Raw genomic sequence first — 55301 nt, 5'->3', positions numbered from 1 at the left:
CGTTGGCCCTGTACGCCCTCACCGCCGGCGCCTTCGGCATCGGCACCACCGAATTCGTGATCATGGGCCTGCTGATGCAGGTCGCCGCCGACCTCCAGGTCACCATCGCCGCGGCCGGCCTGCTGATCTCCGGCTACGCCCTGGGCGTGTTCGTCGGCGCGCCGCTGCTGACCACCGCCACCCGGCGCCTGCCGCGCAAGACCGTGCTGGTCGCGCTGATGTTGATCTTCACCCTGGGCAACATCGCCTGTGCGATCGCGCCCAACTACACCACCCTGATGATCGCGCGCGTGATCACCTCGCTGGCGCACGGCACCTTCTTCGGCGTGGGCGCGGTGGTCGCGACCGGCCTGGTCTCGGAAGACCGCAAGGCCTCGGCGATCTCGATCATGTTCGTCGGCCTGACCGTGGCCACCCTGCTCGGCGTGCCCGCCGGCGCCTGGCTGGGCCTGCACTTGGGCTGGCGCGCGACGTTCTGGGCGGTGGCCGCGATCGGCGTGATCGCCACGATCGTGATCGCGGCGCTGGTGCCCAAGGACAACGGCCAGCAGGAGAACGCCGCGCTGCGCGACGAGATCAAGGCGGTGACCCATCCGCAGGTGCTGCTGGGCCTGGCCATGACCGTGCTCGGCTTCGCCGGCGTGTTCACCGTGTTCACCTACATCCAGCCGATCCTGACCCAGGTCACCGGCTTCGCCGAAAGCGCGGTGTCGCCGATCCTGCTGGTGTTCGGTGTCGGCCTGATCGCCGGCAACCTGCTCGGCGGCCGCCTCGCCGACCGTCGCCTGGCGCCGGCCCTGATCGGCACCCTGGTCGCGCTGGCGGTGGTGCTGGGCCTGATGACCTTCGCCCTGCACAGCAAGATCGCGGCGGTGATCTTCGTCGCCCTGCTCGGCATCGCCGCCTTCGCCACGGTGTCGCCGATCCAGCTGTGGGTGTTGCAGAAGACCGACAGCGCCGGCCGCAACCTCGCCTCCAGCCTCAACATCGGCGCCTTCAACCTCGGCAACGCGCTCGGCGCCTGGCTGGGCGGCGCGGTGATCAACCTAGGCCTGGGCCTGGGCGCGGTGACTTGGGTGGCCGCGTTGGTGACGGTGTCGGGCATCGTGCTGGCGGTGTGGGCGGCGCGCCTGGACGCACCGCGCAAGCCGGCGCCGCAAGCCGCCGCGGCCTGCCCGGCCGCCTGATTCCTTCCTCCCCATTCCAAGGCGCAGCGTCGGACGCGCGCCTTCACTCTCAAGGAACTCCCTCATGGACACCCGCTTTCTCGGCAACTCCGGCTTCAAGGTGCCGGTCCTGGGCTTCGGCGCCGGCACTTTCGGCGGCAAGGGCCCGCTGTTCAGCGCATGGGGCAATACCGACGTCGCCGAGGCGCGGCGCCTGATCGAGATCTGCCTGGAGGCCGGCGTGAATCTGTTCGACACCGCCGACGTGTATTCCGACGGCGCCTCCGAATCGATACTCGGCGCTGCCATCCAGGGCCGCCGCGATGAAGTCATCCTGTCGACCAAGATCAGCCTGCGCGCCGGCGAAGGCGCCAACGACGTCGGCGCCTCGCGTCATCATCTGATCCGCGCCGTCGATCGCGCCCTGCAGCGCCTGGGCACCGACTACATCGACCTGCTGCAACTGCATCACTTCGATGCGCAAACGCCGGTCGAGCAGGTCATGTCCACGCTCGACGACCTGGTCCGCGCCGGCAAGTTGCGCTACCTGGGCGTGTCCAACTATTCCGGCTGGCAACTGATGAAGTCGCAGGCGGTCGCCGATCGCTACGGCTATTCGCGCTTCGTCGCCAACCAGACCTATTACTCGCTGGTCGGCCGCGACTACGAATGGGAGCTGATGCCGCTGGCGCAGGATCAGGGCGTGGGCGCGGTGGTGTGGAGCCCGCTGGGCTGGGGCCGGCTGACCGGCAAGATCCGCCGCGGCCAGCCGCTGCCCGAGGGCAGCCGCTTGCACGACACCGCTGGCTTCGCGCCGCCGGTGGAGGAGGAGCGCCTGTACCGCATCGTCGACGCGCTGGACGAGGTCGCCGCCGAAACCGGCAAGAGCGTGCCGCAGATCGCCCTGAACTGGCTGCTGCGGCGCCCGACGGTGTCCAGCGTGCTGATCGGTGCGCGCAACGAGGAACAACTGCGCCAGAACCTGGGCGCGGTCGGCTGGAGCCTCAGCGCCGAGCAGGTCGCCAGGCTCGACGACGCCAGCCGCGTCACGCCGCCTTATCCCTACTACCCGTATTGGAACGGCATGTTCTCCGAGCGCACCCCCGCGCCGGTCTGAGCCGTCCGATGCTTCAGCCCGTTCTCGAATCCCTTCCCCACTTTAACGCGAGCACCGACATGAGCGCCTCCCTTTCCGGTTCCACCGCCGTCGTCACCGGTTCCACCGCGGGCATCGGCTATGCCATCGCCGAAGAACTCGCGCGCGCCGGCGCCGCCGTGGTCGTCAACGGCCGCAGCCAGGCCCGCGTCGATGCCGCGCTGGCTTCGCTGCGCGCCGCCGTGCCGGGCGCGCAACTCAGCGGCGTCGCCGCCGATCTGGCCAGCGCCCAGGGCGCGGCCGACTTCATCGCCGCGGTGCCGCAGACCGACATCCTGATCAACAACCTCGGCATCTTCGTGCCCACCGATTTCGCCAACATCGAAGACGGGGAATGGCAGCGCCTGTGGGATGCCAACGTGATGAGCGGCGTGCGCCTGTCGCGCCATTACTTCAGCGGCATGCTCGAACGCGATCGCGGCCGGGTGGTGTTCCTGTCCAGCGAGTCGGGCCTGCAGATCCCGGCCGAGATGATCCATTACGGCGTGACCAAGGCCGCGCAGATCGCGCTGGCGCGCGGCATGGCCCAGCTCACCGCCGGCACCCAGGTCACCGTCAACTCGGTGCTGGCCGGCCCCACCCGTTCCGAGGGCGTGGGCGTGTTCGTCGAACAGCTCGCCGAGCAACAGGGCGTGAGCGCGGCCGAGTTCGAAAAGCAGTTCTTCCAGACCGTGCGCCCGACCTCGCTGCTGCGCCGCTTCGCCGAACCGGCCGAGATCGCGCGCGTGGTCGCCTTCGTCGCCAGCCCGGCGGCCTCGGTGGTCAACGGCTCGGCGATCCGCGCCGAAGGCGGCCTGGTGCTGTCCGCGTTCTGATTCCCTCATCCGCATTCAACGACCGAACCGTTTGGAGCCACTTATGAAAGCCGTCGCCCTCACCCGCTACCTGCCCATCGACGATCCCGAATCCCTGCTCGACGTCGAACTGCCCGACCCCGCCGCGCCGCAGGGCCACGACCTGCTGATCCAGGTCGAGGCGATCTCGGTCAATCCGGTCGACACCAAGGTGCGCGCGCCCAAGCCGAACGTGGAAGCGCAGCCGCGCGTGCTCGGCTACGACGCCGCCGGCACCGTGCTCGCGGTCGGCGACGCGGTCACCCGCTTCAAGGTCGGCGACCGCGTCTACTACGCTGGCGACATCACCCGCCCTGGCAGCAATGCGCAGTTGCAGCTGGTCGACGAGCGCGTGACCGGCCATGCGCCGAGTTCGCTGGACGCGGCCCAGGCCGCGGCCCTGCCGCTGACCGCGATCACCGCCTGGGAGCTGCTGTTCCAGCGCATGCCCTACGACGCCGACCAGGGCGGCATCGGCAAGACCGTGCTGGTGATCGCCGGCGCCGGCGGCGTCGGCTCGATCGCGATCCAGCTCGCGCGCCGCGCCGGCTTCAACGTGATCGCCACCGCCTCGCGTCAGGAGACGATCGACTGGTGCCGCGCGATGGGCGCGCACGAAGTGATCGACCACCGCCAACCGCTGCTGCCGCAGTTGCAGGCGCTGGGCCATGCCCAGGTCGAGGCGGTGCTGAACCTGGCCGACACCGACCGCTACTGGGACGCGATCGGCGAACTGCTGGCGCCGCAGGGCCATGTCGGCCTGATCGTCGAGCCCAGCGGCGCGCTCAAGATCGGCGACCCCTACAAGGCCAAGTGCATCGGCATCCATTGGGAAATGATGTTCGCGCGTCCACGCTTCCAGACCGCCGACATGGTCGAGCAGGCGCGCATCCTGGACCGCGTCGCCAAGCTGATCGACGCCGGCGAACTGCGCGGCACCCACAGCGCGACCCTGGGCAAGATCGACGCGGCGACTCTGCGCGAGGCGCATCGCCGTCTCGAATCGGGCAGCACCGTCGGCAAGCTGACCCTGGCCGGCTGGTGATCGCGACGAGGCCGCGCGCATGAGCGCTACGTCCTGGCTGCTGTTCTGCAGTCTCGCGCTGCTGACCGCGTTCAGCCCCGGGCCGGCGGTGTTGCTGGCGGTGTCCAACACCGCCACGCACGGCGCGCGCCGTGCCCTGCTGGGCTCGGTCGGCAACGCCCTGGGCGTGTTCCTGGTCTCGGCGACCACAATGCTGGGCTTGGGCGCCCTGCTCCAGACCTCGGCCTGGTTGTTCGGCGCGCTCAAGCTGGCCGGCGCGGCCTATCTGATCTGGCTGGGCCTGCGCCAATGGCGCGCTCGCGACGACCTGTTCGCGCGCGCGCCCGCCCAGGCCGGCGCGCCGCGGCGCATGTTCCTGCAAGGTCTGCTGGTGGCGACCACCAACCCCAAGAGCATCCTGTTCTTCACCGCGCTGCTGCCGCAGTTCATGCGCGCCGACGCCGCGCTGCTGCCGCAGTTCTTCGCCCTGACCCTGACCTTCGCCGCCTGCACCGTGCTCTCGCACCTGTGCTACGTCGTGCTTGCCGGCGCCCTGCGCGGCTGGTTCGCGCAGCCGCGCCGCGCGCGCTGGTTCAATCGTGCGCTCGGCACCGGTTACGCGGCGATGGGGTTGAGTCTGTTACGGCTACGGCCGGCTGCTGTTTGAGCCGCGCGCACGAAGCAGGCGCCGCCATGAAAGACCGGACTCGGCCTGCGGCGCACCTGGTTATGTTCCGGCGAACCTTCGACGCGGTCGAAGGGGGGGGGGGCTGCGCTACGGACTCACCCAAATCTCAAGAGAACGCGGTGAAATTCCCTTTATAAACTTCGGAGTTTCCATCGACGGCACCAACCCGGTGGCTACGATATCGGCCGTCAGCCTTTGGGCCGCGTCTTCATCGTCCCGGTCGCCGTAGCGGACTTCACGCTTGCCCGCCGCGCTTGCGATCCGTTCGCCGCCACGTTGCGCACCGGGCGCGTTCGGCCACTTGCGTTGTACGCTCCGCCCAAACTCCTTCATTTGCTCGCGCGTGAGCGATCCCGCGAACTGGATCCACACCTGATAGTCGGCGTTGTCCTTACCCGGTTGGGCCACGGGCTTGCCCATCGCCTCCAACTTCGCCTTCAAGCCTTCGTTTTCGGTCAACAAGGTCTTGCGCTCAACATCCAGCCTTTCGCGCAGTTGAGACTCGTTCGTCGCACGCTCTTCGGCAGCCGCAATCCTCGCAATCTGCGCGGCTTTCAGGTCCGTCTCTTGCTGCTCGGCCAGCAAATAGGTGAGCCGAGACGTGGCCGCCGACCAAAACAAGGCGGTAAACAAAGCTAGGACGAACGCGCTGAGAGCGTAGGTCGTCCAATCGGAAGCGCCCAGAGTAATTGCCGCACGCCTCGCAGCATACTCAGCCTCGTCACCCAGACGCTTTGCCGACGCCTGCGGCCGCATTGGCTCCGAGCCGCGCGCTTCGAAGCCGGCCTTACGCAACATACGCAGCCCTACAGCATGCCCATGTACGATCAGCATGTCCGCCAACAACGGTGGGAACCGATCGAGGTCGGTCCTAATCTTGTTGAGTTTTTTCTGAGTCTCAGAGTCCAGACCGGATTCATCCGCCTCTGCTCGGATGCGGATATCCACCAACTGCATCCCTGTCAGCGCTATGCGGTGATCGGTGTTGTCGGCCACGCGCCGCATCATGATGTCCGACGCGCGCACGTTGCGTGAGACGATGTCCCACAACGAAGCATTCTGCTCCGTACGGAACGACGCGCCGGCATTACTCAGCACGACAGCGTCGGCCCGGCTTTGTCCGGTAGCCTTGTCGTGGATGAGCTTTTCGGCGCCGAGGTTGTCGTATACACCGCCGTCGGACAGATCGATGACGCCTTGCAGATCCGAGACTTCGACCTTATCCAGCATGCGTTCGCTGAGCCGCAGAGGCGGGAACATTGGCGGGAATGCGCTGGACGCAGTGACGGCGAACGCGACCCGGATCGATTCCGCAGGGGCCCCGTCAGACTGGAGCGGGCGATCGTCGCGCGCGAGCTTGCTGATCTCGAAACGCCCGGCCGAGAAACTGCACATTTCCCCGGACTTGAAGCTGGTGGACAGGATATGCAGCCGCGGCCTGGTCCGCGTGTCGTCGCCCGCAAGATCCTTCAACTTGGCGCCGCGATACAACGATTCGTATTCCCTTTCCAGCCAATAGGTGCGGCTGCCCCGGCCTAGAAGCCTGGGCAGCACGAGCAAGATCGATCCAATCCACCGCCGCACTACGCGGTTACGGATATCGCGATAGGCCAGCGCGCGGATCTGTTTGGCCATCGACTGGAAGTCGTCCTCCGACCCACAGTACTTTTCCCAATTCAGGACCAGATGCGCGGCCAGGATGCTGCCACCGGACACCGAATAGATTTCGCCGATACTTTCAAGCGCCGACCGGTCGCCGCGCCGCGCAGCGCGCAGACTCTGGATTACCCCCAGATGAAACAGCGTAGCGCGCAGCCCCCCGCCCGACAGACACAGCGCCAGCGACGCATCGTCGGTACGCGAAGTATTCGAGTCGGACATGGCATAGCCTCCCTGGCTGCTGCGGCATAGGCAGCGATTCCTGTCGCAACGATTCCCCTGTCGCAGTGCGCGACGGACGCTATCGGCGCCTACCTCAGACCTGCCGTGCTGCTGCCTGACCACCGCACCGCAGTCGACCGCGTCGCGTCCATCTTTTAGGACTCCATCACTCCAGTCAACTGCGCTCCGGAGGCAGGCGGGGAGGAGCAACGTGATGGCTAAGCGCATTCGTCCACATTGACCGGCACCAAAAATGATGACTTTGTGTTGACGATCGGCAGTGACACCACAAAATCTCGCTGTTCGCGCTGCCGCGCCCTGCGCATTCTTAAGCTATTGGAATGCGAGATTGGAAAATTCACTGAAGAAAAAAAAAGGGGCCGGCAATGCCGGCCCCTGCGCTTTCAAACAAGCTCACGCATTCAGACGTTGCGCGCGGCCTCGTAGCCGTTGAAGACCAGCGAGGCCGAGGCCCGTCCCTGGGTCAGTGAACGTAGCGCGGTGGTGTAACCCGACAGCTGCGCCAGCGGCGCGCGCGCGGAGACATCGGCGCGGGTGCCACGGTCGTCGATCGCCAGCACGCGGCCGGAGCGACGTTGCAGGTCGCCGACCACGTCGCCGACGTTGCCGGCGGGCGTGTCCACGACCAGCGTCATCACCGGCTCCAGCACCGTGGTGCCGCTGAGCACCAGCGCCGCCTTCAGGGCCTCGCCCGCCGCGCGTTGGAACGCGAGTTCGGACGAATCCACCGCATGCGTCTCGCCGTCGACCAGGGTCACCGTGAGCCCGACCACCGGATAGCCGCGCGGGCCTTCCGTTAGCGCGCTGCGCAGCCCTTTTTCCGTCGCGTTGACGAAGTTGCGCGGGACCACGCCGCCACTGGTGCGGTCGACGAACTCGAAACGACCGTCCGTGCGCGGCTCGACATCGATGAGCACGCGCGCGAATTGTCCGATGCCGCCGTTTTGCTTCGACAACTTGCCTTCGACGCCCATGACGGCGCGGCTCGGCGTTTCCTGATAGGCCACGCGCGGCGAACCGGTGCGCACCTCGACCTTCCACTCCTGGCGCAGGCGTTCCACCATCACCTCCAGGTGCAGCTCGCCCATGCCCCAGATCAGGGTTTCGCCGGTGTCCTCGTCGCTGCCGACGTGGAACGACGGATCTTCCTGGGCCAGGCTGGCCAAGCCCTGGCCGAGACGGATCAGATCGCCCGCGTTGGCCGCGCTCAGACGCCAGGACAGGACCGCCGGCTGGGCCTGGATCGCGTCCAGCACCAGCTTGCGATCGACCGCGCTCAAGGTTTCGCCGCTGACCGCGTCCTTCCAGCCCTGCACCGCAACGATCTCGCCCGCATACGCGGCCTCGACGTCGCGGCCGCGATCGGCCTGGACCACGACCAGGCGGCCGACCCGCAGCGCGCGTTCGCGTCGCGAAGCCCAGACGGTGTCGCCGACCCGCAGCGTGCCCGAGTACAGGCGCACGAACGACAGCGCGCCGTGATCCTTGTGCACGATCTTGAATACCAGGCCGGCCAGCGGACCGGACGCGTCCGGCGCCAGCGCCAGCTCGCCCTGTTCGCTCTCGGCGCGCACCCACGGCCGATCCAGCGGCGACGGCAGGTAGTCGACGATCGCGTCCAGCAGCGGTTCCACGCCCTTGTTCTTGAACGCGGAACCGGCCAGCACCGGCGTGCCCGCGCCGAGCAGCGTGCCGCGACGCAGCGCGGCCTTGAGCAGGCCGGCGTCGATCGCGCGCGCTTCCAGGTAGGCCTGGGCGAGTTCGTCGTCGTGATCGGCGACGGCCTCGATCAGGCGCTGGCGCAGCGGCTCGTAAGCGCGGCTGTCGTCGCCGTCCCAGGGCCGGCGCGCGATGGCGTCGTCGGGGCCCCACAGCACGATCTCGCGCGCCACGTAGTCGACCCAGCCGCGCAGCTCGCCCTCGGCGCCGATCGCCTGGCCCAGCGGCCACGGCTGCGCATCGAGCTTGTCGCGCATCTGCGCCAGCACGAAGTCCAGCGAGGCGCCGACCCGGTCCATCTTGTTGACGAACGCGATCATCGGCACGCCGTGCCGGCGCGCCTGGCGCCACACGGTTTCCGACTGTGGCTGCACGCCGTCGACCGCGCTGAACACGGCGACCGCGCCGTCGAGCACGCGCAGCGAACGCTCGACCTCGATCGCGAAGTCGATGTGGCCGGGCGTGTCGATGATGGTCAGGCGATGCTCGGCCCGATCCTGCGGCGCCCAATGCGTCTGCACGGCCGCGGCGCCGATGGTGATGCCGCGGTCCTTCTCGATCGGACTGAAGTCGGTGGTGGCGGCGCCATCGTGGACTTCGCCGGTGCGATGGATCGCGCCGGTTTTCCACAACAGGCGTTCGGTGAGCGTGGTTTTACCCGCATCGACGTGGGCGATGATGCCGAGATTGCGCCAGCGGGAGACAGTGGTGGTGTTCATGAGATTTTTCGCTATTCGTTGCCAACTCGGGAGGCCGCGCGACCCGGTTGGCGACGGGGCGCGCGGCTAGGTTTCGGTCTCGGCCGCGGTATTCACGACACGTTCTCCTTGGGATGCACGGGACTGCGGTGGATGGAAAACCGGCGCCGGAGCGCAACTCCGGGCCGAACGACGGGCAATAAAAAAGCACCCTTGCGGGTGCTCGGTATCGTGTGGCGGCGGCGCGGTCGAATCAGCTCGACACGCGCTCGCAGATCACAGGAGGCAGGCGCACCCGGCCCGCGCTCTCGCGCTGGGCATGCAGCGATATCAGTAGCGGGAACGACTTCATGGGCGGCGTGGCCGGGTTTCGGGTGCTCATAAGAGTAGGGGCGGCCGCGCCGGAGTCAATCGTCCGCGCGATGCGATGTCTGGGATACAGCGTTGCGGCGGCGCGCGCCGGCCTGCGCACCGCCTGGGCGGGCGCGCGGGCGCCTGGCGCACGCCGTGGTTGAATCGCGGCCGTTTTACCGGCATCGTGCGCGCTCCATACGCCAGCGTATTCGAGCATGACGGCCGCCAGCTCCCCGCCCGCAAGCCCCGCCGCCCCGCACCCCTTGTATCCCAAGCTGTTCGAGCCGCTGGACCTGGGCCATTGCGTCCTGCCCAACCGCGTGCTGATGGGCTCGATGCATACGGGGCTGGAGGACAAGGCCGCCGACTTCCCGAAGCTGGCGGCCTATTTCGGCGAGCGCGCGGCCGGCGGCGTCGGCCTGATCGTGACCGGCGGCTTCGCGCCCAACATCGTCGGCTGGCTCAAGCCCTTCGGCGGCAAGCTGAGCTGGCGCTGGGAAGTCGGCAAGCATCGCCAGGTCACCCAGGCCGTGCACGGCCACGGCGGCCGCATCTGCCTGCAGATCCTGCATGCCGGCCGCTACGGCTATCACCCGCTGCAGGTCGCGCCATCCAAGCTCAAGGCGCCGATCAACCCGTTCACGCCGCGCGCGCTGTCGGGCATGGGTGTGCGCGCGCAGATCCGCGCCTTCGTCAACAGCGCCAGGCTCGCGCGCGAGGCCGGCTACGACGGCGTCGAGGTGATGGGCTCGGAAGGTTATCTGCTCAACCAGTTCACCGTGCCGCGCACCAATAAGCGCGAGGACGAATGGGGCGGCGACGCCGCGCGCCGGATCGCGTTCGTGACCCGGATCGTGCGCGGCATCCGCGAGGCCTGCGGCCCGGATTTCATCATCATCTACCGGCTGTCGATGATCGACCTGGTCGATGGCGGTTCGACCTGGGAGGACGTGATCGCCCAGGCCCAGGCGATCGAGGCCGCGGGCGCCAGCCTGATCAACACCGGCATCGGTTGGCACGAGGCGCGCATCCCCACCATCGCCACCTCGGTGCCGCGCGCGGCCTTCACCGGCATCACCGCGCGCCTGAAGCCGCACGTGGGTCTGCCGCTGATCGCTACCAACCGCATCAACATGCCCGACGTGGCCGAGCGCATCCTGCGCGAGGGCGAGGCCGACATGGTCTCGATGGCGCGGCCGCTGCTGGCCGACCCGGCCTGGGTCGCCAAGGCCCGCGACCGCCGCAGCGACGAGATCAACACCTGCATCGCCTGCAACCAGGCCTGCCTGGACCACGTGTTCGAGAACAAGCACGCCAGCTGCCTGGTCAATCCGCGCGCCTGCGCCGAGACCGAGCTCAACTACCGCCCGACCGCGGCGCCCAAGCGGGTGGCGGTGGTCGGCGCGGGCCCGGCCGGCCTGGCCTGCGCGACGGTGGCGGCCGAACGCGGCCACCGCGTCACCCTGTTCGACGCCGCCCATGAAATCGGCGGCCAGTTCAACCTGGCCAAGAAGATCCCGGGCAAGGAAGAGTTCCACGAAACCCTGCGCTACTTCGCGCGCAAAATCGAAACCAGCGGCGTCGAGCTGCGTCTGAACACGCGCGCCGACGCGGCCGCACTGGCCGGCTACGACGAGATCGTGCTGGCCACCGGCATCGCCCCGCGCGCGGTCGATTTCCCCGGCGCCGACCATCCCAAGGTGCTCAACTACCTGGACGTGCTGCGCGGCGGCGTGGTGCCCGGCGCCAAGGTCGCGATCGTCGGCGCCGGCGGCATCGGCTTCGACGTGGCCGAATACCTGGTGCACCCGGCCGGCCACGACAGCTCCAGCCTGGATCCGGCGCGCTGGCGCGCCGAATGGGGCGTGGACCTGGGCTACGGCAACAACCGCGGCGGCCTGGCCGAGGCGCGGCCGGAGCCGCCCGCACGCCAGGTCTGGCTGCTGCAGCGCAGCGCCGGCAAACCCGGCGCGCGCCTGGGCAAGACCACCGGCTGGATCCACCGCGCCACCCTCAAAGCCAAGCAGGTGCGCATGCTGGGCGGCGTCGAGTACCTGGGCGTGGACGACGAAGGCTTCCGCATCCGCGTCGACGGCAGCGAACAGGTGCTGGCGGTCGATCATGTGGTGATCTGCGCCGGCCAGGAGCCGTTCAAGCCGCTGGCCGCGCAGCTGGCCGGCGACGGCCGCCCGGTGCACGTGATCGGCGGCGCCGACGTGGCCGCCGAACTGGACGCCAAGCGCGCCATCGCCCAGGGCAGCCGGGTTGCGGCGGCGCTGTAAAGCGTTTTCAGGGCAGCTGAACAGTGGTGGGCGTCACGCTCCCAGGGGCGTCTCGCGCCCCGGAGATACCCTTCCCTGGCAAGGCCTTAGCGCCTATTCAGAGTAAAAACTTGAGTTTTTTCGCGCACTTAGGTTTTTAGATTCAGCGGGCGTTTAGTTAGTCGCGGCTACCGTGCGCCAACTTTCCCGCCACCGCTTCAGGTGGCAACCCTCGCCGCCCGCGTCGTCCACGCGGTTCACGGCACGGGGCAAAAGCGCGCCGCAGAGCCGCTGCCCTCCCCAGTACGCCATGCCGGTCCACGCCGTGTCGTCCGTCCCCGCTAGGAGGGAACGGAAGCCCCAGTGCGGTCCAGCGCAACGGAGCAAGGAGTCAATATGAAACTCGCCTGGATCCTGTGGCTGGCCTCAGTGCTTCCGCCGCAGCCCGCCGATTCGCTGTGTTTGAGCACCACCGTCTACCTGGAAGCCCGCGACCAGTCCATCCGCGGCCAGAAGGCCGTGGCCGAGGTCGCCCTGCGTCGCCGCGACAGCGGCCTGTGGGGCGATTCGGTCTGCGAGGTGGTCACCGCCCGCAAGCAGTTCGCGCCGACCCTGGTGTCGCCGGGTACGCGTCTGAGCAACACCGAGGCCTGGGCCGAGTCGGTGCAGATCGCCCTGGAAGCCGAGCGCAACTGGGCCCTGCCGGCCGGCCAGCGCAAGGAGATCGTGCCGGGCGCCAGCCACTTCGCCGCCCACGCGATCGCCAGCCCGAGCTGGCGCAACGCCTACCAGGTCGCAACCATCGGCGATCACACCTTCTATCAGGTGCAGAAGCTGAAGCCGCGCAAGACCTGAGCAAGCGGGTACCGCGTAAATAAGAAAGAGGAACGAGTGGAATGCGCTCGTTCCTTTTGCTTTTTTGGGGCATGCGCGGCGGCGGACCGGCGACGGCGAAGCAACGGCAAGAGGAAGTAGCGCTTTTCACTCGCTCCTCTTTACTCTGGTCGCTTTCCTCGCCCCAAGGAGTCCGCCCATGAAGCTCTACACCAAGCCCGGCGCGTGTTCGACCGCCGACCACATCGCCTTGCAGTGGACCGGGCAGCCTTTCGAGGTACAGGTGATGACGCGCGACGCGATGAAGGCGCCCGCGTTCCTGGCGATCAATCCGGCCGGCGCCGTGCCCGCGATCGAGGACGGCGATTTCGTGCTGACCCAGAACGCCGCGATCATGGGCTACATCGCCGACAGCTATCCGGACGCGCAGCTCGCCGGCGACGGCAGCATCCAGCAGCGCGCGACCGCGGCGCGTTGGCTCGCGTTCGTGAACTCCGACCTGCACCCGGCCTTCCTGCCGCTGTTCGCGCCCACGCGTTTCTCCGAAGACGCCAGCGACCAGCCCGCGCTCAAGGACGCCGCGCACAAGCGCCTGCGCGCGCTGTACGAAGCCGCCGACCGTCAGCTCGAAGGCAAGCAGTGGCTGGCCGGTTTCCGCAGCTACGCCGATCCGTACCTGTACATCACCCTGCGTTGGGCCGACGGGCAGAAGATCGACCTCAGCGGCTTGAATAATCTGGCTGCGTTCAAGCAGCGGATGGAAGCCGATGCGGGCGTACACGCGGCGTTGCAGGCGGAAGGTTTGGCCTAAGAGGCGAGCGGCGATGCGCGCAGCTTGCGTTGCGCGCATCGCGACGAAGATTCGTGCGCGGCGGCAACCGCGCTATCGCGGAACCCCGAAGCCGCGCGACGATGCGGTTCGCCTTCGGCTCACCACATCCTACGAATGCCGCCTTTCACGGAGCTGCGATTGCCGTTGCCGTTGCCGTTGCCGTTGCCGCGGCATTGAAATCCAAAGGCACCGCACTTACACGACCAGTCGTAGACCCGTAGGGCGGCGCGCAGGACGGTCCATTCGAAAAATCCCGGCGAAAGCCTCGAACTCGCAGGGGAGGGTTGGTCACGCTAGCCCTTCTCTTTGGTTACTTTTGACCGAAGGGAATCCAGGCGGACTCTTGGGCTAGCAAGAGAAAGTGACCCGCATGCGCAGCAGGCGGAAGCCGTTGACCTTCGGTCAGAAGAGGCGACAGCAAAAGCAAAAGCAAATCCTCCCCAACCCTCCTTTGATAAAGGAGGGAGCTAGGAGCAAGAGAAAGTGACACGCATGCGCAGCAGCGGAAGCTGCTTGACCTTCGGTCAGAAAAGACGAAAGCGAAGCAACAGCAAATCCTCCCCAACCCTCCTTTGATAAAGGAGGGAGCTAGGAGCAAGAACCTCCTGGCGTTCAGCCACGCACGAACCTGCGGCTCGTAAGCCGCGCGACTTCGTCCTTTTCCAAAGGAGGGAGCCAAAGAAGCGAAGACGCAGAGCCCGGAGCTGCGCGACGACGCGACCCGCCCATGGCGCGCCACATCCCACAGCTCGCTTGTGGAGCGTGGCGATAAAGGCCACCCGGCTACCGCGTCGCTACAGCTGCGCCGCCGCGCGTAGACGTCGGTCCAGCTCGTCCGCCCAGGCCGCATCGCGCGCCTTGGTCACCGCCGCGCGCAGGTCCGGCAACAATTTCGCAAGCTCAGCCAGATCGGTGGAACGTTCGATCTTGAGCTGCAGGAAGTAACCGCGCAGACCCAATTGTTCGCGCACCGCGTCGGACATCATGGCGTACAGCACGCCGTAACGATTCGCGGTATCGGCCATGGCCAGCCGTTGCGCAGCCTCCGTACCAGGGGCGCCGGCCGGGTTCGGCACGTTCGCGGCCGCCAGCGTCGGCCTGGCCGCCGCCGGCGCCTGCGCGCCGATGCCGATCAACCCCAGGGCGACCAATTGATCCAGCGCGTCCGACGGCCCATGCAGACCCGCCGCCACCGCACGCAGCTGCGCCACATCGCGCTGCCCGTCGACCAACAGCAACAAGGAGCGCAGGACGGTCGGCAGCTTGCGCGTGCGGTGCTCGATTTCGTCGCGCCCCGCTTCCGTCTTGTTCAAGATGTCCTGGTCGCGCATGGCCCCCTCCGGCACGCATCGGCATGGCCGGCATAGCGGCCGGCCGCAGGGCCGACGCTACGCCTATCGATGCGCCCGCGATGCGATCCCGTTCGCGCTTTGCGAGCGCGCCGGCCGACTATGCCATGCGCCGTTCGCGCTTCCAGCGTCGTTAGACCAAAGAACGAGGCACAAAAAAACAGGCCGCGCAGTGGCGCGGCCTGTCGGGTCCTGCGGGCGCGGCGCGAACGCCGGCGCGGGTCAGCGCTGTTCGATCGGCACGTAGGCGCGGTCTTCCGGGCCGGTGTAATTGGCGCTGGGGCGGATGATCTTGCCGTCCTCGCGCTGCTCGATCACGTGCGCGGCCCAGCCGGTGGTGCGCGCGATCACGAACAGCGGGGTGAACATCGGGGTCGGGATGCCCATCATGTGATAGGCCGACGCCGAGTACCAATCCAGGTTCGGGAACATCTTCTTCAGGTCCCACATCAGCGTCTCGATGCGCTCGCTGACGTCGAACAGAACCTGGTTGCCGCCGTCCTTGCACAGCGCGCGCGACAGCTCCTTGATGATGGGATTGCGCGGGTCGCCGATGGTGTACACCGGGTGGCCGAAGCCGATCACGATTTCCTTGCGTTCGACCCGGGCGCGGATGTCGGCCTCGGCTTCGTCGGCGCTGGAGTAGCGCGAGATGATGTCCATCGCGACTTCGTTGGCGCCGCCGTGCTTGGGACCGCGCAGCGCGCCGATCGCGCCGGTGATGCACGAATGCAGGTCCGAACCGGTGCCGGCGATCACGCGCGCGGTGAAGGTCGAGGCGTTGAACTCGTGCTCGGCGTACAGGATCAGCGATTTGTCCAGCGAGTCGGCGTGCAGCGCGCTGGGCTCCTCGCCGTGCAGCAAGTGCAGGAAATGCGCGGCGACGCTGTCGTCGTCGGTCTCGCAGTCGATGCGGCGGCCGTTGCGGGTGAAGTGCCACCAGTACAACAGCATCGAGCCGAAACTGGCGATCAGGCGGTCGGCGATGTCGCGCGCCTCGCTGGCCGGGTGGCCTTCGCGCTCGGGCAGCACCGTGCCCAGCACCGAGCAGCCGGTGCGCATCACGTCCATCGGGTGGGCGTTGGCCGGCACCAGCTCCAGCGCCTCGGTCACGATCGCGGGCAGGCCGCGCAGACGCTTGAGCTTGAGCTTGTAGGCCTTGAGCTGGGAGGCGGTCGGCAGCGCGCCGTGGACCAGCAGGTGCGCGACTTCCTCGAAGGTCGACTGGGTCGCCAGGTCGTGGATGTCGTAGCCGCGGTAATGCAGATCGTTGCCGCTGCGGCCGACCGTGCACAGGGCGGTATTGCCGGCCGCGGTGCCGCTGAGGGCGACCGACTTCTTGGCCTTGGGCAGAACTTGGGTGGCGTTGTCGCTCATCGGAATTCCTTGTTATTTGTCTTGCGCGAAGAGCTGGTCGAGCTTGTCTTCGTAAGCGTGATAGTTGAGGAAGTCGTACAGCTGCGCGCGCGTCTGCAGGGTGTCGACGATGTTCTTCTGCGTGCCTTCGCGGCGCACGGTCTCGTAGAAATGCAGCGCGGCCTTGTTCATGGCGCGATAGGCGCCGCAGCAGTACAGGGCGATATCGACGCCGGCGTCGCGCAGCTCGTCGGTGGTGAAGAACGGGGTGGAGCCGAATTCGGTCAGGTTGGCCAGGATCGGCACCTTCACCGCGGCCTTGAAGCGGCGGTAGTCCTCGAGCGTGTTCATGGCCTCGGGGAAGATCATGTCGGCGCCGGCCTCGACGTAGGCCACCGCGCGCTCGATCGCCGAGTCGATGCCCTCGACCGCGGCCGCGTCGGTACGCGCCATGATCACGAACTGCTCGTCGGTGCGCGCGTCGACCGCGGACTTCACCCGGTCGACCATTTCCTGCTTGCTCACCACTTCCTTGCCCGGACGGTGGCCGCAGCGCTTCTGGCCGACCTGGTCTTCCATGTGCACGGCGGCGACGCCGACGTTGATGAAGGAACGGATGGTGCGGCCGATGTTGAAGGCGCCGCCCCAGCCGGTGTCGATGTCGACCAGCAGCGGCAGGCCAGTGGCGTCGACGATGCGGCGCGCGTCGGTGAGCACGTCTTCCATGGTGCTGATGCCCAGATCGGGCACGCCCAGCGAATTGGCGGCGACGCCGCCGCCGGACAGGTACAGCGCCTTGTAACCGGTGCGCTTGGCCATCAGGCCGGCATAGGCGGTGATCGCGCCCATCACCTGCAAGGGCGATTCGGCGGCTAGAGCGGCGCGGAACTGCGCGCCGGCGGAAGGATGGCTCATGCTGGCTCCGTTGTGATCGGCCCCGGGACTCAGGGGCGATCCGGCCATTTTACCCCAGCCGTCCGAGCCGGCCGGCACCCTCCGCCCCGGCCGACCACGCCGAGTCCGGCCGTTACGGCCACGCCAGGCGTTCAGCCTATGGTCTGGACCACCCGGCCGTCGGCGTCCTTGATCTGGGTCTTGCGCACCAGGAAGGACAGCAGGTCGAAACTGCGCAGGGGGTACTGGCCCTCGCGCGCCTGCAGGTTCGCGACCAGCTCGCGCAGGGTGTCGGCGGTCAGGCTCAGGCGCAGGTCCGCCCCGTCGGCCGTGGCGGCGTTGCGCCGGGCTTGCTCGAACTCGATCCGGCACTCCGCGCCGATCAGCGCGAACGGCTTGGCGAACGGCAGCCGCAGCGGCAGCAGCGCCAGCAACTCGCCGACCTGGCGCGCGCCCAGCACCACCGTGGTCAGCGGCTTGCGCCAGCGCCGCGCCTGTTGCTGCCAGGACAGGCCGTCGACGAACACGAAGCCGGTATCGGAACCCTCGCTGGCGGTGCCGGCGGCGATCTCGGCGGCGATCTCCGATTCCTGCATCAGCGAGTCGCGCTCCAGATCGGTGATCCACAGCGGCATGTGCGGCTCGAACGCCTGCAGCACCTTGCGCGTCGACCAGCGCTTGAGCGCGAGTTCCTCCTCATTGGTCAGACCGACCACCTGCAGGAACTCGAGCTTTCCGTGCGGGCTGTCGATCTCGCCCAGCTCGGGATCGCGCACGAACGCCACCGAGCGGATGCGGGTATCGCTGTCCGCCGCGATCGGTCCATTGGCGTTGAGGTAGTGGCCGTCGGCGAAGGCGTTGCCGCTGCCGACGACGTAGCGCGCGAGGTTCTGCAGGAAGTTCAGCGCCCACACCGGGGGCTCGCTCGCATCGCTGTCGTCGCGCAGGCGGAAGGTCAGCTCGAAGCCCCAACCGCTGCGCTCGGGATCCTCGGATTCCTTGGCGTACAACTCGGACAGGCCGTAGCTGACGAAGTGCCAGTGCGGCACCGGCTGCTCGCGCTTGTAGGCGCTGATGCCGTCCAGCGGATCCGGGCCGCCCAGCGCGTGTTTGATCAAGGTGCCGTAGTGGCGCGGTTCCTGCTCGCCGTACAACGGCGCCAGCGCGCGATCGATCGCGTCCCAGCCGGCCTGGTCCGGGTTGCGATCGTCGTTACCGCCCTCGTCGTGTTCCATCGTGTCGGCCGCGTTCGGTGGCAGTGAAGGGCTCATGGTAGCGGAGCGCGCAGCAAGGCGGCGTCAAACGCGGGGCGCGGCGGATGCGATCGGCCCGTTTTACCCAAACGCGATGCCGCGGTGCGCCTCAAGCGTCCTCGCCGCGTGCCAATGCGCGTTGTACCTCGTCCAGCGCTGCCGGATCGTCCAGGGTCGACAGATCGCCAGGGTCGCGGCTTTCCGCCAAGGCCTGGATCGAACGCCGCAGCAGCTTGCCCGAACGCGTCTTGGGCAGGGCCGCGACCACGTACACCCGCGCCGGCCGCGCCACCGCACCGAGTTGATCGACCACGCACTGGCGCATGCCGGCCGCGGCGCGCGCGGGGTCCTGATCGCCGGCCTGCTTGAGGGTGGCGAACACCACCGGCACCTGGCCCTTGAGCTCGTCGTGCACGCCGACCACCGCCGCCTCGGCCACGGCCGGATGCGAGGCCACGGACTCCTCGATCTCGCGCGTGCCCAGGCGGTGCCCGGCGACGTTGATCACGTCGTCGGTGCGACCGAGGATGAAGGTGTAGCCGTCGTCGTCTCGGATCGCCCAATCCAGCGAGCTGTACAGCAGCTCCTTGAAATGGCCGAAGTAGCTGGACAGGAAGCGCGCGTCGTCGTTCCAGACCGTGCTCATGCAGCCCGGCGGCAGCGGCGGCACGATCACCAGCACGCCCTTCTCGTTGGCGCCGACATCGCGGCCCGTGGCCTCGTCGATCACGCGCAGGCGGTAGCCCGGCGTGGGCAGGCCGGGCGAGCCGAACTTGATCGGCCGCATGTCCAGGCCCGGCATCAGCGCCAGCACCGGCCAGCCGGTCTCGGTCTGCCAGTAGTTGTCGATGATGGGCTTGCCGATGCCGTCGGTGATCCAGTGCGCGGTCGGCTCGTCCAGCGGCTCGCCGGCCAGGAACAGCCAGTGCAGGCGCGACAGGTCGTGCGCCTTCAACCAGGCCGCATCCTGCTTCTTGAGCACGCGGATGCCGGTCGGCGAGGAGAACATGGTGCGCACGCCGTACTGCTCGCAGATGCGCCACCAGATGCCGGGGTCGGGGTGGGTAGGCAGGCCCTCGTACAGCACCGAGGTCGCGCCCGCGATCAGCGGCCCGTAGACGTTGTAGGAATGCCCCACCGCCCAGCCTACGTCCGAGGTCGAAAACATGACCTGGCCGGCGCGCACGTCGTAGATCGACCACATCGACAGGGCCAGCGCGACCGCATAGCCGCCGACGTCGCGCTGCACGCCCTTGGGCTTGCCGGTGGTGCCGGAGGTGTAGAGCAGGTAGCTGGGTTCGTTGGATTCCAGCCATTCCACAGCGACGGTCGCGTCGGCGTGGCGCGCGCGCAGCTCGGCGTAGTCGAGGTCGCGTCCGGCGATCAGCCGCAGCGCGGGATCCAGCCCGCGATTCACCACCAGCACCCGCGGCGGCGGCGAGGCGGCTTCGGCGCAGGCGGCATCGACCAGCGGCTTGTAGGGGATCACCTTGCCGCCGCGCATGCCGGCGTCGGCGCAGATCAACAGCTTGGGCGTGGCGTCGTCGATGCGCAGGGCCAGGTTGTGCGCGGCGAAGCCGCCGAACACCACCGAGTGCACCGCGCCGATGCGCGCGCAGGCCAGCATCGCGAACACCGCCTCGGCCATGTTCGGCATGTAGATCACCACCCGGTCGCCGCGGACCACGTCCAGGGACTTCAGCACCGCGGCGAAGGCGTTGACCTCGCGGTGCAGCTCGCGATAGCTGAGCTCGCGGGTCTGCCCGGTTTCGCTGGAAATCGCGACCAGCGCCAGCTGATCGCCGCGGGCCTCCAGGTGCCGGTCGAGCGCGTTGTAGCAAAGATTGGTTTCGCCGCCGACGAACCAGCGCCGGAACGGCGGCCGGTCGTAGTCGAGGATGCGTTCGGGCGGCTTGTGCCAATGGATCGCGCGCGCCTGTTCGGCCCAGAAGGCCTCGGGCTGCTCGATCGAACGACGGTAGAACTCCTCGTAGCTCATGCGGCGCCTCTACGGTCCGGATCTCACGGCAGGCTAGACCAGGGCGTGCAAGGGCGCGTTACGACCTTGGTCTAGGCGCCGGCCCGCCCGTAGGGTGCGGTGACAATCGAACCGTCGCGGGGGCTCGGAATGGCGCGATGGTGCGGTTCGCGTTCGCTCACCGCGCCCTACGGCCATCGGGGGCGGTTGGGCTAGGCGCTCCGGGGTCACACACGCCAGCCCCGCGCCCCCTAAGCCTTTCCGGCTAGCCTTAAGGTGCTATTGGCCGCCCGCGCGCCCGCGTCCACCATCGTCCCCGGCGTCGCGATGGGTCCGTCCGTCCCGCCGCCGTAACCGCAGGAGCCGTCCTTGAGCGCCAACAGCCCCGCCTCCGCCCTCCCCCAGGCCGCGCCCATCGGCGCCGGGCAGCGTTTGAAGTCGATCTTCAGCGGTTCGATCGGCAACTTGGTCGAGTACTACGACTGGTACGTCTACACCGCCTTCTCGTTGTATTTCGCCAAGACCTTCTTCCCAGCGGGCGACAGTTTGTCGCAGGCCCTGAATACCGCGGCGATCTTCGCGGTGGGCTTCCTGATGCGGCCGCTGGGCGGCTGGGTGTTCGGCCGCTACGCCGACCGCCACGGTCGTAAGGCGGCGCTGATGCTGTCGGTGCTGCTGATGTGCGGCGGCTCGCTGATCATCACCTTCACCCCGGGCTACGAGACCATCGGCGTGCTCGCGCCGATCCTGCTGGTGTTCGCTCGCCTGCTGCAGGGCCTGAGCGTGGGTGGCGAGTACGGCAGCTCGGCGACCTACCTGAGCGAGATGGCCACGCGCGAGAACCGCGGCTTCTGGTCCAGTTTTCTGTACGTGACCCTGATCATGGGCCAGCTGCTAGCCCTGCTGGTGCTGATCGTGCTGCAGCAGTTCGTGCTCGACGAGGCCCAGCTCAAGGCTTGGGGCTGGCGCATCCCGTTCGCGATCGGCGCGCTGGCCGCGATCATCGCGCTGTACCTGCGCCGCAACATGATGGAGACCGAGTCCTTCACCAAGCTGCAGAACAACGAGGCCGCCAAGCCGCGCGAAGGCTCGCTGCGCACCCTGATGCGCCACCCGCGCGCGGTGCTGACCGTGATCGGCCTGACCATGGGCGGCACGCTGGCGTTCTACACCTACACCAACTACATGCTGAAGTACCTCACCCTCAGCGCCGGCTTCGACAAGGAGACCGCGTCGCTGATCAACGCCGGCAGCCTGTTCGTCTACATGCTGATGCAGCCGCTGGTGGGCGCGCTCTCGGACCGGATCGGCCGGCGCCCGCTGCTGATCGCGTTCGGCGTGCTGGGCACGGTATTGACGGTGCCGGTGATGCATCTGATTCAGGATGCGCAGACGCCGATGGAGGCGTTCTGGCTGATCATGATCCTGCTCAGCGCGGTCAGCGGCTACACCGCGATCAACGCGGTGGTGAAGGCCGAGCTGTTCCCGGTGGAGATCCGCGCGCTCGGCGTGGGCCTGCCCTACGCGCTCACCGTGGCCCTGTTCGGCGGCACCGCCGAACCGATCGCGATCAAGTTCAAGCAACTGGGCATGGAAAGCGGCTTCTTCTGGTACGTCAGCGCCTGCATCTTCTGCTCGCTGCTGGTCTACGCGCTGATGCCCGACACCCGCAAGACCTCGCACATCGACCGCGACTGAACCCCCTCACGCCTCGGAACTGACCCCATGAAATCTCCCGGCTCGCGTTTCTATCTCTGGGTGCTCGGCGCGATCGTGCTGGGCGGCGCCGTCGGCCACTTTTTCCCGGATTTCGGCGTCAAGCTCAAGCCGCTTGGCGATGGTTTCATCGGCCTGATCAAGATGCTGATCGCGCCGATCATCTTCCTGACCGTGGTGCTGGGCATCGCCGGCGTGGCCGACGTCAAGAAGGTGGGGCGCGTCGGCGCGAAGGCGATTTTGTATTTCGAGGTCGTATCGACCTTCGCCCTGGTGATCGGCCTGGTCGTGGTCAATACGCTCAAGCCCGGCGCCGGTTTCAACGTCAACGTCGCCGACCTCGATCCCAAGAAGGTCGCCGAGGCGATCGGCTACGCGCATAAGGCCGAGGAGCAAAGCACGGTCGATTTCCTGCTCCACATCATCCCCAAGACCTTCACCGACGCCTTCACCGGCGAAGGCAGTCTGTTGCAGGTGCTGCTGCTGGCGGTGCTGTTCGGCTTCGCCCTGCTGCACATGGGCAAGGCCGGCGAGAAGGTCATGGACCTGTTCGAGACGCTGTCGAAGGCCTTCTTCGGCATCATGAGCATGATCATGAAGCTGGCCCCGATCGGTGCCGGCGCGGCGATGGCCTTCACCATCGGCAAGTTCGGCATCGAATCGCTGGGCCCGCTGCTCAAGCTGATGGGCAGCTTCTATCTGACCTGCGCGCTGTTCGTGCTGGTCGTACTGGGCCTGATCGCGCGTCTCACCGGCTTCAGCATCCTGCGCTTCATCCGCTACATCCGCGACGAACTGCTGCTGGTGCTGGGCACCTCATCCTCGGAGTCGGCGCTGGTGCCGCTGATGCGCAAGCTCGAACGCCTGGGCTGCTCCAAGCCGGTGGTCGGGCTGGTCGTGCCCAGCGGTTATTCCTTCAATCTCGACGGCACCAACATCTACCTGACCATGGCCGCGATCTTCGTCGCCCAGGCGCTCAACGTCGAGCTCACCCTGACCCAGGAACTGACCCTGCTGGCGGTGGCGATGCTGACCTCCAAGGGTGCCTCGGGCGTGACTGGCGCCGGCTTCATCACCCTGGCCGCGACCCTGACCGTGGTGCCGTCGGTGCCGGTGGCCGGGCTGGCGCTGATCCTGGGCATCGACCGCTTCATGAGCGAAGCGCGCGCCCTGACCAACATCATCGGCAACGGCGTGGCCACCATCGTGGTCGCGCGCTGGGAGAACGAGCTCGACCGCGACCGCCTGCAGCACGAACTGCTCAATCCGCCCAGCGTCGCCGATCTCGACGCCGAGCTGGCACTGGAACGCGCGCCGCGCGTGTCCGAAACCAGCGGCTGATGCGTACCCGCTGACCCCCTGCGCGCGGGTACCCCCGCGCGCGCTCCGTCCCCACCCGCAAGCTCCGGGCGCCCCCACGCCCGTCGGCGGCGCGCGCCTGCGCGTCGCGTACCGGAGAGACCGACCATGCCCCCCCTGCCCCGTCGCGCCTGTCTGTTCGCCTTCGCCCTGTCCGCCGCCACCGCCGCCCACGCCGGCGACGACTGGCCAACCAAGTTCGCCCTCGCCGACGGCACCGAGATTTCCGGCACCCTCAACTACGCCTGGGACCTCGACGATTTCTCCAGCGACGACGGCTACGGCACCGCCGCGACCACGCTGGAGGACGCGCACACCAACCGGCGCAAGGAGTTCGGCATCGTGGTCAAGAAGAAGGACGTGTACGACTTCACCGCGGTCATGGATTTCCAGTCCAAGCTCTGGCTGGACGTGGCCCTGCGAGTGGAAACGCGCGCCCTGTTCGATCGCGACTACGGCAAGATCCGCATCGGCTACTTCAAGACCCCGGTCAGCATGGAAAGCACCGCCGCCTCGCGCGCGGGCAGCATGCTGGAAGCCTCGGCGGCCTCGCAGGCGATCTACGAAGGCCGCCGCACCGGCGTGGAATGGTCCCTGGACCGCGCGCGCTACGGTCTCAGCGCGGCGTACTTCTTCGGCACCGACCTGCAAGGCGACAACCCCGGCACCACCGCCGCGGCGCGCGCGATCTGGACGCCGGTCAAGGACAAGGACCAGGTGATCCATCTGGCGCTGTCGGGCTCGGTCGAGAACCCGCACGGCTACCGCGACGGTCGCGGCACGTGGTTCGGCCCGTCGGCGCGTTTCCGCGCGCGGCCCGAGGCCGGCCTGACCGCGGTGCGTCTGGTCGACAGCGGCAGCCTGCGCGAGGTCGACCGCATCGTGCGCAACGGCTTCGAGGCCTTGTGGATCGAGGGCCCGCTGTCGGTGCAGGCCGAGGTCCTGCGCGCCACCGCGCAACGCGAGAACGGCCTGGAGGATTACACCGCGAATGGCTATTACGTCACCGGCAGCTGGGTGCTCACCGGCGAGACCCGGCCTTATGCGGCCGGCAACGTCGGCAACGTCAAACCCGCGCACGCTTACGGCGCGGTCGAGGCGCTGCTGCGCTACGGCGAACTCGACCTCGACCATGCCGGCATCGCCGGCGGTCATCAGCGCAATCTCACCTTGGGCCTGAACTGGTATCTCAGCACGCATTTCAAGTTCCAGGCCAACTACGTGCGCGTGGCCGCCGAGCGCGGCGCGCTGGCGGCGGACCCACGCGTGCTGGAACTGCGCGCGCAGGTCAATTTCTAGGCGCCAGGCCTGGGCGCGCCGCGCGCAGAGCCGCTAGTCTTGGCCTAGGCCCGCCACCCACCGACCCCGACCGTGATCCCGCGTCGCCGCCAGTTGCACACCGTGCTGTGGATCGCCCTGATCCTGGCCGGCATGCTGCTGTCGATGCTGATCGCCGGGCGCATCGCCTATGCGCGGGCGCTGCAGGCCCAGGCCAGCGAAGCGCGCGCCGTGCTGGTGCCGCGCGCGCAGGCGCTGGAACAGCACATCGATCGCTATCGCATCATGCCGGCGGTGCTGTCGCTGGATCCGCAGCTCAAAGCGACCCTGCTGGACCCGCAGGACCAGGTCCAGCGCCAGCGCGCCAACGAACGCTTGGTCCAGCTCAACTTCGCCAATCGCACCAGCACCCTGACCCTGATCGACCGCAACGGCATCGGCATCGCTGCCAGCAATTGGACCCTGCCCAGCAGCAACGTCGGTCACTCCTACGCGTTCCGCCCCTACTTCCAGCAGGCGATGGCGCGCGGCAGCGGCGAGTTCTACGCGATCGGCGTGACCACCCAGCGCCCGGGCCATTTCATCGCGCGCGCGGTGCGCGATCCGCAGGGCCGCGCGATCGGCGCGGTGGCGGTGAAGGTGGTGCTGGACGACATCCAGTCCGACTGGAGCGAGCGCGGCGATCTGATACTGCTCAGCGACGCCAACGGCATCGTGTTCCTGACCGGCCGCCCGGAGTGGCGCTACCGCATGCTCGCGCCGCTGCAGCCAGCGCAGCGCGCGCAGTTGCAACGCACCCAGCAGTACCGCGGCCAATCGCTGCGACCGGTCTCGATCGCGCAGCAGCGCACGCTGGACGTCGACGCGCGCGTGGTGCGCGTGCGCGAGTTCGGCGGCCGTCGCGATCTGGTCTGGCAATCGCTGCGCCTGGCGCGCGAAGGCTGGACCCTGCACCTGCTGCGCGACACCGGCCCCAGCGTGCGCGCGGCCTGGGTCGCGCGCGCGATGGCCGCCGGCGCCTGGCTGCTGTTGGTGTCGCTGGCGCTGCTGCTGTGGCAGCGCCACCGCATCGCGCGCCTGCGCCTGCGCAGCCGCCAGGAACTGGAGCAGATGGTCGAGCAGCACGCGCAGGCGCTGCGCACCGCCCAGGACGGCGTGGTCCAGGCCGCGCACCGCGCCAGCACCGGCGAAGGCCAGAGCCTGGAGCACTTGCCGCAGGGCGTGAGCGTGGTCGACGCGCAGCTGCGCTTGGTGGCCTGGAACCAGCGCTACGCCGAACTGTTCCGCTACCCGCCGGAGCTGCTCCAGGTCGGGCGCCCGATCGAGGACCTGATCCGTTACAACGCGCGCCGCGGCCTGCTCGGCGACGATCCGGAAGAGGCGATCAAGCGCCGCCTCGACCACCTGCAACGCGCCCAGCCTTATCTGCACGAACGCGAGCGCGGCGACGGCACCGTGATCGAGATCCGCGGCAATCCCATGCCCGACGGCGGCTTCGTCACCAGCTATGCCGACATCACCGCCTACAAGCAGGCCGCGCGCGACCTACGCACCCTCGCCGACAGCCTGGAGCGGCGCATCGAGGAACGCACCGGCGACCTGCGCGAGGCCAAGGGCGAGGCCGAGCGCGCCAACCGTTCCAAGACCCGCTTCGTCGCCGCCGCCGTGCACGACCTGCTGCAGCCCTTGAACGCAGCGCGCATGTACTTGTCCTCGCTGCGCCGGCGCGTCGACGGCGAAGGCGTGGAACTGGTCGAGCACATCGACGCCGCGCTGTCGGCGCAGGACGACATCCTGGCCAGCCTGCTGGATATCGCGCGCCTGGAGTCGGGCGCGCTGCAGGTACGCCGCGGCGCGTTCCCGCTGGCGCGCTTGTTCGCGGCCATCGAGGGGCCGTTCCGGATCCTGGCGCAGGCGCGCGGGCTGCGCCTGCACGTGATCGCCAGCCGCGCCGTCGTCGACAGCGATGAAGCCTTGCTGCGCCGGATCGTGCAGAACTTCGTGTCCAACGCGCTGCAGTTCACCCCACGCGGCGGCCGCGTCGTGCTCGGCGCGCGCCGCACCGCCGGCGGCGTGCGGGTGGAGGTCTGGGACAGCGGCACCGGCATCCCCGAGCACAAGCTCGAGGCCATCTTCGAGGAGTTCCAGCGCCTGGACAGCGGCATCGACGCGCCCGCGCGCGGCGCCGGCCTGGGCCTGGCGATCGTGCGCCGGATCGCGCTGCTGCTCGAGCATCCGGTGCGGGTGCGCTCCTGGCCAGGGCGCGGCAGCGTGTTCTCGGTGGAGCTGCCGTACGGCGACGGCGCCGCGTTGATCGCCGCGAAAATCGATGCGACGTCCACGGACGAGGCGCCCCTCAGCGGGCGCCGGGTCTGGGTGATCGACGACGATGCGGCCTCGCGCGACGCCGCCACCCGCCTGCTCGCCGACTGGGGCTGCGCGACCACGGCGGCCGGCTCGGCCGCCGATGCGGAGATGCAGGCGCGGATATCGCCGATGCCGGACCTGCTGCTGCTCGACTATCGCCTGGGCGAAGACACCGGCTTGGCCCTGGCGCCGCGCCTGCAGCGCGCCTGGCAGGGCCTGCCGCCGGTGATCCTGATGTCGGCCGACATCGACGCATCGTTGCGCCAGCGCGCGGAGGAACTGGGCTGGAGCTTCCTGCCCAAGCCGCTGCGGCCGGCGGCCTTGCGCGCGCTGATGATGCGCGCGTTGGGGTGAGGGAAGAGCAAGAGCAAATCCCCCTCAGTCCCCCTTTTTCAAAGGGGGAAGACCAGCGGCCTGCGTCGCTGGGTGCAGAACCGCCCCTTTGCTGGAGGGGGAAGACCAGCGGCCTTCGTCGCTGGGTGTAGAACCTCCCCCTTTGCTGAAGGAGGAAACCAGCGGCCTTCGCCGCCGCGTGTCGGACCTCCCCCTTTGCTGAAGGGGAAGACCAGCGGCCTTCGCCGCCGCGTGTCGGACCTCCCCCTTTGCTGAAGGGGAAGACCAGCGGCCTGCGTCGCCGCGTGTCGGACCTCCCCCTTTGAAAAAGGGGGACTGAGGGGGATTTGCTTCTAGACGTTCCGATCAGCCGCCAGCATCGTCCTCACCCGCGCCTTCACCGTCCAGCGCCAGCGCCTTCACCAGCACCGCCGCCTGCGTGCGCGAGTGGCAGCCGAGTTTGCGCAGCACGGCGGTGACGTGGATCTTGACCGTGTTCTCGGCCAGCGACAGTTCGTGCGCGATCTGCTTGTTGAGCAGACCGTCGGCCATGCGCATCAGCACGCGCAACTGCTGCGGCGTGAGCTGGGCCAGGCGCTGCGCGAGTTGCGCGTCGGCCTCGTTGCGTTCGGCCTGCTGCGGCGGAAACCACAGGCCACCGGCGAGCACCGCGGTCACCGCCTCGCCCAAGGCCTCGGCCGGCGCCGACTTGGGCACGAAACCGGCGGCGCCGAACTGTTGGGCGCGCCGGATCGTGCGCGGATGGTCGTCGGAGGAGACGATCAACACCGGCAGCTCGGGCCGCTCGCCGCGCAGGTAGACCAGCGAGGAGAAGCCCATCGCGCCGGGCATGGTCAGGTCCAGCATCGCCAGGTCGTAGGGCGTGCCGTCGGCGACCGCGGTTTCCAGGGCGCTGCGGCTGGCGACTTCGCTGATTCGCGCGCCGGGCGCGATCTCGACCAAGGCATGCCGCAGCGCCGCCCGGAACATCGGGTGGTCGTCGGCGATCAGCAGGTACGGGCCCTGATCCATCGTGGCGTGGTTCGGCGCGCCGGCGCGGCGCAGACCGATCCTACACGGCGTGCGCGCGGACGGACTTTGCGCCGCACAAAAAAACAGGGCGGCCGAAGCCGCCCCGTTCGTTTCGCAGTGATGACGCGGCGGATCAGCCCAGCAGGTGGGCGACGCCTGCGCGCTCTTCCTCGAGCTCGGCCAGGGTCTTGTCCATCGCGGCGCGGCTGAAGGCGTCGACTTCCAGGCCCTCGACGCGGGTGTACTCGCCGTTGGCGGTGATCACCGGCACGCCGTACATCACCGTCTCCGGGATGCCGTAGCTGCCGTCCGAGGGCACGCCCATGGTGACCCACTTGCCGTTGCTGCCCAGCACCCAGTCGCGGATGTGGTCGATGGCGGCGTTGGCGGCCGAGGCGGCCGAGGACAGACCGCGCGCCTCGATGATCGCGGCGCCGCGCTTGCCGACCTGCGGGATGAAGGTGTTGGCGTTCCAGTCGGCGTCGTTGATCTTGTCCTTCAGCGACTGGCCGTTGACGGTGGCGAAGCGGTAGTCCGGGTACATGGTCGGGCTGTGGTTGCCCCACACGATCAGGTTCTCGATGTCGCCCACGGCGACGCCGGCCTTGGCGGCGAGCTGGCTCAGCGCGCGGTTGTGGTCCAGGCGCAGCATGGCGGTGAAGTTCTTGGCCGGCAGATCCGGCGCCGACTTCATGGCGATGTAGGCGTTGGTGTTGGCCGGATTGCCGACCACCAGCACCTTGACGTTGCGCGAAGCGACCTTGTTCAGCGCGGCGCCCTGGGCGGTGAAGATCTTGGCGTTCTCCAGCAGCAGGTCCTTGCGCTCCATGCCCGGGCCGCGCGGACGCGCGCCGACCAGCAGGGCGATGTCGGCGTCCTTGAACGCGACCTCGGCGTCGTCGGTGCCGACCATGCCGGCCAGCAGCGGGAACGCGCAGTCCTCCAGCTCCATCATCACGCCCTTGAGCGCGGCCTGGGCCTTGTCCAGCGGCAGCTCCAGCAACTGCAGGATCACGGGCTGGTCCTTGCCCAGCATTTCGCCGGAGGCGATGCGGAACAGCAGCGAGTAGCCGATCTGGCCGGCAGCACCGGTGACGGCAACGCGGACGGGATTCTTCATGGGGGTGGTTCCTTACGCTGGAGTGAGGTGCGGGCGGGCCCGCTTCAGTAGATGGAGTAACCCAGAGGGGTCAGTTTTTCCTTGAGCGCGTCGGTCTGGTAACCGTGGATCACGTTCTGCCCGATCACGGTCACCGGCACGCCGCGCGAGCCGAGCGCGCGCGCCGCGCGCTCGCCTTCCGGTGTGTCGACGTCGAGCACGCGATACCGCACGTTCGCCTGCTCGAAATCTTGTTGCTGCTTGCGGCAGTAGCCGCACCATTCCGCCGCCAGCATCACGATCTTGGTGTCGCCGGTGAGCTGGCGCGGGTCGTCCGGGTGCAGTTGTTCCGGCCCCATGCCGAGCATCGCGCCGACGTCGCCGCCGAGCGCCTTGTAACCGACCACGCCGAGCGCGAGCGCGCCGGCGATCCACAGGACGGTGACCACGCGCATGTCGAGATTCCTTCTCCGATCGCCGCTGACGGTTCCGCGCCGGACTCAGACGAGTTCGGCGAAGAACTCCTGGAAGCGCTGCAGACCCGGCGCCAGCTGCGGCGTCGGACAGGTGTAGCTGATGCGCAACGCGCGCGGTTCGCCGAAGGCCGAGCCCGGCACGCAGGCCACGCCCTTGGTTTCCAGCAGCACGTTGCAAAAGTCCATGTCGTTGCCGATCTTCTGGCCGCTAGGCGCATGGGTTTTGCCGTAGGCGACGCTGATGTCCGGGAACACGTAGAACGCACCCTGCGGACGCGGGCAGATCACGCCCGGAATCGCATCCATCACCGCCATGACCTGATCGCGCTTGGCCTGGAACTCGGCGCACTTCTGGGTCGGGATGTCCTGCGGACCGTTCAGCGCGGCGACCGCGGCCGCGGTGACCATCTCCGGGATGTTGGTGATGTGGTTGGAGTTCATCGTGGCCAGGGCCTGCGCCACCGACTCCGGACCGGCCATGAAGCCCACGCGCCAACCCGGCATGCCGTAGGTCTTGGACAGCGAGTCCAGGAAGATCACCCGGTCGCGCAGCTCGGGGCGCGCGTGCACGAAGTTGTGATAGCCCAGGCCGTCGAACACCATGCGGTTGTAGATGTCGTCGGTGATGATCCAGGTGTCCGGATACTTCACCAGCACATCGGCCAGCGCATCGATCTCGTCCTTGCCGTAGACCATGCCGGTCGGGTTGGACGGATTGTTGAACAGGAACACCTTGGGCTTGCGCGCCAGCGCGGCGTCGAGCTGCGCGGGCGTGAGCTTGTAGTCCTGCTCGGCCGGGCACGGCAGCAGGTCGATCTTGGCGTTGACGATCTCGGCGATGTCGAGATAGCTGGTCCAGTACGGGGTCGGGAAGACGATGGTGTCGCCTTCGTCCAACAGCGCCTCGGCGATGTTGTAGATCACGTGCTTGGCGCCGATGCCGGTGGCCACGTTGACGCGGCCGTAGCCGGTCAGACCGATCTTGCCGATGTGTTCGAGGAAGGCATCGAGCAGCACGTCGGCGCCGCGGTTGCTGCCGTACTGGCCGCTGTCCTTGCTCAGCGCCTCGCGCACCGCGGCGTAGACGTGCTCGCCGGGCAGGAAGTTGGGGACGCCGATGGAGAAGCTGATGATGTCGCGGCCTTCGGACTTGAGCCGCTTGGCCTTTTCGGCAACTTGCATGATCGCGCTGGGCTTGGCGCGACCGATGCGCCGGGCAAGCTGGGGCATCGTGAAACCTCGTGGGGTGGTGTACGACGGATGCGGGGAGGTGTGCGAGCGAACGCGCTGCGTACGGTGTCCGAATGCGTCCGGAACCACCGGAATCGAGCCGCAAAATGGTAGCACAGCGGCATCCCGGCGCCGGCCGGCGCGAACCGCGAAACCCGCGTCCGCGGCGTCGGCGCGGGTACGGGCCGGATCCGCACGCGCACCGCGTGGGCTCGGCAAACAGGCCCCGTCGGGACCGCACGGGACCGCCTCCCGCCGCAAATGCTGTGGGAGCGGCGTAAGCCGCGATTCGCAGCCACGGGGCCGGTCGAATCGCGGCTTACGCCGCTCCCACAGGAGGCCGGCGCGCCGCAGGGGCGGCCGGCGCGGCCGCCGCGGTCGCTCGGACCGCGGGGCCGGTTAGCTCAGGATCCGCTCAGGGCGACAGGATCTTGTTCCACTCGGCGACGCGGTCGGCCTTGGCCGCCAGCGCGCCAGCGGCGTCGCCGTCGATCTTCACCGACTTGATCTTGTCGCCCTGCTTGATCGCGTCGACCACGTCCAGGCCTTCGACGACCTTGCCGAACACGGTGTGCTTGCCGTCCAGCCAGGCGCAGGGGATGTGGGTGATGAAGAACTGGCTGCCGTTGGTGCCCGGGCCGGCGTTGGCCATGGACAGCACGCCGCGCTCGTGAGGCAGGCCGTTGCGGGTCTCGTCCTCGAAGCGGTAGCCGGGGCCGCCGGTGCCGGTGCCCAGCGGGCAGCCGCCCTGGACCATGAAGTCGGCGATCACGCGGTGGAAGTTCAGGCCGTCGTAGAAGCCGCGCTGGGCCAGGTTGACGAAGTTGGCGACGGTGAGCGGGGCCTTGTCGGCGGCGAGCTCGATGCGGATCGGGCCGCGGTCGGTGTCGAAAGTGGCGGTCAGGCTCATAGCCGTCTCCTGGGAGTGGATGGAGGGGGTGTTCGGGTCCGGAAACCTGCCGCCGACATGGCGACGGCCGGGCCAATCCACAAGGATACCCCACCCCGTTCAGCTGAACGGGCAGCCGTCGCATTTGACAGGTATAATGATCGGCTTCTCTCCAGGCCTCCACGCTCTACACCCAGGGCGCTCTCCGCATGTCCATCCAAAACCTCCGCAATATCGCCATCGTCGCCCACGTCGACCATGGCAAGACCACCCTCGTCGACTGCCTGTTGAAGCAATCGGGCACCCTGTCGGAACGTACGGTGCTGGCCGAACGCGCGATGGACAGCAACGACCAGGAAAAGGAACGTGGCATCACGATCCTGGCCAAGAACACCGCCATCACCTGGCAGGGCAACCGCATCAACATCGTCGACACCCCGGGACACGCCGACTTCGGCGGCGAGGTCGAGCGCGTGCTGTCGATGGTGGACTCGGTGCTGATCCTGGTCGACGCGATGGACGGCCCGATGCCGCAGACCCGCTTCGTGACCCAGAAGGCCTTCGCGATGGGCTTCAAGCCGATCGTGGTGGTCAACAAGATCGACCGCCCCGGCGCGCGTCCGGACTGGGTGATCGACCAGGTGTTCGACCTGTTCGACAAGCTCGGCGCCACCAACGAGCAGCTCGATTTCCCGATCGTGTACGCCTCGGCGCTGCACGGCTACGCCAGCCTGGACGACTCCGCGCGCGACGGCGACATGACCCCGCTGTACGAAGCGATCATGAAGCACGTGGCGCCGCCGCAGGTCGACCTGGACGGCCCGTTCCAGATGCGCATCAGCCAGCTGGACTACAGCAACTTCGTCGGCCTGATCGGCATCGGCCGCATCCAGCGCGGCAAGGTCCGCCGCAACATGCCGGTCAGCGTGGTCGACCGCGAAGGCAAGAAGCGTCAGGGCAAGGTCCTGCAGGTGCTGGGCTTCATGGGCCTGGAGCGCATCGAGGCCGAGGAAGCCGAGGCCGGCGACATCGTCGCCATCTCCGGCGTCGCCGACCTGTCGATCTCCGACACCGTCTGCGCCCTGGATACCCCGGAAGCCCTGCCCGCCCTGACCGTCGACGAACCGACGATCAGCATGACCTTCCAGGTCAACAATTCGCCGTTCGCCGGTCACAAGGAACTCAGCGGCGGCAAGTTCCTGACCAGCCGCCAGCTGCGCGAGCGCCTCGAGCGCGAGACCCTGCATAACGTCGCGCTGAAGGTCGAGGAAGGTTCCGACCCCGACAAGTTCCTGGTCTCCGGCCGCGGCGAGCTGCACCTGTCGGTGCTGATCGAGAACATGCGCCGCGAAGGCTTCGAGCTGGCGGTGTCGCGCCCGGAAGTGATCATCAAGGAAATCGACGGCCAGCTGATGGAGCCGGTCGAGCAGCTCGTGGTCGACATCGAAGAGCAGCACCAGGGCGGCGTGATGGAGAAGTTGGGCACCCGCAAGGCCCAGCTCAAGAATATGGAATCCGACGGCAAGGGCCGCGTGCGTCTGGACTACATGATCCCGGCGCGTGGCCTGATCGGTTTCCAGAACGAGTTCCGCACCCTCACCCAAGGCTCGGGCCTGCTGTTCCACGTGTTCGACCATTACGGTCCGAAGGAAACCGGCGCGATCGCCAAGCGCATCAACGGCGTGATGATCGCCAATGCCGCCGGCACCACCCCGGCCTACTCGCTGGGCCCGCTGGAAGAGCGCGGCCGCCTGTTCGCCGCCGAAGGCGATCAGGTGTACGAAGGCCAGCTGGTCGGTATCCACTCCAAGGACAACGACCTGACCGTCAACGCGATCAAGCCCAAGCCGCTGACCAACATGCGCGCTTCGGGCAAGGACGACGCGATCAAGCTGACCCCGGCGATCAAGTACACGCTGGAGCAGGCGCTGGACTTCATCGAGGACGACGAGCTGGTCGAAGTCACCCCGAAGGAAATCCGCCTGCGCAAGAAGTTCCTCAGCGAAAGCGATCGCAAGCGCGCCTCGCGCGCGGCCTGATCGCGATCCAAGCCGGCGCACGCAAGCGCATCGCGTGAGCGACGAGGCTCACTACGATCCACGACCGCAGGCCCACCCGGGCCTGCATGTGATCGCGCTGGTCGAAGCGGCCAAGGGCCTGCTGGGCCTGCTCGCCGCGAGCGGGCTGGAACTGCTGGGTCCGGCGCCGCTGCAGCGCTGGATCCACGAACTGATCACGCGCTTCCACCTCAATCCCGAGCACGGCGGACTGGCCAAGTTCGCCGACGCGATCAGCCCGCACTCGGTGCACCTGGCCGCGCTCGCGGTGCTGGCCTACGGCGTGCTGCACGTGATCGAAGCCTGGGGCCTGTGGCGCGCCAAGGCCTGGGCCTCGTGGCTGGGCTGCATCGGCGCCGCCGCCTATCTGCCCTTCGATCTCTACGCCTTGTTCAAGCACCCGGGCTGGGTCGCGGTCGCGGTGCTGGTGATCAATCTGATCGTGGTCTGGGTGCTGGGCCGCGACCTGTTCAAACGCCGCCACTGAGGCGGCTGCGTAGCGCCGCAGAGGCGCTCGTGCATACTCGTAGCCGTCCGAAAGGGGGCTAGCCCGATGCACTCCACGCCGTTTGTGCCGCGACTGTCCGCGCTCGCACTCGCATTGACCCTGGCCGCCTGCGCGAGCGCCCCTCGCGGCAGCGACGACGCCGCGCCCAAGCGCGAACCCTCGGCGGCCACGTCGCGGGTCGACGCGCTGTCCGACCCGCACCGCGTCGTCGAAGCCACGCTCGACGATCTCGCCGCCCGCCTGCGCGACGGCCGCCTTAGCAGCGTCCAGCTGACCCAGGCCTACCTCGACCGCATCGCCGCGCTCGACGACGACGGCCCGCTGCTCAATGCGGTGATCGAACTCAATCCCGATGCCTTGCTCGAAGCCGATCGCCTCGACGCCGAGCGCAAGGCCGGCACACTCCGCGGCCCGCTGCACGGGATTCCGGTGCTGTTGAAGGACAACATCGATGCCACGCCGATGGCCAACTCGGCCGGATCGCTGGCGCTGGCCGCGCACAAGCCCAAGACCGACGCGCCGCTGGTCGCCGCGTTGCGCGCCGCCGGCGCGGTGATCCTGGGCAAGACCAACCTCAGCGAATGGGCCAACTTCCGTTCCAGCCGTTCGAGCTCGGGTTGGAGCGGGCGCGGCCTGCTCACCCGCAATCCCTATGCATTGGATCGCACGGCTTGCGGCTCCAGCAGCGGCAGCGGCGTGGCGATCGCGTCCAGCCTGGCCGCGGTCGGCGTGGGCACCGAAACCGACGGCAGCATCCTGTGCCCCTCGGCCATGAACGGCCTGGTCGGCCTGAAGCCGACCGTGGGCCTGATCAGCCGCAGCGGCATCATCCCGATCTCGGCCAGCCAGGACACCGCCGGCCCGATGGCGCGCAGCGTCGCCGATGCGGCGCGTCTGCTGAGCGCGCTGGCCGCGGCCGACGCCGGCGGCGACGAAGCCGCGCGCCGCGCCGACGGGCACCGCCTCGCCGACTACGGCGCCGCACTCGATCCGGGCGCCTTGCAAGGCGCGCGCATCGGTTTCCTGCACAACTCCGGCGTACGCTATCAACCCGAGCTCAACGCCGCGCTGGAGCGCGCGATCGCAAGCCTGCGCAAGGCCGGCGCCACCGTGATCGAAGTCGAGATCCCCACCGCCGGGCAGTGGGACGAGGCCGAGTACCAGGTGCTGCTGTACGAGTTCAAGGACGGCCTGGAGCGCTATCTGCGCGACAGCCAGGCGCCGGTGCGCACGCTGGACGAGCTGATCGCCTATAACCGCGCGCACGCCGAGCAGGAGATGCCGTTGTTCGGCCAGGAACTGTTCGAAAGCGCCGCCAAGATGGGCCCGCTCAGCGATGCGGCTTATCGCCAGGCCGCGGCGAAAGCGCGACGGCTGGCCGGCCCTCAAGGCATCGACGCCACGCTAAAACGCCACCAGTTCGACGCCCTGGTCGCGCCGACGACCGGCCCGGCGTTCCTGGTCGATCCGATCAACGGCGACCATTTCGGCGGCGCCGGTTACGGCGCGGCCGCGGTCGCGGGCTACCCCAGCCTGACCGTTCCGATGGGCGACGTCCGCGGCCTGCCGGTGGGCCTGGCCTTTCTGGGACCGAAATGGAGCGAGGCCAAGCTGCTCGGCTACGGTTACGCCTTCGAGCAGCTCACGCGCGCGCGCATAGCGCCGCGTTATCTGCCCAGCGTATCGATGGAATCGGTGCGGGCGCCGTAGGGCGCGGCGACAATCGCAGCGGCGTTGGCTGCGGCGATGTAACCGCGCCACCGCCGTCTCGTCCAATGCGCGTGGCTACGCGACGATGCGGTTCGCTGCGCTCACCACATCCTACGGCCGGCCTCTCGGATTCGTAGGATGCGGTGATAACCGCACCATCGCCATCTCACTACGAGCGGGCGGCTGCGCGAACGACGCGGTTCGCTGCGCTCACCACATCCCACAGACGGCCTCTCGGACTCGTAGGGTGCGGTGATAACCGCACCATCGCCATCTCGCTACGAGCGGGCGGCTGCGCGAACGACACGGTTCACCGCACGCTGCGACTGGCCGACAGGTGCGCCCAGGCCTGGCGCAGGCCGATCAGATGCAACGCGCCCAGGACGAAGCAGATCGCCGAACTCCAGTACCAGAACGCCGGGCTGCGCTCCGGCATTTGCGCGACGAACGGCAGCGCGATCACGCCGCGCAACAGATAGACCGCGGTGATCGCGCACAAAGCACTGCGCAACAAGGGCAGACGCCGGATCGCACCCGCGCCGGACAGCGCGTACAGGGCCCAGATCGTGAGGATGCTCGCGATCAGCAGGGTGACCACGGCCGGATACGGACTGCCCGCGATCGCCAGCTGCGCCATCCGCTCGCCGGCGCCGAAGAACCGGTACCAGGGCGCGCCGAACGCGATGCAGCCCAGGTGCAGCAGCGCCGCCAAGGCGCTGCCGAGGCCGGCCGCGATCAGCCAGCGGTTGGCGCGCTCCTGCGTCATTCGAGGTCCCGTGTCGGCAAGCGTCGGGCCAAGTAAGACCAGAACCGGCGGCGTATCGCAGCCGGTTCTGGTCTAGCCGTCGGGCTCAGGCCGGCGCGGCGATCTGCGCCTGCTTGCGCACGATCAGCATCGCCACTTCCAGCGCCTGCTCGTAGTTCAGGCGCGGATCGACGGTGGAGTGGTAGGCGCGTTCCAGATCGCTCTCGGTCAGCTCGCGTGCGCCGCCCAGGCATTCGGTCACGTCCTCGCCGGTCAGCTCCAGATGCACGCCGCCCAGGCGGGTGCCGGCCGCGGCATGCAGCTCGAAGGCCTGCTCGATCTCGCTGCGGATGTTGCGGAAGCGGCGGGTCTTGTAGCCGTTGCTGGTACTCTCGGTGTTGCCGTGCATCGGATCGCAGACCCACAGCACGCGGCGGCCGTCGCGGCGCACGGCGTCCAGCAGCGGCGGCAGCTTGTCGGCGATCGTGCCCGCGCCCATGCGATGGATGAAGCTCAGGCGGCCCGGCTCGTCCTCGGGGTTGAGCAGGTCGATCGTGCGCAGCAACTGATCCGACGTAACCGAGGGACCGACCTTGAGCGCGATCGGATTGCGGATGCCGCGGAAGTATTCGGCATGGGCGCCGTCGGCGGCGGCGGTGCGCATGCCGATCCAGGGGTAATGGGTGCTGAGGTTGAAGTAGCCCCAGTGGCGCGGCACCTGCCGGGTCAGCGACTCTTCGTAGGGCAGCAGCAGGGCTTCGTGCGAGGTGTAGAAGTCGACCCGGTTGAGGTTGTGCACTTCCGAGCCCGACAGGGTCTCCATGAAGCGCACCGCATCGCCGATCGCATTGACCATGCGCCGGTACTCGTCGGCGAGCGGCGAATGCCCGACCCAGTTCAGGTTCCAGTACTCGGGGTGATGCAGGTCGGCGAAACCGCCGTCGATCAGGGCGCGCACGAAGTTCATCGTCATCGCCGAGCGCGCATGCGCCTTGATCATGCGGCGCGGATCGGGGCGGCGCGCGGCCTCGGTGAAGGCCGGCGCGTTGACCATGTCGCCGCGGTAGCTGGGCAGGGTCACGTCGCCGATGGTCTCGGTGTCGGCCGAACGCGGCTTGGCGTACTGGCCGGCGAAACGCCCGACCCGCACCACCGGCTTGCGCATGCCGTGCACCAGCACCAGGCTCATCTGCAGCAGCACCTTGAGCCGGTTGGAAATCACGTCCGAGGAGCACTGATCGAAGCTCTCGGCGCAGTCGCCGCCCTGCAGCAGGAAGCGCTTGCCCTCCTGGGCCTCGGCCAGCTGCTGCTTTAGCGCGAGGATCTCCCACGAGGTCACCAGCGGCGGCAGGTTGCGCAGTTCCTGCAGGGCGTCGGCGAGTTCGGCCGCGTCCGGATAGGTCGGCAACTGCAGCGCGGTGCGCTCGCGCCAGGACGTGGGCGTCCAGTTGGCTGGCAGATTGACGGCTCGGAGGTTGCGGTCGGTGGCGCTCATTTCCTTGGATCCAGTGGTTGCGGTACGAATTGCGAAGGACGCGCGCAGGACGCGTCGGCGATCAAACGGTAACGCGCTTGCGGAACGCGGCGTAGGCGGCCCAGGCGGCCAACACCAGGAAGCAGATCAGGCTCCAGGCCGGCATGGCCAGGCCCAGGAAGGTCCAGTCGACCGCGGCGCATTCGCCGGAACCGGTCATGACCTTGCGGATCACGCCGGCGATCGGCATGGCCTCGAGCATGTAGTCCAGGCCCGGGCCGCACGCCGGAACCTGGTCCGGCGGCAGGTGCTGCAGGCGGACGTGATTGCCGGCCACCAGGATGCCGCCCAGCGCGGCCAGCAGCGCGAACACGCCGTAGGTCTTGCGGCCGCGCGCGCCCTTGGGGCCGTGGATCGCGCCGATCAGGAACACCAAGCCGAGCGCGAAGAAGGCCACGCGCTGGAAGATGCACAGCGGGCACGGCTCCAGGCCGTCGTGCAATTGCAGGTAGAAGGCGTAGCCCAGCAGGCCCGCGCAGGCCAGGAAGCCGAGCAGGTATTGGACGCGGAACGAGGCGGAAAATGGACTGGCGGTCATGTGGTCACCTTACGTCGTGGGCAGCGCCGTGCCTAGCGGGCAGCGGCGCCGGTTCGGTTATGTCGTCAGAAGACTCCGACAGGCGGCAAAAGTTGCCTTTCGTTGCCCGCGAAACCGTTGCTGTCGTAACCGTCGCCAGAACGCAAAAGCCCCGGCCTGGGCCGGGGCTCTCGCTCGCATCGCCGCTGGCGCGACGTTGCGAGGTATCGCTGCGGATCGATCTCCGCGCCGTCGTTTACTCGGTGGCTTCGGGACGGTCGACCAGCTCGACGTAGGCCATCGGCGCATTGTCGCCAGCGCGGAAACCGCACTTGAGGATGCGCAGATAACCGCCCGGACGCGCCTGATAGCGCGGACCCAGGGTCGTGAACAGCGTGCCCACGGCTTCCTTGTCGCGCAGGCGCGAGAAGGCAAGGCGGCGGTTGGCGACGCCGTCGACCTTGGCCAAGGTGATCAGCGGCTCTGCGACGCGGCGCAGTTCCTTGGCCTTGGGCAGGGTGGTGCGGATGAGGCCGTGCTTGATGAGGGACGCAGCCATGTTGGTGAACATCGCATCGCGATGGGCACTGGTGCGGCTGAACTTACGTCCGGATTTCTGGTGGCGCATGGTCGTGATTCCTGATGAATGGTGTCGCTATTGAGGTTCGCTGTCGCCTTCATGGCGTTGTTGCATGGACTGCGGATGGTCCGAGCCCGTTCGTCCTGATCGGGCATCGTCGCGGGCCTGCGGCCCGTCGACGTCTGTGTTGCGTGTTGCGGTGTTGCGATACTGCCGATGGATCAAGCGTCCACGCTTCGGCTAGCTTCGGCGTGGACCCTTGTCGCTCCCCTGCCCGACGCAGCGCGTCGGGCGTTCGCCCCAGCCGCGCGGCAGTGCCGCGCGAGCGAGGCTGGGGCTCAGCCCATCATGCCGTGCTGGGCGATCCCGGCCGGCGGCCAGTTTTCCAGCTTCATGCCGAGGGACAGGCCGCGCTGAGCCAGCACTTCCTTGATCTCGGTGAGCGACTTCTTGCCCAGGTTCGGGGTCTTGAGCAGCTCGACTTCGGTCTTCTGGATCAGATCGCCGACGTAGTAGATGCTCTCGGCCTTGAGGCAGTTGGCCGAACGAACGGTGAGCTCGAGGTCGTCGATCGGACGCAGCAGGATCGGATCGATGCCGCTGGTGGCCGGCTTCGCCGCACCGCGGTCGCGGTGGGTGAAATCGCCGAACACCGACAGCTGATCGGTGAGGATGTCGGCGGCGGTGCGCACGGCTTCCTCGGCGTCGATCGTGCCGTTGGTTTCGATGTCCAGCACCAGCTTGTCGAGGTCGGTACGCTGTTCGACGCGCGCGGCTTCGACGGCATAGGCGACGCGACGGACCGGCGAGAAGCTGGCATCCAGCATCAGGCGGCCGATGGTGCGGGTTTCTTCGTCCGGACGACGGCGCGCGGCGGCCGGCTGATAGCCGAAGCCACGCTCGATCTTCAGACGCATGTTGATCGCCGTGTCCTTGGTCAGGTGGCAGATCACGTGCTCGGTGTTCAAGATTTCGACGTTGTGGTCGGTCTTGATGTCGCCGGCGGTGACGATGCCAGGACCCTGCTTGGCCAGCGACAGCGTGGAAGCGTCGCCGGTGTGCATGCGGATGGCGACGTCCTTGAGGTTCAACAGGACTTCAAGCACGTCCTCTTCGAGACCTTCAACGGTGGTGTACTCGTGGAGCACGCCATCGATTTCGACTTCGGTGATGGCGAAACCCGGGATCGAAGACAGCAGCACACGGCGCAGCGCATTGCCGAGGGTGTGGCCGTAGCCGCGTTCCAGCGGCTCGATCACGACCTTGGCGCGATTGCCGGCAAGGCGTTCGATCTGGGGACCGCGCGGACGCAGTACCTGGTTGGCGGTAACCGTCATGTTTCGGTGTCTCCTGCGAGGCCCCGGCGAACCGGGGCTTCAAAAGATAATTACTTCGAGTACAGCTCGACGATCAGCGCTTCGTTGATATCGGCCGGCAGATCGGCACGATCCGGCACAGCCTTGAACACACCGCTGAACTTCTTGCTGTCGACCTCGACCCAGGACGGCGAGAGGTCCATCTGCGAGGCCACGGTCAGGGATTCCTGCACGCGCAGCTGCTTCTGGGCCCGCTCGGACAACGCGATCGCGTCGCCGGCCTTGACCTGGTAGGACGGCAGATTGACGGACTTGCCGTTAACCGTAACGCCGCGGTGCGAGACCAACTGACGAGCGGCCGGACGGGTGACCGCGAAGCCCATGCGGTAGATCACGTTGTCGAGACGCGTCTCCAGGAGCTGCAGCAGGTTTTCGCCGGTGTTGCCCTTCTTGGTCGAAGCCTTCTTGTAGTAGTTGCGGAACTGACGTTCCAGCAGACCGTAAATACGCTTGACCTTCTGCTTCTCGCGAAGCTGGGTGGCGTAGTCGGACAGCTTGCCCTTGCGGGCGGTGGGGCCGTGTTGGCCGGGCTTCTGCTCGAGCTTGCACTTCGAATCGAGTGCACGAGCGGACGACTTCAAGCCGAGGTCGGCGCCTTCGCGACGAGCGAGCTTACAGGTGGGACCGATATAACGAGCCATTTTTCTTCAGCTCCTCAGACGCGACGCTTCTTCGGCGGACGGCACCCGTTGTGCGGGATAGGCGTCACGTCGATGATGTTCATGATCTTGTAACCGACGTTGTTCAAAGAACGAACGGCGGACTCACGGCCCGGACCCGGACCCTTGATGCGCACTTCCAGCGACTTCACGCCGTAGTCGAGCGCAGCACGGCCTGCCTTTTCGGCGGCGACCTGAGCGGCGAACGGGGTCGACTTACGCGAGCCGCGGAAACCCGCGCCGCCCGAAGTCGCCCACGAGAGCGCGTTGCCCTGGCGGTCGGTGATCGTGATGATCGTGTTGTTGAAAGAAGCGTGGACGTGGGCGATGCCGTCGGTGACGACGCGCTTGATCTTCTTCTTGGTTTTTGCAGCTGCCGGCTTAGCCATGGTCTACCCCTTACTTCCTGATGGCCTTGCGCGGACCCTTACGGGTACGTGCATTGGTACGCGTGCGCTGACCGCGCAGCGGCAAGCCGCGGCGGTGACGCAGGCCGCGGTAGCAGCCCAGGTCCATCAGACGCTTGATAGCGATACCGACCTCGCGACGCAGGTCGCCTTCGACCACGTACTTACCGACTTCGGCGCGCAGGCGCTCGACTTCCGGCTCGGACAGGTCACGGATCTTGGTCGAAGAATTCACGCCTGCGGCATCGCAGACCTTCTTCGAACGGGTACGGCCGATGCCGAAAATGCTTTGCAAACCGACCCAGACATGCTTCTGGGCAGGCAAATTGACGCCCGCAATACGCGCCATAACGCGATCTCCAACTGAGTTTGGCGGCCGAGACGGATTAATCCCGGCGGAGTGAACTGGAAATTTTAACAAGGTCTCGGGTTAATAGGAAGCCCCGCGGCACCCAGGGGTGCCACGGAACCACGGCATGGGGAGTGTGCCCATGCTCCGGCGACGAACCAGGACTGGCTGAACAGGGCGATCCCGCCCTGCTCGCCCCGCGCGCTACTCTGGCGCGCGGAATGGCCCTGGCTCACCCGCGCGCGAGACCGCCGCGCGAGCCGCCCTTCAAGTTCGCCTTCTTCAACAGGCTCTCGTACTGATGGGACATCAGATGAGCCTGGATTTGAGCGATGAAATCCATCACCACCACCACCACGATCAGCAACGAAGTGCCGCCGAAGTAGAACGAGGTGCCCAGTTGGGTGCGCATGATCTCCGGGAGGAGACAGACGATCACCAGATAAGCCGCGCCGGCCGCCGTGAGGCGGGTCAGCACGCCGTCGACATAGTCGGCCGTCGCCTTGCCCGGGCGGATGCCCGGAATCAGCGCGCCCGACTTCTTCAGATTGTCGGCCGTTTCCTGCGAGTTGAACACCAGCGCCGTATAGAAGAAGGCGAAACCGATGATCAGGGCCGCATACAGGATCATATGCAGCGGCTCGCCCGGGTTCAGCCACTGGCTGACCCGCTGCAGCCAGGTGGCCGAGCTGCTCTGGCTGAACCAGGTGGCCGCCGTCGCCGGGAACATCACGATGCTCGAGGCGAAGATGGCCGGGATCACGCCGGACATGTTGAGCTTCAACGGCAGGAACGACGACTGGTTCATGTAGGCGTTACGGCCGCCCTGACGACGGGCGTAATTGACCGTGATCCGCCGCTGGCCACGCTCGACGAACACCACCAGGTAGGTGAACACCACCACGATGGCCACCACCGCGATCGCGGTCATGGGGTTCATGGTGCCGTCGTTGATCTGGGTGAACATCGTGATCACCGCTGCGGGCAGGCCCGCGACGATGCCGGCGAAGATGATCAACGACACGCCGTTGCCGATGCCGCGCTCGGTCACCTGCTCGCCGATCCACATCAGGAACATGGTGCCCGCGGTCAACGCGATCACCGCGGTCAGGATGAAGCCCGGACCCGGGTTGTAGACCACCGGGATGCCCTGGCTCGCGCCGCCGGCCTGCAAGGCCGTCGCGATACCCCAGGCCTGGAACACGGCCAGGGGGATCGCACCCATGCGCGACCACTGGTTGATCTTGCGCCGGCCCGACTCGCCTTCCTTCTGGATGGCCTTCAGGCTGGGCACGATCTGCACCAGCAGCTGCACGATGATCGACGCCGAGATGTACGGCATCACGTTCAGCGCGAACAGGCTGAAACGGTGAAGGGCGCCGCCCGAGAACATGTTGAACATGTCCACGATCGTGCCCTTCTGCGATTCCATGAGCTTGAGCATCGCCTCGGGATTGACGCCCGGCACCGGGATGTAGCAACCGATGCGGTAGACGATCAATGCGCCGACTACGAACAGCAGACGTTGGCGGAGCTCGGTGAACTTACCGAGACCGCCGCCGAGACCGGCCATCGCGTTGCTGCTCCGCGCCATGTATCGCTTACTCCTCGACCTTGCCGCCGGCCGCTTCGATAGCGGCCTTAGCACCGGCCGTGGCCAGCACGCCCTTGAGCACGAACGCCTTGTTCAGCTCGCCCTTCTTCACGATCTTCGCCTGCTTGGCCGTGGTCGGAACCAGCTTGGCCGCCAGCAGCTTGGCGAAATCGATCTCGCCGGCTTCCAGCTTGTCCAACTGGTAGGACAGCACTTCGGCGGTGTCCTTCTTGGTCTTGGAGCGGAAGCCGATCTTCGGCAGGCGACGCTGCATCGGGGTCTGACCGCCTTCGAAGCCGGCCTTGATCTTGCCCTTGCCCGAACGAGCGAACGAACCCTTGTGGCCGCGGCCGGCGGTCTTGCCGAGGCCGGAACCGATACCGCGACCGACGCGCTTGCGGTCTTCGCGGGCGCCGTCAGCCGGCTTGAGTGTATTGAGACGCATGATGTTCTCCTTAGCCCTCGACCTGAACCAGGTAATGGACCGTGTTGATCAGGCCACGAACCTGCGGGCTGTCCTTCAGCGTCCGCACGTCGTTGAGCTTGTTCAGGCCCAGCGCCTTCACCGACAAACGGTGACGCGACTGGCAGCCACGCAGACCCTTGACGAGGCGCACCGTGACGGTGCCGCCTTCGACCGGCTTGTTAGCAGCCTTAGCCATGGTTGAGATCCTCCACCTTCTTGCCGCGCTTGGCCGCGATCTTGGCCGGCGAATGCATGCCGGTCAGACCCTTCAGCGTGGCGCGAACCAGGTTGATCGGGTTACGCGAACCGGTGGCCTTGGCCAGCACGTTCTTGACGCCGACCGCTTCCAGCACAGCGCGCATCGCGCCGCCGGCGATCACGCCGGTACCTTCCGACGCCGGCTGCATGAACACATGCGCCGCGCCGTGGCCCGACTTCACGGCGTGCCACAAGGTGCCGTTGTTCAGATCGACGTTGTTCATCGCCTTGCGGGCGTATTCCATCGACTTCTGGATCGCGACCGGCACTTCGCGCGCCTTGCCGTAGCCGAAGCCGACCTTGCCGTTGCCGTCGCCCACCACCGTCAGCGCGGTGAAGGTGAACTGGCGACCGCCCTTGACGGTCTTGCTGACGCGGTTGACCGCGATCAGCTTCTCGATCATGCCGTCGTCGATCTCTTCGCGGTTACGGTCGCGATCACGACCCCGCGGTGCACGCTGTTCTTCAGCCATTTCGATATCTCGTAGGTTTATGGGATTTGCGGCGTCGCCGCTTATGGTTGTGATATGCATCGGGTGCCGCGATCAGGACGGGAACCCGTCCTGACGCCCGGCGCAGACCGCGCCGGCAGTTGTCTGGTTCAGGCGTGGGGACGAATCCCCTCGCCTTCAAGCCTTAGAACTTCAGGCCGCCTTCGCGCGCCGCATCGGCCAGAGCCTTGATGCGACCGTGGTAGCGGTAGCCCGAACGGTCGAACGCGACCTTCTCGATGCCGGCGGCCTTGGCCTTGGCGGCGATCGCGTGACCGACCTTGACGGCGGCCTCGGCGTTCTTGCCGTTCTTCAGGCCTTCCTTGACGTCGGCCTGCACGGTCGAGGCGGCAGCCAGGACCTTGGAGCCGTCGGCGGTGAAGACCTGGGCGTACAGGTGCTGACCGGTGCGCAGCACCGACAGGCGCGGCACGCCGAGTTCGCGGATGTGCGCGCGGGTGGACTTGGCGCGACGCAGGCGGGAAATGTTCTTGTTCATGTTCTGATCTCCGAAAGCTGAAGGGGGGTCGGCACGGCCCTGCGAGGGCGATGCGTTCCTTAGGCCTTCTTGGCTTCCTTGCGGATGATGACTTCGCCGGCGTACTTCACGCCCTTGCCCTTGTAGGGCTCCGGCGGACGGAAACCACGAATCTTGGCGGCGACTTCACCGACGCGCTGCTTGTCCGCGCCCTGGACCACGATCTCGGTCTGGGTGGGGGTAGCGATGGTGATGCCTTCCGGAGCCTTGAACAGCACCGGGTGCGAGAAACCCAGCGCGAGGCTGAGGTCCTGACCCTGCATCGAGGCGCGGTAGCCGACGCCGACCAGCTCGAGCTTGCGCTCGAAGCCTTCGGAGACGCCCTTGACCATGTTCGCGAGGATCGCGCGCAGGGTGCCCGTCAACGGGATCAGCGCGGCGTCTTCGGTGGTGAACACGGCTTCGCCGTTTTCGATCTGCAGGTTGATGGCCGCCGGCTTCGCGATCGACAAGGTGCCCTTCGGGCCCTTGGCGCTGACGTTGTCGGCCTGCACGTTCACTTCGACACCCTTCGGGAGGGCGACCGGCTTCTTGGCAACTCGGGACATTACGATTCCTCCCTTAGGCCACGAAGCACAGGACTTCACCGCCGACGCCCTGCTGGCGCGCCTGCGCATCGGTCATGATGCCCTTCGAGGTGGAGATGATGGCGATACCCAGGCCGCCGAGGACCTTGGGCAGCGCTTCCTTGCCGCGGTACTGGCGCAGGCCCGAACGGGAGTAGCGCTGGAGGCGCTCGATCACCGGCTTGCCTTCGTAGTACTTCAGCGAAATTTCGAGTTCGGCCTTGCCCGGCGTGGTTTGGGTCACGCGCGAGTCCAGGATGTAGCCCTCGTCCTTGAGAACGGCGGCGATGGCCACCTTCACCTTGGACGACGGCATCTTCACCGTCTGCTTCCGAACAGCCGCCGCATTCTTGATGCGGACCAGCATGTCGGCGATGGGATCAGTCATGCTCATTGAATATCACCTATGAGTAGCACCGATATCCGCGGGATTGCGAATTTCAGTAATAGATACAACGGTTTACGACACTTTCAACAGCGCCGCCGCGACCCGAGGGCCGCGGCGGTACAGCTGGGACAGCCGACTATCTTACCAGCTTGCCTTGCGAAGACCAGGCACGTCGCCGCGCATGGTGGCTTCACGCAGCTTGTTGCGGCCGAGGCCGAACTTCTGGTAGACGCCGCGCGAACGGCCGGTCAGGGCGCAGCGGTTGCGCTGGCGGCTCGGCGAGGAGTCGCGCGGCAGCTTCTGCAGCTTCACGGCGGCTTCCAGCTTCTCCTCGTAGGAGGAGGTGTCGCTGGAGATGATCTTCTTCAGCGCATCACGCTTGCCGGCGAACTTCTTCACCAGCTTGGTCCGCTTGATGTCGCGGTTGATCATGGAGGTCTTAGCCATAGTTCAATCCTAGACTCAGTTGCGGAACGGGAAGCGGAAGGCTTCGAGCAGGGCCTTGGCCTCGGCATCGGTCTTCGCGGTCGTGGTGATCGCGATGTCCATGCCGCGCAGCGCGTCGACCTGGTCGAAATCGATTTCCGGGAAGATGATCTGTTCCTTGACGCCCATGTTGTAGTTGCCACGGCCGTCGAACGAACGACCCGAGACACCGCGGAAGTCGCGCACGCGCGGCAGCGAGATGTTGATCAGGCGGTCCATGAACTCGTACATCTTGGCGCGGCGCAGGGTGACCTTGGCGCCGATCGGCCAGCCGTCGCGGATCTTGAACGAAGCTACCGACACGCGGGTCTTCGTCACGATCGGCTTCTGGCCGGAGATCTTGGCCATGTCGGCGACGGCATTTTCCAGGATCTTCTTGTTGGTCGCAGCCTCGCCCACGCCCATGTTCAGCGTGATCTTGCTCAGGCGCGGCACTTCCATCGGGTTCTTGTAACCGAACTTCTCGGTCAGCGCAGGAACCACTTCATTCTTGTAGAACTCTTCGAGCCGGGTGGTCATTTCAGCATTCCTCAGGCGTCAACCGCCTCACCGCTGGAGCGGAACACACGCAGTTTGCGTCCATCCTCCAGCACCTTGAAACCGATGCGTTCGCCCTTGCCGGTGGCCGGGTTGAACAGCATGACGTTGGAAATGTGGATCGGCGCTTCGCGCTCGATCACGCCGCCCGGCTGGTTGGCCTGCGGATTCGGCTTGGTGTGGCGCTTGACGATGTTGATGTTCGCCACGACGACCTTGTCGCCGAGAACGCGCACGACGTCGCCCTTCTTGCCCTTGTCCTTGCCGGCGGTGACGATCACCTGATCGCCCTTCTTGATACGGTTCATGGTCTAGTTCCTCCGCTCAGAGCACTTCAGGCGCGAGCGAGACGATCTTCATGAACTTCTCCGAGCGCAGCTCGCGAGTCACGGGCCCGAAGATACGGGTGCCGATCGGCTCATGCTTGTTGTTGAGCAACACCGCAGCGTTGCCATCGAAGCGGATCAGCGAACCGTCCGGGCGACGAACGCCCTTGCGGGTACGGACCACGACGGCGTCGTAGACGTCGCCCTTCTTGACCTTGCCGCGCGGGATCGCGTCCTTGACGGTGACCTTGATGATGTCGCCAATGTGCGCGTAACGGCGCTTGGAGCCGCCGAGCACCTTGATGCACATCACTTCTTTAGCACCGGAGTTGTCGGCCACGGCGAGGTAGCTTTGCATCTGGATCATGGTTCAGCCTCCTCTTATTCGGCCACGCGGCTGACGATCTCAACCACGCTCCAGTTCTTGGTCTTCGACATCGGCGCAATTTCCTTCACTCGCACGATGTCGCCTTCTTTGCAGGCGTTCTCGGCGTCGTGGGCGTGGAGCTTGGTCGAGCGACGGATGTACTTGCCGTACAGCGCGTGCTTGACCTGACGCTCGACGAGCACGGTGACGGTCTTGTCCATCTTGTTGCTGACGACCCGGCCTTCAACCGTGCGCAGCGCCTTCTCTGTGTTGTTGTCGGTCATGGCGTGGGTCCTTACTTCTTCTGACCCAGCAGCATGTTCACGCGAGCGATCTCGCGGCGAACACGGCGGGCCTCATGAGTCTTAGCGAGCTGACCGGTGGCCTTCTGCATGCGGAGGGCGAAGCTCTCCTTGTGCAGGTCGACCAGATGAGCCTTGAGCTCGTCAGCCGACTTCTCGCGCAGTTGCTTGAGTTCCATTAGCGCACCGTCCGGGTAACGAAAGTGGTGGTCACCGAGAGCTTGGCGGCCGCCAGACGGAACGCTTCGCGCGCGACGTCCTCTGCGACACCTTCGATCTCGTAAATCATGCGACCGGGCTGGATCTGAGCGACCCAGTACTCGACGTTGCCCTTACCGGAGCCCATTCGGACTTCGATCGGCTTCTTGGTGATCGGCTTGTCCGGGAACACGCGGATCCACATCTTGCCGCCGCGCTTGACGTAGCGGCTGATCGAGCGGCGAGCCGCTTCGATCTGACGCGCGGTCAGCTGGCCGTGTGCGGTCGCCTTGAGGCCGTATTCGCCGAAGCTGACGGCATTGCCGTTCCAGCTCAGGCCCTCATTGCGGCCCTTGTGTACCTTGCGGTACTTGGTTCGCTTGGGTTGCAACATGGCGGATTACCTCTGTTCGCGGGCAGGACGGCCCGGACGGTCGTTACGGTCGCCGCGGTCGCCGCGGTCACCACGATCGCTACGCGGCGAATCGTCCTGCTTTTCCTGGCCGACCTGCGAGAAATCGAAGATTTCGCCGCGGTAGACCCAGACTTTGATGCCGATGATGCCGTACGTCGTCTTGGCTTCAGCGAAGCCGTAGTCGATGTCGGCGCGCAGGGTGTGCAGAGGCACGCGGCCTTCGCGGTACCACTCCGAACGCGCGATCTCGGCGCCGTTGAGACGGCCGGCGACGTTGACCTTGATGCCCAGGGCACCCAGGCGCATCGCGTTGCCCACGGCGCGCTTCATCGCGCGACGGAACATGATGCGGCGCTCGAGCTGCTGAGCGATCGACTCGGCGACCAACTGCGCGTCGAGTTCCGGCTTGCGGACCTCGGTCACGTTGATGTGCGCCGGAACGCCCATCAGCGCGCTGACTTCCTTACGCAGCTTCTCGATGTCCTCGCCGCGCTTGCCGATCACCACGCCCGGACGGGCGGTGTGGATCGTGACGCGGGCGTTGTTGGCCGGACGCTCGATGAAGATCTTCGAGATACCGGCCTGCGCGAGCTTCTTGCGAAGCATCTCGCGGACCTTGAGATCGGCGGCCAGGTACTCGGCGTACTGCTTCTTGCCGGCGAACCACTTGGAGTTCCAGTCCTTGGAGATACCAAGGCGGATACCGGTCGGATGAACTTTATGACCCATTGTCTGACTCCGCCTTACTTGCCCGCGCCCACAACCACAGTAATGTGGCTGGTGCGCTTGAGGATGCGGGTGCCGCGGCCCTTCGCACGCGCCATGAAGCGCTTCAGTGCGGGACCCTCGTCCACCATGATGGTCTTGACCTTGAGCTCGTCGACGTCGGCGCCCTGGTTGTTCTCGGCGTTGGCGATGGCGGACTCCACGACCTTGCGGATCAGTGCAGCTGCCTTCTTATCCGAGAACTTCAGCAGGTTGACGGCGCGTTCGGCGGACAGACCGCGCACCTGGTCGGCGACCAGGCGGGCCTTCTGCGGGGAGATGCGCGCGGTGCGCAGGATGGCTTTCGCTTCCATGGTCATCTCCTTACTTGCCCGACTTCTTGTCGCCGCCGTGACCCTTAAACGTACGGGTCAGGGCGAATTCGCCAAGCTTGTGGCCAACCATATTTTCGTTGACCAACACCGGGATGTGGTTCTTGCCGTTGTGCACCGCGATGGTGAAACCCACCATCTCCGGCAGCACCATCGAGCGACGCGACCAGGTCTTGATCGGCTTCTTGTTGTTGCCCGCGGTCTCCACCTTCTTTGCGAGATGGTGGTCGACGAACGGACCCTTTTTGAGTGAACGTGCCATGGCCGATTAGCTCCTGCGATCGCGAACGATGAACTGCTGCGTACGCTTGTTCTTACGCGTCTTGTAACCCTTGGTCGGCACGCCCCACGGCGTGACCGGATGCGGGTTGCCCTGGCCAGCCTTGGCCTCACCACCGCCGTGCGGATGGTCGACCGGGTTCATGGCCGCGCCGCGGACGGTCGGCTTGATACCGCGCCAGCGCTTGGCGCCGGCCTTGCCGAGCTTCTCGAGGCTGTGCTCGTCGTTGCCGACTTCGCCGATCGTGGCGCCGCATTCCGACGGCACCTTGCGCATTTCGCCGGAGCGAAGACGCAGCGTGGCGTAGCCCTGCTCGCGAGCCACCAGGTAGGCGCTGGCGCCGGCCGCGCGGGCCAGCTGGGCGCCCTTGCCCGGCTTCATCTCGACGCAGCACACGGTGGTGCCGACCGGGATGTTGCTCAGCGGCAGCGTGTTGCCGACGCGGATCGGGGCGTCGCGGCCCGCGATCACCTGGTCGCCGTCCTTCAGGCCCTTGGGGGCGATGATGTAACGACGCTCGCCATCGACGTAGCACAGCAGCGCGATGTGCGCGGTGCGGTTCGGATCGTATTCGATCCGCTCGACGCGGGCGGGAATGCCGACCTTGTCGCGCTTGAAGTCGATGATGCGGTAATGCTGCTTGTGGCCACCGCCGATGTGACGGGTGGTGATGCGACCGTGGTGGTTACGGCCGCCGCTCTTGCTCTGCTTCTCGACCAACGCCGCGTGCGGCGCGCCCTTATGCAGGCCCGGCGTCACCACGCGGACCGCGCTACGGCGGCCGGGGGAAGTGGGCTTGAAAGTCATCAATGCCATGGGTCTTTCCTCAGGGCTTGGCAATCACGTCGATCGACTGGCCAGCGGCCAGCTTCACGTACGCCTTACGCCAGTCGGCGCGACGGCCCATGCGGAACTTGAAGGCCTTGTTCTTGCCCTTCACGTTGACCACATTCACCGCCTCGACCTTCACGTCGAACAGCTTTTCCACGGCGACCTTGATGTCGGCCTTGGTAGCGTCCGTCGCGACTTCGAAGACGTATTGGTTGGAAACTTCCTGCAGACGCGCGGTCTTTTCGGACACGCGCGGCGCACGGATGATGCTGTAGAGCTTGGCGTCGTTCATGCCAGCCACTCCTCGATCTTCTTGACCGCATCGGTCGTGAACACGATCGAATCGGCGCCGACGAGGGCGACCGGATCGAGTCCCTGAACGTCGCGGACTTCAACGTAAGGCAGGTTGCGCGCCGAGAGGTATAGGTTCTCGGAGGCTTCCTCGGTGACGAGCAGCGGACGACGGCCCATTTCGAGCGACTTCAGCTTGGCGACCATGCCCGAGGTCTTCGGCGAGTCGATGTCCAGCGTCTCGACGACGGTGATGCGGCCCTGACGGTTCAACTCCGACAGGATCGCAGCCATCGCTGCGCGGTACATCTTGCGGTTGACCTTCTGCGCGAAGCTGCGCGGCTTGGCCGCGAAGGTCACGCCGCCGCCGACGAAGATCGGAGCCGTCAGCGCGCCGTGACGCGCACCGCCGCCCTTCTGCTTCTTCGACTTCTTGGTGGTGCCGTTGACTTCCGAACGCGTCTTCTGCGCCTTGGTGCCGGCGCGGCCCGCGTTGCGGTAGGCCACAACGACCTGGTGAACCAGGTCTTCGCTGAATTCGCGATCGAAGATGGCGTCGGAAACCGACAGCTTCTTGTCGCTACCGTTGATGGCAAGTTCCATCGTTATGCTCCCTTGCTCGTCGGACGGACGATCACGTCGCCGCCCGGCGCGCCCGGCACGGCGCCCTTGATGGCGATCAGGCCGCGCTCGGCGTCGACCTTGACCACTTCCAGGCCCTGCGTGCTCTGCTGGACGGCGCCCATGTGACCGGACATCTTCTTGCCCGGGAAAACGCGGCCTGGCGTCTGGCGCTGGCCGATCGAACCCGGCGAGCGGTGCGACAGCGAGTTACCGTGCGTCGCGTCGCCCATGCGGAAATTCCAGCGCTTGATCGTGCCCTGGAAGCCCTTGCCCTTGGTGATGCCCTGGACGTCGACGATCTGGCCTTCGGAGAAGATGTCGGCCTTGATCTCGCCGCCCACTTCGAAAGCGCCGATCTGGTCGGCTTCCACGCGCAGCTCCCACAGGCCGCGACCGGCTTCGACCTTCGCCTTGGCGAGGTGACCGGCTTCCGGCTTGTTGACGAGCGCAGCGCGGCGCACGCCGACCGTCACCTGCACGGCGCTGTAGCCGTCGGTGTCGGTGGTCTTGATTTGGGTGATACGGTTCGGAGTGGCTTCGATCAGCGTCACCGGCACCGACTTACCGTCGGCGAGGAAGACGCGGCTCATGCCGGCCTTACGGCCGACGATGCCCAACGAATATTTCTTCGCGGTCATGGTGGCTTGCCTCAGGTCAGCTTGATCTGCACGTCGACGCCAGCCGCGAGTTCGAGCTTCATCAGCGCGTCCACGGTCTTGTCGTTGGGGTCGACGATGTCGAGCACGCGCTTGTGCGTGCGGGTCTCGTACTGGTCGCGCGCGTCCTTATCGACGTGCGGGGAAACCAGAACGGTGTAACGCTCGATCTTGGTCGGCAACGGGATCGGGCCGCGCACTTGCGCGCCGGTCCGCTTAGCCGTCTCGACGATCTCGCTGGCCGAGCGGTCGATCAAACGATGATCGTACGCCTTCAGCCGAATCCGGATCTTTTGGTCCGCCATGACGGAATTCCTTGGTTGAAAGAGCGACGGGCCGGCTTCTGGGTGTGCCGAACCCCACGAAAACGCAAACACTCCAGAGCAGCACCCTCGCCCCGGAGCTTCCTTGCCTGGAAAAAAACTAAGGCAGATCGGTTTCCCGATCCGCCCAGACTGAGCAGAACGCACGAAGGGCCCCGTGTGCGTTCCTTGGAAGCCTCGAGGGCCCGGAACGTACGGAGCGCTGCCGTGCGACATATCCCTGTCTGGCGAATACGAGGTGCGTCCTGCTCCTCATTTCGCTGGTCGTGCCGGCCTGAATTAACAGACCTGGCGCGGTGGTCGAGCATTCTAACCGTATTGCCGGGAGGGACGCAAGCGCCCCGCCCGATCGGCGGCGGATGCCCGGGTCGGCGCCCCGAAAGGGCCGGCCCGGAGGACCCGGAGCCGGGGCGCGAACCCCGGCTCCTGTGTTGCATGCTGCGGTGAGACTGGATCTGCCAGGGCCCGAACTACGCGGGCGACCTGGATTCCCGCCTTCGCGGGAATGACCCCTTGACAAGGCCGGGCGCCAGAGGCGCCCGGGTCAAAGGGTCACTTGATGATCTTCGCCACCACGCCGGCGCCGACCGTACGACCGCCTTCGCGGATCGCGAAGCGCAGGCCGTCGTCCATCGCCACCGGGTTGATCAGCNACTTGATGATCTTCGCCACCACGCCGGCGCCGACCGTACGACCGCCTTCGCGGATCGCGAAGCGCAGGCCGTCGTCCATCGCCACCGGGTTGATCAGCGACACGACCATCTTGATGTTGTCGCCCGGCATGACCATCTCCACGCCGTCCGGCAGCGTCACCGCGCCGGTGATGTCGGTCGTGCGGAAGTAGAACTGCGGACGGTAACCCTTGAAGAACGGGGTGTGACGGCCGCCTTCGTCCTTCGACAGCACGTAGACTTCGGCTTCGAACTCGGTGTGCGGGGTGATCGAACCCGGCTTGGCCAGCACCTGGCCGCGCTCGACGTCGTCACGCTTGGTGCCGCGCAGCAGCAGACCGGCATTGTCGCCCGCCTGACCCTGGTCCAGCAGCTTGCGGAACATCTCCACGCCCGTGACCGTGGTCTTCTGGGTCGGACGGATACCGACGATTTCGATTTCGTCGCCCACCTTGATGATGCCGCGCTCGATACGACCGGTCACCACGGTGCCGCGGCCCGAGATCGAGAACACGTCTTCCACCGGCATCAGGAACGGCTTGTCGATCGCGCGCTCCGGCTGCGGAATGAACGTGTCCAGCGCRTCCACCAGACGCAGGATCGACGGCACGCCGATCTCCGACTGGTCGCCTTCCAGCGCCAGACGGGCCGAACCGTGGATGATCGGGGTGTCGTCGCCCGGGAACTCGTACTTGGTCAGCAGCTCGCGAACTTCCATCTCGACCAGCTCGAGCAGCTCGGCGTCGTCCACCATGTCGGCCTTGTTCAGGAACACGACGATGTACGGCACGCCGACCTGACGCGACAGCAGRATGTGCTCGCGGGTCTGCGGCATCGGGCCGTCAGCGGCCGAGCACACCAGAATCGCGCCGTCCATCTGCGCCGCACCCGTGATCATGTTCTTCACGTAGTCGGCGTGGCCCGGGCAATCCACGTGCGCGTAGTGGCGGTTCGCCGATTCGTACTCGACGTGCGCCGTCGAAATCGTGATGCCGCGCGCCTTCTCTTCCGGCGCCGCGTCGATCGCGTCGTACGCCTTGAACTCGCCGCCGAAACGCTCCGCGCCCACCTTGGTCAG

General features: G+C 66.9%; 58 protein-coding genes (1 of these 58 running past the window's edge). 15 read left to right on the top strand and 43 right to left on the bottom strand.

The annotated features are described in order from the left end of the window. From ASE35_RS00290 to ASE35_RS00270, 5 genes are all read left to right on the top strand, one after another. Positions 1 to 1187: the 3' portion of an MFS transporter gene (locus ASE35_RS00290; RefSeq protein WP_057163371.1), read on the top strand. 4 nt of this gene lie to the left of the window's left edge; only the last 1187 of its 1191 coding nucleotides appear in the window; its start codon lies off the left edge, out of view; the stop codon is at positions 1185 to 1187. Positions 1188 to 1251: 64 nt separating this feature from the next. Beyond that, a complete protein-coding gene (locus ASE35_RS00285; RefSeq protein ID WP_057162626.1) occupies positions 1252 to 2283 on the top strand; it encodes an aldo/keto reductase in 1032 nt (343 codons plus the stop codon). Positions 2284 to 2342: 59 nt separating this feature from the next. After that, on the top strand, positions 2343 to 3137 hold the full coding sequence (locus ASE35_RS00280) for an SDR family oxidoreductase (RefSeq protein ID WP_057162625.1): 795 nt from the start codon (positions 2343 to 2345) through the stop codon (positions 3135 to 3137). A 43-nt stretch (positions 3138 to 3180) separates the two neighbouring features. Next, on the top strand, positions 3181 to 4200 hold the full coding sequence (locus ASE35_RS00275; protein WP_057160005.1) for a zinc-binding alcohol dehydrogenase family protein: 1020 nt from the start codon (positions 3181 to 3183) through the stop codon (positions 4198 to 4200). Between the two features lie 19 nt (positions 4201 to 4219). Then, complete coding sequence (locus ASE35_RS00270) at positions 4220 to 4846, top strand: LysE family translocator (protein ID WP_057162624.1); 627 nt, start codon at positions 4220 to 4222, stop codon at positions 4844 to 4846. 108 nt (positions 4847 to 4954) lie between these two features. Here the strand turns inward: ASE35_RS00270 and ASE35_RS00265 are convergent, their stop codons facing one another. Together ASE35_RS00265 and fusA are read right to left on the bottom strand one after the other, a co-directional pair. Next, positions 4955 to 6748, bottom strand: a complete 1794-nt coding sequence (locus tag ASE35_RS00265; RefSeq protein WP_057162623.1) for a patatin-like phospholipase family protein — start codon at positions 6746 to 6748, stop codon at positions 4955 to 4957. Between the two features lie 422 nt (positions 6749 to 7170). Next, entirely contained in the window at positions 7171 to 9207 is a 2037-nt protein-coding gene (gene fusA / locus ASE35_RS00260; RefSeq protein ID WP_057162622.1) for an elongation factor G, read from the bottom strand. 548 nt (positions 9208 to 9755) lie between these two features. On the opposite strand from fusA, the gene ASE35_RS00255 reads away from it, so the two are divergent. The 3 genes from ASE35_RS00255 to ASE35_RS00245 all read left to right on the top strand — a co-directional run bounded on the left by ASE35_RS00255 (position 9756) and on the right by ASE35_RS00245 (position 13446). Next, positions 9756 to 11822, top strand: coding sequence for an NADPH-dependent 2,4-dienoyl-CoA reductase (locus tag ASE35_RS00255; protein ID WP_057162621.1), 2067 nt, complete (start codon positions 9756 to 9758; stop codon positions 11820 to 11822). A gap of 375 nt (positions 11823 to 12197) precedes the next feature. Further along, positions 12198 to 12656 (top strand): cell wall hydrolase, encoded by a 459-nt coding sequence (locus ASE35_RS00250; protein ID WP_056172412.1) that lies wholly within the window; start codon positions 12198 to 12200, stop codon positions 12654 to 12656. Between the two features lie 178 nt (positions 12657 to 12834). Continuing rightward, on the top strand, positions 12835 to 13446 hold the full coding sequence (locus tag ASE35_RS00245) for a glutathione S-transferase N-terminal domain-containing protein (protein WP_057160000.1): 612 nt from the start codon (positions 12835 to 12837) through the stop codon (positions 13444 to 13446). 815 nt (positions 13447 to 14261) lie between these two features. Here ASE35_RS00245 and ASE35_RS00240 read toward each other — a convergent pair. From ASE35_RS00240 to prpE, 5 genes are all read right to left on the bottom strand, one after another. Next, on the bottom strand, positions 14262 to 14798 hold the full coding sequence (locus tag ASE35_RS00240) for a hypothetical protein (protein WP_056172407.1): 537 nt from the start codon (positions 14796 to 14798) through the stop codon (positions 14262 to 14264). A gap of 240 nt (positions 14799 to 15038) precedes the next feature. After that, positions 15039 to 16193 (bottom strand): 2-methylcitrate synthase, encoded by a 1155-nt coding sequence (gene prpC / locus ASE35_RS00235; protein WP_056172405.1) that lies wholly within the window; start codon positions 16191 to 16193, stop codon positions 15039 to 15041. A gap of 12 nt (positions 16194 to 16205) precedes the next feature. After that, positions 16206 to 17087: a methylisocitrate lyase gene (gene prpB, locus ASE35_RS00230; RefSeq protein WP_056172401.1), complete on the bottom strand. Its 882-nt coding sequence runs from the start codon at positions 17085 to 17087 to the stop codon at positions 16206 to 16208. A gap of 131 nt (positions 17088 to 17218) precedes the next feature. Beyond that, a complete protein-coding gene (locus tag ASE35_RS00225) occupies positions 17219 to 18337 on the bottom strand; it encodes a suppressor of fused domain protein (protein WP_235569971.1) in 1119 nt (372 codons plus the stop codon). 91 nt (positions 18338 to 18428) lie between these two features. After that, positions 18429 to 20318, bottom strand: a complete 1890-nt coding sequence (prpE, locus tag ASE35_RS00220; RefSeq protein WP_057159997.1) for a propionate--CoA ligase — start codon at positions 20316 to 20318, stop codon at positions 18429 to 18431. A 348-nt stretch (positions 20319 to 20666) separates the two neighbouring features. Here prpE and ASE35_RS00215 point away from each other — a divergent pair, with 348 nt between their 5' ends. From ASE35_RS00215 to ASE35_RS00200, 4 genes are all read left to right on the top strand, one after another. Then, positions 20667 to 21995 carry an MFS transporter gene (locus tag ASE35_RS00215; protein WP_057162619.1) on the top strand — a complete coding sequence of 443 codons (1329 nt, stop codon included), beginning with the start codon at positions 20667 to 20669 and terminating at the stop codon, positions 21993 to 21995. 27 nt (positions 21996 to 22022) lie between these two features. Further along, positions 22023 to 23354 (top strand): dicarboxylate/amino acid:cation symporter, encoded by a 1332-nt coding sequence (locus ASE35_RS00210; RefSeq protein WP_056172390.1) that lies wholly within the window; start codon positions 22023 to 22025, stop codon positions 23352 to 23354. A gap of 126 nt (positions 23355 to 23480) precedes the next feature. Further along, entirely contained in the window at positions 23481 to 24671 is a 1191-nt protein-coding gene (locus ASE35_RS00205; protein ID WP_057162618.1) for a porin, read from the top strand. A 132-nt stretch (positions 24672 to 24803) separates the two neighbouring features. Next, the gene (locus ASE35_RS00200) at positions 24804 to 27371 is read left to right on the top strand and encodes a hybrid sensor histidine kinase/response regulator (RefSeq protein ID WP_082611155.1); all 2568 of its coding nucleotides are present in this window, start codon (positions 24804 to 24806) and stop codon (positions 27369 to 27371) included. 345 nt (positions 27372 to 27716) lie between these two features. Here ASE35_RS00200 and ASE35_RS00195 read toward each other — a convergent pair whose 3' ends face one another. The 5 genes from ASE35_RS00195 to ASE35_RS00175 form a co-directional block, all read right to left on the bottom strand. Then, positions 27717 to 28382 (bottom strand): response regulator transcription factor, encoded by a 666-nt coding sequence (locus tag ASE35_RS00195; protein WP_056172382.1) that lies wholly within the window; start codon positions 28380 to 28382, stop codon positions 27717 to 27719. A gap of 133 nt (positions 28383 to 28515) precedes the next feature. Continuing rightward, positions 28516 to 29502 (bottom strand): malate dehydrogenase, encoded by a 987-nt coding sequence (locus ASE35_RS00190; protein WP_056172379.1) that lies wholly within the window; start codon positions 29500 to 29502, stop codon positions 28516 to 28518. 44 nt (positions 29503 to 29546) lie between these two features. After that, positions 29547 to 29936 carry a glutaredoxin domain-containing protein gene (locus tag ASE35_RS00185; protein ID WP_056172376.1) on the bottom strand — a complete coding sequence of 130 codons (390 nt, stop codon included), beginning with the start codon at positions 29934 to 29936 and terminating at the stop codon, positions 29547 to 29549. Positions 29937 to 29981: 45 nt separating this feature from the next. Further along, positions 29982 to 31187, bottom strand: a complete 1206-nt coding sequence (locus ASE35_RS00180; RefSeq protein WP_056172373.1) for an aminotransferase class I/II-fold pyridoxal phosphate-dependent enzyme — start codon at positions 31185 to 31187, stop codon at positions 29982 to 29984. Positions 31188 to 31602: 415 nt separating this feature from the next. Beyond that, complete coding sequence (locus ASE35_RS00175) at positions 31603 to 32097, bottom strand: peptidylprolyl isomerase (RefSeq protein WP_056172370.1); 495 nt, start codon at positions 32095 to 32097, stop codon at positions 31603 to 31605. 188 nt (positions 32098 to 32285) lie between these two features. Here ASE35_RS00175 and typA point away from each other — a divergent pair, with 188 nt between their 5' ends. The 3 genes from typA to ASE35_RS00160 all read left to right on the top strand — a co-directional run bounded on the left by typA (position 32286) and on the right by ASE35_RS00160 (position 36351). Then, the gene (gene typA / locus ASE35_RS00170) at positions 32286 to 34115 is read left to right on the top strand and encodes a translational GTPase TypA (RefSeq protein ID WP_056172367.1); all 1830 of its coding nucleotides are present in this window, start codon (positions 32286 to 32288) and stop codon (positions 34113 to 34115) included. Positions 34116 to 34149: 34 nt separating this feature from the next. Beyond that, on the top strand, positions 34150 to 34620 hold the full coding sequence (locus ASE35_RS00165) for a DUF2127 domain-containing protein (protein ID WP_056172365.1): 471 nt from the start codon (positions 34150 to 34152) through the stop codon (positions 34618 to 34620). 66 nt (positions 34621 to 34686) lie between these two features. Next, entirely contained in the window at positions 34687 to 36351 is a 1665-nt protein-coding gene (locus ASE35_RS00160; RefSeq protein ID WP_082611043.1) for an amidase, read from the top strand. Between the two features lie 310 nt (positions 36352 to 36661). Here ASE35_RS00160 and ASE35_RS00155 read toward each other — a convergent pair whose 3' ends face one another. From ASE35_RS00155 to tuf, 31 genes are all read right to left on the bottom strand, one after another. After that, complete coding sequence (locus tag ASE35_RS00155) at positions 36662 to 37117, bottom strand: hypothetical protein (protein ID WP_057162616.1); 456 nt, start codon at positions 37115 to 37117, stop codon at positions 36662 to 36664. A gap of 85 nt (positions 37118 to 37202) precedes the next feature. Continuing rightward, the gene (locus ASE35_RS00150; protein ID WP_056172358.1) at positions 37203 to 38591 is read right to left on the bottom strand and encodes a 3-deoxy-7-phosphoheptulonate synthase class II; all 1389 of its coding nucleotides are present in this window, start codon (positions 38589 to 38591) and stop codon (positions 37203 to 37205) included. A 61-nt stretch (positions 38592 to 38652) separates the two neighbouring features. Further along, positions 38653 to 39168, bottom strand: a complete 516-nt coding sequence (locus ASE35_RS00145) for a disulfide bond formation protein B (protein WP_057159993.1) — start codon at positions 39166 to 39168, stop codon at positions 38653 to 38655. A 235-nt stretch (positions 39169 to 39403) separates the two neighbouring features. Beyond that, positions 39404 to 39775: a 50S ribosomal protein L17 gene (gene rplQ, locus ASE35_RS00140; RefSeq protein WP_057162615.1), complete on the bottom strand. Its 372-nt coding sequence runs from the start codon at positions 39773 to 39775 to the stop codon at positions 39404 to 39406. A 290-nt stretch (positions 39776 to 40065) separates the two neighbouring features. Continuing rightward, on the bottom strand, positions 40066 to 41064 hold the full coding sequence (rpoA, locus tag ASE35_RS00135) for a DNA-directed RNA polymerase subunit alpha (RefSeq protein WP_055902375.1): 999 nt from the start codon (positions 41062 to 41064) through the stop codon (positions 40066 to 40068). Positions 41065 to 41114: 50 nt separating this feature from the next. Further along, positions 41115 to 41744, bottom strand: a complete 630-nt coding sequence (gene rpsD / locus ASE35_RS00130) for a 30S ribosomal protein S4 (protein ID WP_055902372.1) — start codon at positions 41742 to 41744, stop codon at positions 41115 to 41117. Positions 41745 to 41758: 14 nt separating this feature from the next. Next, the gene (gene rpsK / locus ASE35_RS00125) at positions 41759 to 42151 is read right to left on the bottom strand and encodes a 30S ribosomal protein S11 (protein ID WP_055902370.1); all 393 of its coding nucleotides are present in this window, start codon (positions 42149 to 42151) and stop codon (positions 41759 to 41761) included. A gap of 10 nt (positions 42152 to 42161) precedes the next feature. Beyond that, positions 42162 to 42518 (bottom strand): 30S ribosomal protein S13, encoded by a 357-nt coding sequence (gene rpsM, locus ASE35_RS00120; RefSeq protein WP_056172351.1) that lies wholly within the window; start codon positions 42516 to 42518, stop codon positions 42162 to 42164. A gap of 232 nt (positions 42519 to 42750) precedes the next feature. Continuing rightward, the gene (gene secY, locus ASE35_RS00115; RefSeq protein WP_056172348.1) at positions 42751 to 44112 is read right to left on the bottom strand and encodes a preprotein translocase subunit SecY; all 1362 of its coding nucleotides are present in this window, start codon (positions 44110 to 44112) and stop codon (positions 42751 to 42753) included. Positions 44113 to 44119: 7 nt separating this feature from the next. Further along, positions 44120 to 44557 carry a 50S ribosomal protein L15 gene (rplO, locus tag ASE35_RS00110; RefSeq protein ID WP_056172345.1) on the bottom strand — a complete coding sequence of 146 codons (438 nt, stop codon included), beginning with the start codon at positions 44555 to 44557 and terminating at the stop codon, positions 44120 to 44122. A gap of 10 nt (positions 44558 to 44567) precedes the next feature. Further along, positions 44568 to 44774, bottom strand: coding sequence for a 50S ribosomal protein L30 (gene rpmD, locus ASE35_RS00105; protein ID WP_036111762.1), 207 nt, complete (start codon positions 44772 to 44774; stop codon positions 44568 to 44570). Further along, on the bottom strand, positions 44767 to 45309 hold the full coding sequence (gene rpsE, locus ASE35_RS00100; RefSeq protein ID WP_055902361.1) for a 30S ribosomal protein S5: 543 nt from the start codon (positions 45307 to 45309) through the stop codon (positions 44767 to 44769). The genes rpmD and rpsE overlap by 8 nt, the downstream gene beginning before the upstream one ends. Positions 45310 to 45472: 163 nt before the next feature. Then, the gene (rplR, locus tag ASE35_RS00095) at positions 45473 to 45826 is read right to left on the bottom strand and encodes a 50S ribosomal protein L18 (protein WP_056172342.1); all 354 of its coding nucleotides are present in this window, start codon (positions 45824 to 45826) and stop codon (positions 45473 to 45475) included. A 59-nt stretch (positions 45827 to 45885) separates the two neighbouring features. Beyond that, a complete protein-coding gene (gene rplF / locus ASE35_RS00090) occupies positions 45886 to 46413 on the bottom strand; it encodes a 50S ribosomal protein L6 (RefSeq protein ID WP_056172337.1) in 528 nt (175 codons plus the stop codon). A gap of 13 nt (positions 46414 to 46426) precedes the next feature. Further along, positions 46427 to 46825, bottom strand: a complete 399-nt coding sequence (gene rpsH, locus ASE35_RS00085) for a 30S ribosomal protein S8 (protein WP_056172334.1) — start codon at positions 46823 to 46825, stop codon at positions 46427 to 46429. Between the two features lie 135 nt (positions 46826 to 46960). Then, complete coding sequence (rpsN, locus tag ASE35_RS00080; RefSeq protein ID WP_057162614.1) at positions 46961 to 47266, bottom strand: 30S ribosomal protein S14; 306 nt, start codon at positions 47264 to 47266, stop codon at positions 46961 to 46963. A gap of 15 nt (positions 47267 to 47281) precedes the next feature. Beyond that, positions 47282 to 47824: a 50S ribosomal protein L5 gene (gene rplE, locus ASE35_RS00075; RefSeq protein ID WP_056172328.1), complete on the bottom strand. Its 543-nt coding sequence runs from the start codon at positions 47822 to 47824 to the stop codon at positions 47282 to 47284. A gap of 11 nt (positions 47825 to 47835) precedes the next feature. Next, positions 47836 to 48150 (bottom strand): 50S ribosomal protein L24, encoded by a 315-nt coding sequence (rplX, locus tag ASE35_RS00070; protein ID WP_056172324.1) that lies wholly within the window; start codon positions 48148 to 48150, stop codon positions 47836 to 47838. Positions 48151 to 48166: 16 nt separating this feature from the next. Next, positions 48167 to 48535 (bottom strand): 50S ribosomal protein L14, encoded by a 369-nt coding sequence (rplN, locus tag ASE35_RS00065; RefSeq protein ID WP_056172322.1) that lies wholly within the window; start codon positions 48533 to 48535, stop codon positions 48167 to 48169. A 14-nt stretch (positions 48536 to 48549) separates the two neighbouring features. Beyond that, positions 48550 to 48819, bottom strand: a complete 270-nt coding sequence (rpsQ, locus tag ASE35_RS00060; protein ID WP_055902341.1) for a 30S ribosomal protein S17 — start codon at positions 48817 to 48819, stop codon at positions 48550 to 48552. 11 nt (positions 48820 to 48830) lie between these two features. After that, the gene (rpmC, locus tag ASE35_RS00055; RefSeq protein WP_056172318.1) at positions 48831 to 49016 is read right to left on the bottom strand and encodes a 50S ribosomal protein L29; all 186 of its coding nucleotides are present in this window, start codon (positions 49014 to 49016) and stop codon (positions 48831 to 48833) included. Continuing rightward, the gene (gene rplP, locus ASE35_RS00050) at positions 49016 to 49429 is read right to left on the bottom strand and encodes a 50S ribosomal protein L16 (protein WP_055902334.1); all 414 of its coding nucleotides are present in this window, start codon (positions 49427 to 49429) and stop codon (positions 49016 to 49018) included. Before rplP ends, rpmC begins: the two co-directional genes overlap by 1 nt. 6 nt (positions 49430 to 49435) lie before the next feature. Next, on the bottom strand, positions 49436 to 50179 hold the full coding sequence (gene rpsC, locus ASE35_RS00045) for a 30S ribosomal protein S3 (protein WP_056172314.1): 744 nt from the start codon (positions 50177 to 50179) through the stop codon (positions 49436 to 49438). Between the two features lie 14 nt (positions 50180 to 50193). Next, positions 50194 to 50529 carry a 50S ribosomal protein L22 gene (gene rplV, locus ASE35_RS00040; RefSeq protein ID WP_056176302.1) on the bottom strand — a complete coding sequence of 112 codons (336 nt, stop codon included), beginning with the start codon at positions 50527 to 50529 and terminating at the stop codon, positions 50194 to 50196. A gap of 10 nt (positions 50530 to 50539) precedes the next feature. Next, entirely contained in the window at positions 50540 to 50809 is a 270-nt protein-coding gene (rpsS, locus tag ASE35_RS00035; protein WP_056172311.1) for a 30S ribosomal protein S19, read from the bottom strand. A 6-nt stretch (positions 50810 to 50815) separates the two neighbouring features. Continuing rightward, a complete protein-coding gene (gene rplB / locus ASE35_RS00030; protein ID WP_055902324.1) occupies positions 50816 to 51643 on the bottom strand; it encodes a 50S ribosomal protein L2 in 828 nt (275 codons plus the stop codon). A gap of 10 nt (positions 51644 to 51653) precedes the next feature. After that, positions 51654 to 51950, bottom strand: a complete 297-nt coding sequence (rplW, locus tag ASE35_RS00025; RefSeq protein WP_056172307.1) for a 50S ribosomal protein L23 — start codon at positions 51948 to 51950, stop codon at positions 51654 to 51656. Next, a complete protein-coding gene (gene rplD / locus ASE35_RS00020) occupies positions 51947 to 52552 on the bottom strand; it encodes a 50S ribosomal protein L4 (protein ID WP_055902318.1) in 606 nt (201 codons plus the stop codon). The genes rplW and rplD overlap by 4 nt, the downstream gene beginning before the upstream one ends. Before the next feature lie 2 nt (positions 52553 to 52554). After that, positions 52555 to 53211 carry a 50S ribosomal protein L3 gene (gene rplC / locus ASE35_RS00015; protein ID WP_056172304.1) on the bottom strand — a complete coding sequence of 219 codons (657 nt, stop codon included), beginning with the start codon at positions 53209 to 53211 and terminating at the stop codon, positions 52555 to 52557. An 11-nt stretch (positions 53212 to 53222) separates the two neighbouring features. Further along, positions 53223 to 53534 carry a 30S ribosomal protein S10 gene (gene rpsJ, locus ASE35_RS00010; protein WP_022968186.1) on the bottom strand — a complete coding sequence of 104 codons (312 nt, stop codon included), beginning with the start codon at positions 53532 to 53534 and terminating at the stop codon, positions 53223 to 53225. A 671-nt stretch (positions 53535 to 54205) separates the two neighbouring features. Beyond that, on the bottom strand, positions 54206 to 55301 hold a 1096-nt coding region (tuf, locus tag ASE35_RS00005; protein ID WP_235569970.1), incomplete at both ends, for an elongation factor Tu.

Source organism: Lysobacter sp. Root916 (assembly GCF_001429785.1).
In the GTDB taxonomy this organism is placed as follows: domain Bacteria; phylum Pseudomonadota; class Gammaproteobacteria; order Xanthomonadales; family Xanthomonadaceae; genus Lysobacter.
Note: the sequence above shows the minus strand (reverse complement) of the source record. Positions and strands in the feature narration are given on the sequence as shown.

Coding starts and splice junctions, on each gene's coding strand:
- ASE35_RS00285 (WP_057162626.1), top strand. CDS start 1,252: ATGGACACCCGCTTTCTCGGCAACTCCGGCTTCAAGGTGCCGGTCCTG.
- ASE35_RS00280 (WP_057162625.1), top strand. CDS start 2,343: ATGAGCGCCTCCCTTTCCGGTTCCACCGCCGTCGTCACCGGTTCCACC.
- ASE35_RS00275 (WP_057160005.1), top strand. CDS start 3,181: ATGAAAGCCGTCGCCCTCACCCGCTACCTGCCCATCGACGATCCCGAA.
- ASE35_RS00270 (WP_057162624.1), top strand. CDS start 4,220: ATGAGCGCTACGTCCTGGCTGCTGTTCTGCAGTCTCGCGCTGCTGACC.
- ASE35_RS00265 (WP_057162623.1), bottom strand. CDS start 6,748: ATGTCCGACTCGAATACTTCGCGTACCGACGATGCGTCGCTGGCGCTG.
- fusA (WP_057162622.1), bottom strand. CDS start 9,207: ATGAACACCACCACTGTCTCCCGCTGGCGCAATCTCGGCATCATCGCC.
- ASE35_RS00255 (WP_057162621.1), top strand. CDS start 9,756: ATGACGGCCGCCAGCTCCCCGCCCGCAAGCCCCGCCGCCCCGCACCCC.
- ASE35_RS00250 (WP_056172412.1), top strand. CDS start 12,198: ATGAAACTCGCCTGGATCCTGTGGCTGGCCTCAGTGCTTCCGCCGCAG.
- ASE35_RS00245 (WP_057160000.1), top strand. CDS start 12,835: ATGAAGCTCTACACCAAGCCCGGCGCGTGTTCGACCGCCGACCACATC.
- ASE35_RS00240 (WP_056172407.1), bottom strand. CDS start 14,798: ATGCGCGACCAGGACATCTTGAACAAGACGGAAGCGGGGCGCGACGAA.
- prpC (WP_056172405.1), bottom strand. CDS start 16,193: ATGAGCGACAACGCCACCCAAGTTCTGCCCAAGGCCAAGAAGTCGGTC.
- prpB (WP_056172401.1), bottom strand. CDS start 17,087: ATGAGCCATCCTTCCGCCGGCGCGCAGTTCCGCGCCGCTCTAGCCGCC.
- ASE35_RS00225 (WP_235569971.1), bottom strand. CDS start 18,337: ATGAGCCCTTCACTGCCACCGAACGCGGCCGACACGATGGAACACGAC.
- prpE (WP_057159997.1), bottom strand. CDS start 20,318: ATGAGCTACGAGGAGTTCTACCGTCGTTCGATCGAGCAGCCCGAGGCC.
- ASE35_RS00210 (WP_056172390.1), top strand. CDS start 22,023: ATGAAATCTCCCGGCTCGCGTTTCTATCTCTGGGTGCTCGGCGCGATC.
- ASE35_RS00205 (WP_057162618.1), top strand. CDS start 23,481: ATGCCCCCCCTGCCCCGTCGCGCCTGTCTGTTCGCCTTCGCCCTGTCC.
- ASE35_RS00200 (WP_082611155.1), top strand. CDS start 24,804: ATGCTGCTGTCGATGCTGATCGCCGGGCGCATCGCCTATGCGCGGGCG.
- ASE35_RS00195 (WP_056172382.1), bottom strand. CDS start 28,382: ATGGATCAGGGCCCGTACCTGCTGATCGCCGACGACCACCCGATGTTC.
- ASE35_RS00190 (WP_056172379.1), bottom strand. CDS start 29,502: ATGAAGAATCCCGTCCGCGTTGCCGTCACCGGTGCTGCCGGCCAGATC.
- ASE35_RS00185 (WP_056172376.1), bottom strand. CDS start 29,936: ATGCGCGTGGTCACCGTCCTGTGGATCGCCGGCGCGCTCGCGCTCGGC.
- ASE35_RS00180 (WP_056172373.1), bottom strand. CDS start 31,187: ATGCCCCAGCTTGCCCGGCGCATCGGTCGCGCCAAGCCCAGCGCGATC.
- ASE35_RS00175 (WP_056172370.1), bottom strand. CDS start 32,097: ATGAGCCTGACCGCCACTTTCGACACCGACCGCGGCCCGATCCGCATC.
- typA (WP_056172367.1), top strand. CDS start 32,286: ATGTCCATCCAAAACCTCCGCAATATCGCCATCGTCGCCCACGTCGAC.
- ASE35_RS00160 (WP_082611043.1), top strand. CDS start 34,687: ATGCACTCCACGCCGTTTGTGCCGCGACTGTCCGCGCTCGCACTCGCA.
- ASE35_RS00155 (WP_057162616.1), bottom strand. CDS start 37,117: ATGACGCAGGAGCGCGCCAACCGCTGGCTGATCGCGGCCGGCCTCGGC.
- ASE35_RS00150 (WP_056172358.1), bottom strand. CDS start 38,591: ATGAGCGCCACCGACCGCAACCTCCGAGCCGTCAATCTGCCAGCCAAC.
- ASE35_RS00145 (WP_057159993.1), bottom strand. CDS start 39,168: ATGACCGCCAGTCCATTTTCCGCCTCGTTCCGCGTCCAATACCTGCTC.
- rplQ (WP_057162615.1), bottom strand. CDS start 39,775: ATGCGCCACCAGAAATCCGGACGTAAGTTCAGCCGCACCAGTGCCCAT.
- rpoA (WP_055902375.1), bottom strand. CDS start 41,064: ATGACGGTTACCGCCAACCAGGTACTGCGTCCGCGCGGTCCCCAGATC.
- rpsD (WP_055902372.1), bottom strand. CDS start 41,744: ATGGCTCGTTATATCGGTCCCACCTGTAAGCTCGCTCGTCGCGAAGGC.
- rpsK (WP_055902370.1), bottom strand. CDS start 42,151: ATGGCTAAGCCGGCAGCTGCAAAAACCAAGAAGAAGATCAAGCGCGTC.
- rpsM (WP_056172351.1), bottom strand. CDS start 42,518: ATGGCGCGTATTGCGGGCGTCAATTTGCCTGCCCAGAAGCATGTCTGG.
- secY (WP_056172348.1), bottom strand. CDS start 44,112: ATGGCGCGGAGCAGCAACGCGATGGCCGGTCTCGGCGGCGGTCTCGGT.
- rplO (WP_056172345.1), bottom strand. CDS start 44,557: ATGCGTCTCAATACACTCAAGCCGGCTGACGGCGCCCGCGAAGACCGC.
- rpmD (WP_036111762.1), bottom strand. CDS start 44,774: ATGGCTAAGGCTGCTAACAAGCCGGTCGAAGGCGGCACCGTCACGGTG.
- rpsE (WP_055902361.1), bottom strand. CDS start 45,309: ATGGCTGAAGAACAGCGTGCACCGCGGGGTCGTGATCGCGACCGTAAC.
- rplR (WP_056172342.1), bottom strand. CDS start 45,826: ATGAACAAGAACATTTCCCGCCTGCGTCGCGCCAAGTCCACCCGCGCG.
- rplF (WP_056172337.1), bottom strand. CDS start 46,413: ATGTCCCGAGTTGCCAAGAAGCCGGTCGCCCTCCCGAAGGGTGTCGAA.
- rpsH (WP_056172334.1), bottom strand. CDS start 46,825: ATGAGCATGACTGATCCCATCGCCGACATGCTGGTCCGCATCAAGAAT.
- rpsN (WP_057162614.1), bottom strand. CDS start 47,266: ATGGCTAAGACCTCCATGATCAACCGCGACATCAAGCGGACCAAGCTG.
- rplE (WP_056172328.1), bottom strand. CDS start 47,824: ATGACCACCCGGCTCGAAGAGTTCTACAAGAATGAAGTGGTTCCTGCG.
- rplX (WP_056172324.1), bottom strand. CDS start 48,150: ATGAACCGTATCAAGAAGGGCGATCAGGTGATCGTCACCGCCGGCAAG.
- rplN (WP_056172322.1), bottom strand. CDS start 48,535: ATGATCCAGATGCAAAGCTACCTCGCCGTGGCCGACAACTCCGGTGCT.
- rpsQ (WP_055902341.1), bottom strand. CDS start 48,819: ATGACCGACAACAACACAGAGAAGGCGCTGCGCACGGTTGAAGGCCGG.
- rpmC (WP_056172318.1), bottom strand. CDS start 49,016: ATGGAACTCAAGCAACTGCGCGAGAAGTCGGCTGACGAGCTCAAGGCT.
- rplP (WP_055902334.1), bottom strand. CDS start 49,429: ATGTTGCAACCCAAGCGAACCAAGTACCGCAAGGTACACAAGGGCCGC.
- rpsC (WP_056172314.1), bottom strand. CDS start 50,179: ATGGGTCATAAAGTTCATCCGACCGGTATCCGCCTTGGTATCTCCAAG.
- rplV (WP_056176302.1), bottom strand. CDS start 50,529: ATGGAAGCGAAAGCCATCCTGCGCACCGCGCGCATCTCCCCGCAGAAG.
- rpsS (WP_056172311.1), bottom strand. CDS start 50,809: ATGGCACGTTCACTCAAAAAGGGTCCGTTCGTCGACCACCATCTCGCA.
- rplB (WP_055902324.1), bottom strand. CDS start 51,643: ATGGCATTGATGACTTTCAAGCCCACTTCCCCCGGCCGCCGTAGCGCG.
- rplW (WP_056172307.1), bottom strand. CDS start 51,950: ATGAACGACGCCAAGCTCTACAGCATCATCCGTGCGCCGCGCGTGTCC.
- rplD (WP_055902318.1), bottom strand. CDS start 52,552: ATGGAACTTGCCATCAACGGTAGCGACAAGAAGCTGTCGGTTTCCGAC.
- rplC (WP_056172304.1), bottom strand. CDS start 53,211: ATGACCGCGAAGAAATATTCGTTGGGCATCGTCGGCCGTAAGGCCGGC.
- rpsJ (WP_022968186.1), bottom strand. CDS start 53,534: ATGGCGGACCAAAAGATCCGGATTCGGCTGAAGGCGTACGATCATCGT.